This is a genomic window from Streptomyces scopuliridis, assembly GCF_042790125.1.
Classification (GTDB): Bacteria; Actinomycetota; Actinomycetes; order Streptomycetales; family Streptomycetaceae; genus Streptomyces; species Streptomyces scopuliridis_A.
Map to the genome: position 1 here is coordinate 426,280 of NZ_JBHTZS010000002.1, position 55,362 is coordinate 481,641.

Sequence of the window (55,362 nt, forward strand, 5' to 3'; positions counted from 1 at the left end):
GGGTGCTGCTGGGGGGGGTTGGGTGGGCCGCGCCCCGGGGGGGTCTTTGCCTACCCGCTCGTCCCCGCCCGGCGGGGGCGGGGGCCCCGCCCCCCCCCCCCCCCCGCGCCCCCCCCCCCGCTCCGCGTGGTGGCGAACCCTCACTGAGGCTGGTGATTTTTCCGTTCTCCTTCGCCCATATGGGTGGGCCGGGTGTGCGGACCGTCCCGTGATGGTCCGATCTTGGTCTGAGCAATGCCACAGACCCCGAGGAGGCGCGTCCATGCGAGGAGCGGCACACGCGGGACGGGCCGCCTGCGCGGCGGCTGTCGTCCTCGCCGCGTCGGGCTGTGGCGGGGCGTCAGATGTCATCGGCGGGCCCAACGGCGTGGTGCGTTCCTCCTGGGGTGATCCGCAGAATCCGCTGGAGCCCGCGAACACCAATGAGGTCCAGGGCGGCAAGGTCCTCGACATGATCTTCCGGGGGCTCAAGCGGTACAACCCGAAGACCGGCAAGGCCGAGAACGCGCTCGCCGAGAAGATCGACACGTCGGACTCGACCCGCTTCACCGTCACCGTCAAGGACGGCTGGACCTTCAGCGACGGCGAGCAGGTGACCGCGAAGTCCTTCGTGGACGCCTGGAACTACGGGGCGTACCTCGACAACAACCAGAAGAACGCCTACTTCTTCCAGTACATCGACGGATACGACAAGGTCCACCCGGAGTCGGGACACCCCACCGCGCGGACGCTGTCGGGGCTGAAGGTCACCGGGCCCCGGACGTTCACCGTCACGCTCTCGCAGCGCTTCTCCACCTGGCCGGACACCCTCGGGTACGCGGCGTTCGCCCCGCTGCCCAGGGCGTTCTACGACCAGCACGCCGCCTGGCTCGCCAAGCCGGTCGGCAACGGCCCGTACACGGTGGAGAACTACACCAAGGGCTCCCAGATGTCCCTGCGTACGTGGAAGGGGTACCCGGGCGCCGACCGGCCGCGCAACGGCGGTGTGGATCTCGTGGTCTACACCGACAACAACACCGCCTATACCGATCTGGTCGCGGGAAACCTCGATCTGGTCGACGACGTGCCCGCCTCACAGCTCAAGAACGTGCGCTCCGATCTCAGCGGCCGGTACATCAACAGCCCGGCCGGCATCATCCAGACCCTCGCCTTCCCGTACTACGACAAGGAATGGAACACCCCGGGGGCCGCCAAGGTACGCACCGGGCTCTCCATGGCGATCAACCGCAAGCAGATCACCGACACCATCTTCCGCAACACCCGCACCCCGGCGACCGACTGGACCTCCCCGGTCCTCGGCGCGGACGGCGGCTATCGGGCGGGGCTCTGCGGCAGGGCCTGCGACTACGACGCCGCCGCGGCGAAACAGCTGATCCGGCGGGGCGGAGGCATCCCGCACGGCCGGCTGACGATCACGTACAACGCGGACACCGGCTCCCACAAGGAGTGGGTCGACGCGGTCTGCAACAGCATCAACAACGCGCTGGGCAACGACAAGGCGTGCGTCGGCAGTCCGGTCGGGACCTTCGCGGACTTCCGCAACCGGCTCGGCCAGCGCAAGCTGCGGGGGCCGTTCCGGGCGGGCTGGCAGATGGACTACCCGCTGATCCAGAACTTCCTCCAGCCGCTCTACTACACCAACGCCTCGTCCAACGACGGCAAATGGAGCGACCCCCGGTTCGACCGGCTCATCAACGAGGCCAACGCCGACCCCGACACGAAGTCGGCGATCCGTACGTTCCAGCGGGCGGAGGGCGTCGTACGGGACCGGATGGCGGCCATCCCGCTCTGGTACCAGAACGGCAGCGCCGGCTACTCGGACCGGGTCTCCCATGTCGCCCTGAACCCCTTCAGCGTCCCGGTCTACAACGAGATCAGGGTCAGCTGACGCCCGGGGCCGCCCCACGCCCCTCCCACGAACCCGGAGCCCTCCATGGGACGTTATGTGATCCGGCGTCTGCTGCAGATGATCCCCGTCTTCATCGGCGCCACCCTGCTGATCTTCCTGATGGTCAATGTGATGGGCGACCCCATCGCGGGCCTCTGCGGGGAGCGGCAGTGCGATCCGGCCACCGAGGCCCGGCTGCGCCAGGAGTTCGGCCTCGATCAGCCGGTGTGGCAGCAGTACCTCACCTATATGGGACATGTCTTCTCCGGCGACTTCGGCACCGCCTTCAACGGCCAGAAGGTCATCGACCTGATGGCCTCGGCGTTCCCGGTCACCATCCGGCTGACGATCGTGGCCATCGTCTTCGAGATCATCATCGGGATCATCTTCGGTGTGGTCACCGGGCTGCGCCGGGGCCGCCCGGTCGACACCTCCGTACTGCTGCTGACGCTGGTGGTCATCGCCGTACCGACCTTCGTCACCGGGCTGCTGGCGCAGCTGGTGTTCGGCGTGAACTGGCAGCTCATCAGGCCGTCGGTGTCGCCCGCGGCCCCGTTCGACGAGCTGATCCTGCCGGGGCTGGTGCTCGCGTCCGTCTCCCTGGCGTACGTCACCCGGCTGACCCGGACCTCGATCGCCGAGAACGCCCGCTCCGACTATGTCCGTACCGCCGTCGCCAAGGGCCTGCCCCGACACCGGGTGATCACCCGGCATCTGCTGCGCAACTCACTGATCCCGGTGGTCACGTTCATCGGTACGGACATCGGCGCGCTGATGGGCGGCGCGATCGTCACCGAGCGGATCTTCAATATCCATGGCGTCGGATTCCAGCTCTACCAGGGCATCCTGCGCCAGAACACCCAGACCGTCGTCGGCTTCGTGACCGTGCTGGTCATCGTCTTCCTGGTGGCGAATCTGCTGGTCGACCTTCTGTACGCCGTTCTCGACCCGAGGATCCGCTATGCCTGAGCCGCAGTCCCGACGCCCCGACGACAACGGCGGAGCCATCGCGGCGACCGGGGCCGGTGCCGGGATGGACCTCGCCACCAGCGAGGGAGGCACCCTGGAGCAGCGCCCGGGAGAACCCGGCGGACCCGGCGGCGGACTCGACGGCGGATCAGGCGGATCCGGCGGCACCGGCGGCGAGGCCAGGGGCCGGCCGCGCAGCCTCTGGTCGGACGCGTGGCGCGATCTGCGCCGTAACCCCGTCTTCGTCCTCTCGGGGCTCGTCATCGTCTTTCTGGTGATCATCTCGATCTGGCCGTCGCTGATCACCAGCGGCAACCCGCTCTCCTGCGATCTGGCCAGGGCCCAGGACGGCTCCCGGCCCGGCCACCCCTTCGGCTTCAACGGGCAGGGCTGCGACGTCTACACCCGTACCGTCTACGGCGCCAGGACCTCGGTGGTCGTCGGCGTCCTCGCCAGCCTCGGGGTCGCGGTCGTCGGCTCGGTCCTCGGCGGACTGGCCGGCTTCTTCGGCGGATCCTGGGACGCGATCCTCTCCCGGATCACCGATATCTTCTTCGGTATCCCGGTGGTCCTCGGCGGTCTGGTGCTGCTGTCCGTGGTGACCAGCTCCACCGTCTGGCCGGTGATCGGCTTCATGGTGCTGCTCGGCTGGCCGCAGATCTCCCGGATCGCGCGCGGCTCCGTCATCACCGTCAAACAGAACGACTTCGTGCAGGCGGCGCGGGCGCTCGGCGCCTCCAGCTCCCGGATGATGCTGCGGCACATCCTGCCCAACGCCGTCGCGCCGGTGATCGTCGTGGCGACCATCGCGCTCGGTACGTTCATCGCGCTGGAGGCGACCCTCTCGTATCTCGGCGTGGGCCTCAAACCGCCGACCGTCTCGTGGGGCATCGACATCTCCGACGCCTCGCCGTACATCCGCAACTCCCCGCACATGCTGCTCTGGCCGGCCGGCGCGCTGGCGATCACCGTGCTCGCGTTCATCATGCTCGGCGACGCGGTACGCGACGCCCTCGACCCCAAGCTGCGCTGAGGAGCCCGCCCCATGTTGCTCGAAGTGCGCGATCTGCGCGTGGAGTTCCACACCCGGGACGGGGTCGCCAGGGCCGTCAACGGCGTCAGCTACGCGGTCGACGCCGGCGAGACCCTGGCCGTACTGGGCGAGTCGGGCTCCGGGAAGTCCGTCACCGCGCAGGCGGTCATGGGAATCCTCGACATGCCGCCCGGCCGGATCACCGGCGGTCAGGTGCTCTTCCGGGGGCGGGATCTGCTACGGCTCAAGGAGGAGCAGCGGCGCAGGATCCGGGGCGCCGAGATGGCGATGATCTTCCAGGACGCGCTCTCCTCGCTCAACCCCGTGCTCACCGTCGGCGCCCAGCTCGGCGAGATGTTCGTCGTGCACCGGGGGATGTCCCGCACACAGGCACGGGCGAAGGCCGTCGAGCTGATGGACCGGGTCAGGATCCCGGCGGCGAGGGAACGCGTCGACGACTATCCGCACCAGTTCTCCGGCGGGATGCGCCAGCGCATCATGATCGCGATGGCGCTCGCGCTGGAGCCCTCGCTGATCATCGCGGACGAGCCGACCACCGCGCTGGATGTGACCGTCCAGGCCCAGGTCATGGACCTGCTGGCGGAGTTGCAGCGCGAGTACAACATGGGGCTGATCCTGATCACCCACGACCTCGGGGTCGTCGCCGATGTCGCCGACCGGATCGCGGTGATGTACGCGGGCCGGATCGTGGAGACCGCCCCGGTGCACGAGATCTACCGGGCGCCCGCCCACCCGTACACCCATGGTCTGCTCCGGTCGATCCCGCGGCTGGACCGGAAGGGCCGGGAGCTGTACGCGATCAGGGGCCTGCCGCCGAATCTGCTGCGTATCCCGCCGGGCTGCGCCTTCAACCCCCGCTGTCCGATGGCCCAGGACGTGTGCCGTACGGAGGTGCCGCCGCTCTTCGAGGTCGCGGCGGCCGACGGACCGGGCGAGGGGCGCCGCAGCGCCTGCTACTTCTGGGAGGAGACGCTCCATGGCTGAACCCGTCCTGGACGTACGTGATCTGGTCAAGCACTATCCGCTGACCCGCGGCATCCTGTTCAAGAAGCAGATCGGGGCGGTACGGGCGGTCGACGGGGTCTCCTTCGCGCTGGCCCGCGGCGAGACCCTCGGCATCGTCGGGGAATCGGGCTGCGGCAAGTCGACCGTCGCGAAGCTGGTGGTGAACCTGGAGCGGCCGACATCCGGCGCGATCCGGTACAAGGGCGAGGACATCACCCGGCTGTCGGGCCGCGCGCTGAAGGCGGTGCGCCGCAACATCCAGATGGTGTTCCAGGACCCGTACACCTCGCTCAACCCCCGGATGACCGTGGGCGACATCATCGGGGAGCCGTACGAGATCCACCCCGAGGTGGCGCCGAAGGGCGACCGGCGGCGCAGGGTCCGGGAGCTGCTGGACGTGGTCGGCCTCAATCCGGAGTACATCAACCGCTATCCGCACCAGTTCTCGGGCGGCCAGCGCCAGCGCATCGGCATCGCCCGGGGGCTGGCGCTCCGGCCCGAGATCATCGTCGCCGACGAGCCGGTCTCGGCCCTCGACGTCTCGGTCCAGGCGCAGGTCATCAATCTGATGGAACGGCTCCAGGACGAGTTCGGCCTCTCGTACATCTTCATCGCGCACGATCTGTCGATCGTCCGGCACATCTCCGACCGGGTCGGCGTGATGTACCTGGGGCGGCTGGCCGAGATCGGCTCGGACGAGGAGATCTACGAGCACCCCACGCATCCGTACACCCAGGCGCTGCTCTCGGCCGTGCCGCTGCCCGACCCCACGGCGCGCGAGCACCGCGACCGGATCATCCTGACCGGTGAGGTGCCGTCCCCGGCGAATCCCCCGTCCGGCTGCCGATTCCGTACGCGCTGCTGGAAGGCGCGGGAGCGGTGCGAGGTGGAAGTACCCGAACTGGCGGTCCCGGAGGTCTTCCGGGGGCGGCAGGGGCCCGCCGCGCACCCTTCCGCCTGCCACTTCGCGGAGGAGCGGCGGATCGTGCCCGTCGGAGGCGGGCGCGTGGAGGACGGAACGTAATAAAGCACATCAATTTCGTTAACACGCAGGCAACTTGGCGGACCCGTCACCGATATACGAACGCGTCACGCTGGACAGCGTACGGCCGTGCGGGTGCCGTAGACCGGCCGGGACTCCCAGGGTCCCGGCCGGTCGCCCGTGCTCGGGGCGTGCCCGGCTCAGGGCGTGCCCGGCTCGGGACGTGCGCGCGTCAGCTCATGCCCAGGGACCTCTTGAGGAAGTCGACCTGGAGCAGCAGCAGATTCTCGGCCACTTCTTCCTGCGGTGTCATATGGGTCACGCCAGTGAGCGGCAGCACTTCATGGGGCCGTCCCGCCGCGAGCAGGGCCGCGGAGAGCCTGAGGGTGTGTGCCACGACCACATTGTCGTCCGCGAGCCCATGGATGATCATCAGAGGCCGCGCCGGACTCTCCGGCGCCGAGAGCCCGTCGTCCGTGACCAGTGAGTGCCTGGCGTAGACCTCGGGCACCTCCTGCGGGCCGCCGCCGAAGTACCGCTCCTGGTAGTGGGTGTCGTAGAGCCGCAGATCGGTGACCGGAGCGCCGGAGACCGCCGCGTGGAAGACATCCGGGCGGCGCAGGACCGCGAGCCCGGCGAGATAGCCGCCGAAGGACCAGCCGCGCATCGCCACCCGCCCCAGATCGAGCGGGAACCGCTCGGCGAGGGCGTGCAGCGCCTCGATCTGGTCGTCCAGGCTGAGCAGCAGATTCTGCTTGACCGCCTTCTCCCAGGCCGGCGAACGGCCCGGAGTGCCACGGCCGTCGGCGACGATCACGGCGAACCCCTGGTCGGCGAACCACTGCGAGGTGAGATACGCGTTCTGCGCGGCCACCACGCGCTGCCCGTGCGGGCCCCCGTAGGGGTCCAGCAGGACCGGGAGCGGGCCGTCGGACTCCTGGTAGCCGGCCGGGAGCAGCACGGCGCACGGAATCCGGTGCGCGCCCGCCTCGGTCAGCACCGGCCGCGCGGTGAGCACCGGCCGCTCGGCGTACGAGGCGACCGCGGCGACGCGCTTGCCGTCCCTGAGCACCTGCGCGGACGCTCCTGAGGTGTCGGGCCCGGCCGAGACCAGTACGGTCACCTCGCCGGTGCGGACGGCGGAGTGCACCCCGGCGCCCTCCGAGAGCCGCTCGACGCCCAGCTCGCTGACCCGGTACACATGGATCTCGCCGGTCTCGGGACCGGCCGCCGCCTCGCCGGCCGACGCCGAGACGAGGACATCGTGCTCGCCGATGTCCAGCACGGCCCGGACGTGCAACTGCGGCCCGGTCAGCGGCCGGTCGCCGACCATCAGGACCCGCGCGCCGCCCTCGTCGGCGATCCGTACCAGCCGTCCGTCCGGCGCCCAGGCGGGCAGCTCGGCGAAGAGCTCCAGCCAGGCGGGATCCTCGTCCCGGTGCACGGTCCTGGTCGCGCCGGTCGCCGTGTCCACCGCCAGATACAGCTGGCCGCGCTGGTCACGGCTCTGGACGAGCAGCAGGGGCGCGCCCGCGGCCGACCAGTGCACCCGCGCCAGATACGGGTAGCGGGCGCGGTCCCAGACGACCTCCGTACGCGCCCCGGCGGGCCTCTCCGCCGCGTCCGCGCCCTCGGTACCGCCCGGCCCCTCCAGGCCGACGAGGAACAGCCGTACGTCCGCGTTGGGCGTGCCGGCCGCCGGATAGGCGACCTTCACGGGCTCCCGCTCCGGGTGCGCGGGATCCGAGATCCACCAGCGCCGCACCTGGGCCGTATCGACGCGCGCGACCAGCAGCCGGTCGGACTCGGGGGACCACCAGTAACCGCGGGTGCGGCTCATCTCCTCGGCGGCGATGAACTCCGCCAGTCCGTAGCCGATGTCCTCGCCCTCGGCCGCCGAGCGCCCCGCCAGCTCGCGGTCGCGCTCCCCGTCCGCGCCGATCACGCGGAGGGCGCCGTCGGCCACGTACGCGACATGGCGTCCGTCCGGCGAGGGCCGCGGGTCGATCACCGGTCCCTGTACGGGCAGTTCGCGGGTCGTCCCGGCGAGCAGCTCGGCCGCGAACAGCCGCCCGGAGAGCGCGAACGCGGCCAACTGCCCCGCGCCGTCGAGCGCGTAGCCGACGATGCCGCCCGAGCCCTCACGGCTCCGCTCGCGCCGGGCCCGCTCCTCGGGGGAGAGCCGCTCGGCGGCGCCGCCGAGGAGTACGGCCGGATCCGCGGCGATGCGCTCGCGCGCCTCACCGGAACCGGCGGCGGAACCGGCGGCGGGCCCGGTGGCGGGCCCGGTGGCGGAGTCCTCAAGATCCAGTACCCAGAGGCTGTTCACCCGGTCCGTGCCCGAGGCGGACCGCAGGAAGGCCACCCGCGTGCCGTCGGGAGACACCGTGAACGCGCGTGGGGCGCCGAGGGTGAAGCGCTGAGTCCTGGCGTGCTGGCGCGGGAACGAGAGCTGCTGCCTCAAGGTCATGGAACGAACCTACTGGGCGAGGGGCGTGCGCCCCCAGTGTGCTGCCGTGCACCGATCAATGCGTCCGCACGGATAGTTATGATCCGTAGCGTTTGGTGGGTATGAATCTGCCGGGCACATGCATGCTGCGATTTTCCGACTGAATATTTATGGAGGTGAACCGCCGTGGCACTCTCGATTTCGGCGGTGGTGCTGCTGGCGATCGTCGTCTTCCTGCTGGTCCGGAAATCCGGACTGAAGGCCGGACACGCGGTGGTCTGCATGTTGCTCGGCTTCTACATCGCCAGTTCATCCATCGCTCCCACCATCAGCGAACTGACCACGAATGTGGCAGGGATGATCGGCGGGATCAAATTCTAGCCATCTTCCGCTCCCTTTCGGTCAACCTCACCAAGCCCTGAAGTCCGGGCATATCCGGCACCGCCCCCTTCCCGTCGCCCCTCGGCCGCCGTCTTCGCCCACTGGCCGAGGGGTTCCGGGGGCCTGCTCGTAGGCTGTCCCCATGACCGATCTACCCGCCCGCCGTCTGCTGCTGGTGCACGCGCACCCGGACGACGAGTCGATCAACAACGGCGCCACCATGGCCAAGTACGCGGCCGAGGGCGCCCTGGTCACGCTGGTGACCTGCACCCTCGGTGAGGAGGGAGAGGTCATCCCGCCCGAGCTCGCCCATCTCGCGGCCGACCGCGAGGACCGCCTCGGGGCTCATCGCATCGGTGAACTCGCCGCGGCGATGAGGGAACTGGACGTCACCGACCACCGCTTCCTCGGCGGCCCCGGCAGGTTCCGGGACTCCGGGATGATGGGCCTGGCGCAGAACGACCGCGAGGGCGCCTTCTGGCGCACCCCCGTCGACGGCGCCGCCGCGTACCTCGTCGAGGTGATCCGGGAGGTGCGTCCGCAGGTGCTCGTCACCTACGACCCGTACGGCGGTTACGGCCACCCCGACCACATCAAGGCCCATCGCGTCGCGATGCGCGGCGCCGCCCTGGCCGCCGAGCCCGGTTTCCGGCCCGGCCTCGGTGCCCCGCACGCCATCGACAAGATCTACTGGAACCGCGTACCGCGCTCGGTCGCCGAAGAGGGTTTCGCCCGGCTGCGGGCGGCCGGGGCCGACTTCCCCGGTGTCGCCGCGATCGACGACATTCCGGGCGTGGTCGACGACGCGGAGATCACCGCCGCGATCGACGGCGCCCCGTACAGGGAGCGCAAGGCGGCGGCGATGCGCGCCCATGTCACCCAAATCGCCGTGGACGGGCCCTTCTTCGCGCTCTCCAACGATCTGGGGCAGCCGATCTTCGCCGCCGAGTACTACCAGTTGGTGCACGGCGCGTCCGGGGCGCCCGCCGGTGAACGTGAGAACGATCTCTTCGCGGGAGTCGCGGGGGTTGTCCAGGTTGACGGCGCGAACGGTGTGAACGGCGCGAACGGTGTGAACGGGGCGAACGGATGAGCGGGCAAGGGCAGTTCGGCGGAATGTTCGCGAGTCGCCCCAGACCCGGGCGTATCGCCACATATCTCTCGCTGTTCGTTCTCGGTGTGCTCGTCGGTACGGCGGGCTCGCTCGTCCAGGGCGGCTGGCCTCCCGGCGGACTGCTGCTCGCCCTGCTCGCCACGGCCGGGCTCTTCTTCGGCGGGCTGTATCTCACCCGCACCCAACTCGGCGTGGGGGCGCCCGCGGCAGGCTGGCTGCTCGCGGCCATCTTCCTCAGCCTGGGCCGCCCCGAGGGTGACGCGATCTTCGCCGCGGGCATCGGACCGCTGGTCTATCTGCTGGGCGGCATGTTGGTGGCTGTGATGTGTGCCACGATGTCGCGGTTGCCGCAACCGGGCCCGAAGTCCGCCCGACTTGAGAAGTGACGCGCCCGGCTGCTGCTGAATTGACCGTGTCCGTACGGTCGGCGGAGCATCGCTTCGTACGGCCGTCGGGTGTCTGTCTGCCGAGGCCAGTATGGTGGTGCGCGCTCCGGGCCTTCCCCCCGCCTCCGGCATGGGGAACCTGAACAGTTTCGTACCAGTAAGAACGGGCGGCGGAGCCAACCGGGAGAACCTGCTTTGAGTCGTGAAACTGACAGTTCGTCCTCCGGGCCCCAGGGGCGCGGCGGAGCCGCGTACCCCTCGGGGACACCGCCGTACGGATCCCGCCAGTATCCGTCGCTGCACCCCCAGCAGAACGCTCCGGAGGAGACGGAAACCGCGCCCGCTCCGCAGCCGGACGAGCCCAGAACCGAGACCACGCTGACCACGCGTATCCGGATCAACATCCCCGGCTCGCGACCGATCCCGCCCGTCGTGATGCGTACCCCCATGGGTGACGCCGACAGCACCGACGGCCGGGGTGTCCCCGTCGCCGAACGTACGGGCGGCATCCCCAGGCCCGACGCGTCCCAGGACCCCGCCGACGCCGGAGAGGCCGAGGCGGCGGAGGAGCCGCAGGCCGAGGACAGATCCACGAGCGACTGGTTCGCGCCACGCAAGTCGGCGACATCGGGCACCGGCACGGCCGCGGGGATGACCGCGGGTCTCGGCGCCGGCGCCGCCGCCGGCTCGGGCACCACCGTTCCGCGGCCGTCCGAGAGCGGCTCCTCGGAGTCGCCGTACTACCCGGGCGGCGGGCAGTCGCAGAACGGCGGCGCTCCGCGCAGCGCGCTCAGCGATCTCGCGTCCGGCGCCGGTTCCCAGAGCTCCGGGTCCCAGGCTTCCGGTCCGCAGGGTTCCGGTCTTCCGGGCATCGGTCCGCAGAGTTCCGGCCCGCAAGGGCCGGGCTCTCACGGTCCGGGGTCCAACGGCTTCGCGCCCGGCGGTTCCGGTACGGACTTCACGTCGGGCGGCCCCACCACTCCGGCGCTCGGTATCCGGCCGCCCGGAGGCGGGCCCAGCGGCCCGACCAGCGGTCCGGCCACCGGCGGCGCGTCGCTCGGCACCCCGCCGTCGTCCCTGAGCACCCCGCCGGGCGGGGGCCAGGCCGGTCCGCCGCGGATGTCCGACGACACCGCCGAACTGACACCGCAGCAGCCGGCACCCGGGCCCGGACCCGCCGGTCATGTCTCGGGGGACACGCTGACCAGCGGAATCCCCGTGGTGCCGGCGGAGCACCGCTCGCCGTTCCCCGGCCCGGGCCCGCAGGGCGGTCCGCACTCCGGCCTCGGCCCCAGGCCCGACGGCCCCGGCGCACACGCCCCTGGTGCGCACGGCCCCGGCGCGCTCGGCCAGGACGACTTCTCGGCCCCGGACTTCCCCGGCCCGGTCGGCTCCTCTCAGGGCGGCCCGCCCTCGGGCACGGCCCCGGCTCCCGCGCGTACCGCCACGCCGTCGGCCCCGCCCGCCAAGAAGGGCCGCTCCAAGCTCACGCTCCTCGGCGTCCTGGTCGTCGTGGCCGCGGGCGGCCTCTACGGCGCCGGCCTGCTGATGAACCGCTCCGATGTGCCCAAGGGCACCACGGTCCTCGGCGTCGACATCGGCGGCACCCGTGACGAAGCGGTCAACAAGCTCGACGCCACCCTCGGCGAGCGGGCCTCGGCGCCACTGCGGCTCAGCATCGGCGGCAAGACGGAGGAGCTCACCCCGGACAAGGCGGGACTCAGCTTCGACAGCCAGGCCACCGTCCGCAACGCGGCCGGCAGCGACTACAACCCGGTGTCGGTGATCGGCTCGCTCTTCGGCCGGGCCCGGGTCGCCCAGCCGGTGATCCCCGTCGACGACGAGAAGCTGACCGCCGCGCTCACCGATCTGGCGGGCACCGCGGGTTCGGCGAGCGAGGGCACGATCACGTTCGAGCCGGGCAAGGCCGTCGCCGTACCCGGCAAGGCCGGCGAGGCGCTGGACGTCAACCACTCGATCATCTCGACCCGGGACGCCTACCGCGCCCAGGTCCAGACGGGCAAGACCAACAACGTGGAGCTGCCTGTCGTCACCCGTGAGCCGACCGTCGGTCAGGCCGAGCTGGACCGGGCGATGAACGAGTTCGCCAAGCCCGCGATGTCCGACCTCGTCACCATCAAGGCGGGCGGCAAGCAGATCCAGTTCGGTCCCGCGAAGTCGCTGCCCAAGATCCTCTCCATGAAGGCCGTCGACGGAAAGCTCGTCGAGGTCTACGACAGGAACGCCATCGACCAGCTGCTGGAAGGCGTCTTCGACGGCATCACGATCACGAAGGGCGACGGCAAGCAGTACCCCGTCTCCTCCGCCGATGTGGCGCAGGCCATGCAGACGGCGCTGCGCGGCAAGACCGTCGAGGAGCGCACCCAGACGATCAATCTGAACCCGAGCTAGGGCGTGTTGCGAAAGTAGCGCCGTCCGCCCGCAGGCCAGGCGGGACTTTCGCAACACGCCCTAGGCCGCTCAGCCGGCCTCTCTCGGGTCCCGGGGATGAGGGATGTCATCCCCGGGACGGCCGTCAGTTCAGCATCGCCCGCGCCGCCCGAGCCTTGCGCCGGATCGCCTCCGCCGTCGACGGCTCCACCGCGTCCACCACCCGCGCGTACTCGTCCATCTCCGCCGCTCCCCGGCTGAACTCCCCGCGCTGTACGAGCAGTTGAGCGCGGTCGTAGCGGAGCCTGGCCGGATGCGAGGGCAGCAGCAGGGACAGCTCGACCGCCCACAGCGACACATCGGTGCGCTCCGGGCGGGGCGCGGCCCAGGCGCGGATGTTGTTCAGGACGCGCAGGACGATGTCGAGCGGGTCGGCGGGCGCGAGCATGGCCGGTACGAGCGCCTCGCCCGTCGTGCCGGTCACCAGCAGCTCCGCGTCCGCGCCCGTCAGCAGCCGGCCACCGCCGAAGGGATCGGCGAGGACGCGCTCCCCGGGATCGCCGAAGCCGACCACGAAATGGCCGGGCAGGGCCACGCCGTACACCGGCGCGCCCGCCCGGCGCGCGACCTCGATCCACACCACGGAGAGCAGGATGGGCAGCCCGCGCCTGCGCCGCAGCACCACGGGCAGCAGCGAGGAGTCCAGCCGGTGGTACTCCGCCGGGGAGCCCTCGAAACCGCACCGCTCGCCCAGCAGCTCCGCCAGCGCGACCGCCCAGGCGCGGGCGCCGAGAACCCCGAAGGGCAGCAGCCCGGCCAGCCGGTCCAGCTCGGCCTGGGCCGCGTCGACACCGGCCTCGCCCAGGGCGGGATCGGCTTCCGCCCCCACCAGCAGACAGAGCGTGGCCAGGTCGGGACGGTCCGCGCGGGCTTCCTCGGCGAACCGCTTGCGCACGTCCTCGGATTCCGGTCCCATATCGGCCTCGTACCCGCTCAGGGCGATCGGAAGTGGTGGTAGCGGTGGTGAATGGCGAAGCCCATCGCGTCGTACAGCGCCCGCGCGCCCTCGTTGTCCGACTCGACCTGGAGCCAGCCGGCGGACGCGCCCTCCTCCAGGGCGCGCCGGGCGAGCGCGGTCATCACGGCGGTGGCCAGCCCCTGGCGGCGGCGGGCGGGGTCGACCTCCACCGCCATGAACCCCGCCCAGCGTCCGTCCACCACACACCGGCCGATCGCCGCCGGTACGCCCGGCTGCCCGTTCTCGCCGGGTTCCCCGGGCACGGTGGCGAACCACACGGAAGGCCCGCTGTTCAGTACGTGGAGCACATGGGGCCCCGGCACACCGGACCGCTGGTAACGCCGTAGCCAGGTCTCGTCGACGCCCCGGCCGAGCACCACCCCGGAGACATCGGCGTCACGGTCCCCGAGCGGCGCGAGCGCGGCGATCCGTACCTCCGCCGTCACCTCCGGCCGCCAGCCGCGCCGCTCCAGCTCCGCGCACAGCCGCTCCTGGGTGCCCTCCGCGCCGGTCGCGGCCTGTACGTACGGGGGCAGCCCCCGCTCCTCGTACCACCGGCGTACGCGTGTCAGCGCCTCGTCCAGCTCCATCCCGGGATCGCCCAGCGGCAGCACGGAATTGGCCCGCCGGGTGAAGCCCGAGGCCGCTCTGAGCCGCCACTCGCCCAGCGGCTCGCTCTCCACCGGCTGCCAGGACCGGGCGCAGACCCCGGCCAGCTCCTCGAAGGAGGCCGCGGGCCCCCGTCGTCTGGCCGGGGCCGCCGGTACGACCTTGCCCGCGACCAGCGCCGCTTCGGGGACGCGGACGCTCTCGCCCGTGCGCCGTGTGATCAGCAGCACACCCGCGTCCCAGGATGTGAGAACGCCCACCGTGTCGGTGAACTTCTCACCGCCGGTCCCGCTGCCGGTCAACTGTCTGACTGATACACGTTTGCCCACGTCAGCCCGTGTCAGACGGACCTCGAACCGTCCGCCCGCAGTGAATTCCACAGCTCTCTACGCCCCTCCTGTTCGGATCGCGCTCAAGAACGGAGATACTAGATGCGGGCATCGACGACGCCGCGCTCCCGCGCGCCCGTGGACGGAGCCGCAGATCGGCCCGCCGCGCCCTATCGAGGAGGAACGACAGCGTGACCTACGTCATCGCGCAGCCTTGTGTCGACGTCAAGGACAAGGCGTGCATCGAGGAGTGCCCGGTCGACTGCATCTACGAGGGCTCCAGGTCCTTGTACATCCACCCGGACGAATGCGTCGACTGTGGAGCCTGTGAGCCGGTCTGCCCGGTCGAGGCCATCTTCTACGAGGACGACACCCCGGAGGAGTGGAAGGACTACTACAAGGCGAACGTCGAGTTCTTCGACGAGCTCGGTTCGCCCGGTGGCGCTTCCAAGCTCGGTCTGATCGAGCGGGACCATCCCTTCATCGCCGCGCTGCCGCCCCAGAACGGCTGACAGCGCGCCCCCGGTCCCGTACGGCATCCCGCCGTACGGGACCGCGGCGTTTGGCACACGAGAAAGAGTGAGCACGTGTCCGCAGTCTCATCGCGTCTTCCCGTCTTTCCCTGGGACCGGCTGGAGCCCTACAAGGCCACGGCGGCGGCCCATCCGGACGGCATCGTGGACCTGTCCGTCGGTACCCCCGTCGATCCCGTCCCGGCACTGATCCAGCGGGCCCTGGTCGAGGCCGCCGACTCACCCGGGTATCCGACGGTGTGGGGGACGCCCGCGCTGCGGGACGCGCTGACCGGATGGGTGGAGCGGCGGCTCGGCGCGCGCGGCGTGACGCACGCGAACGTCCTGCCGGTGGTCGGCTCCAAGGAACTGGTCGCCTGGCTGCCGACGCAGCTCGGCCTCGGCGCGGGTGATCGCGTCGCCTTCCCGCGGCTCGCGTACCCGACGTACGAGGTGGGCGCGCGGCTCTGCGGCGCCGAGCCCGTCCCGTACGACGACCCGACGGATCTCGACCCCGCCGGGCTGAGGCTCCTCTGGCTCAACTCGCCGTCGAACCCGACCGGAGCCGTCCTGGCCCCGGACGAGCTGACCAGGATCGTCGCCTGGGCGCGCGAGCACGGCGTGCCGCTGTTCAGCGACGAGTGCTACCTGGAGCTGGGCTGGGAGGCCGAGCCCGTGTCGGTGCTGCACCCGGACGTCTGCGGCGGTTCGTACGAGGGGATCGTCGCCGTCCACTCGCTCTCCAAGCGCTCCAACCTCGCCGGCTACCGCGCGGCCTTCCTGGCGGGTGACCAGGCCGTGCTGGGCGAGCTGCTGAAGATCCGTAAGCACGGCGGGATGATGACCCCCGCGCCGGTGCAGGCGGCCACGGTCGCGGCGCTCGGCGACGACACGCACGTACGGGAACAGCGGGAGCGGTACGCGGCCCGCCGTACCGCGCTGCGTGCCGCGCTGGAGGCGCACGGCTTCCGTATCGACCACAGCGAGGCGAGCCTCTACCTGTGGTCGACGCGCGACGAGCCGTGCTGGGACACCGTGGCGCACCTCGCGGAGCTGGGCATCCTGGTCGCGCCCGGCGACTTCTACGGGCCCGCGGGGGAGCGGCATGTACGGGTGGCGCTGACGGCGACCGACGAGCGCGTCGAGGCGGCGGTCAAGCGGCTGGGCTGAGCCGCCCGTACCGCACATGGCAGGCGAGGGGGCCCGGGAAGCGACTGCTTCCCGGGCCCCCTCGTTCTTGTCGCGACGCGCGTGCGCGCGTGCGCGTGGGTCAGCCGAGCGGCAGCGACACCGGCAGCTTGCCGGTGGGCAGCCCGCCACCGAGCCCGCCGGCCGGCGCGGCGCCCTCCGCGGCGGAGCCGGCGGAGGCGGCGGTGTCGCCCAGAAGCCGGCCGGCGCTGCCCGCGGTGTCACCGGCCGCCTTCTGCACGGCGGGCGTCGCCGTCTTGCCGACCTTGCCGACGGTCTTGCCCGCGGCCGGGACGCCCTTCTGGACGGCCTTGCTGCCGGCGTCGCCCACCACACCGGTCGCCTTCTGGGCGCCGCCGTCGACGGTGTCGCCCACGGCGGCGCCGTCCAGCGCGCTCACCGCACCCAGGTCGGTGGCCTGCGGGACCGCGGCCGCGTTCGCCGCGCCGGCCGCACCGATCACCGGGGCGGCGCCCGCGGCGACGAGGAGGGCGGCACGGGCGATCCGACGGGTCAGGGGGAGGGACATGATGCTCCTTTGAGGGGAGAGAAACAGTGCTTGTCCGTCGATCGGACGTAGTGACAACCCCTCAAAGGGCGGCGGAGGATGCGGCGGGCAAGGGTAAAGAGTTAGTAATGCGTCGCATTATCGGCTACGGATAAAAACGGGCAAACGATCCCGTGACGGCGGCCCTGCTGAACCGTTACTCCCCTTTGTTCCCAAGGGAAACGTTGGATCATGGGCGCGCGGCACAATCATCGGAAGAAATGCCGTGCGGAGCGGTGCGGACTCGCCCGTTCGGGTGACGCCGCCGTACTACTGCGCAGTGCGAATTCGAACTTCCACCAGGCCGGAATCCGCGCCTGATCCCGCACCCGATGCGGCGCCCGATGCCGCGTCCGATCGCGCGCTCTGTTCCGAGACGCGGGTCCGCTGCCAGCCCTTGTTCGCCGAGCGCGTGTTCTTCGCGCTCCACACCCGGCCCGCGTACCTGACCTCGTCGATACGCAGGGCGGTGGACTGCGCCACGGCCCAGTGCGCCAGCTCCCAGCCGCGCAGCGACGAGGAGCCGCCGTTCTCCGAACCCCCGGTCGTGGCCGGTACGGGCACGGTCACCACGGCGGCCGTGCCCGAGGCACCCGCCCGGCCCGCCGCGTCGGTGCCGGGCAGCACCTCGGGCCCGAAGTCCCGTACCAGCGCGGCCCGTACCTTCGCCGGGTCCCCGGGCTCGGCGCCTGTCGGCGCCGTACAGGTCAGCGTGGCGGCGGACCGGCCGGTGAGGGCAGCGGCCAGCAGCGTGGCGTCCGGCTCGTGCTTCGCGTACGCCTGCGGGAAGCCGCTGCGCTGGACGCGCTGGGCCGCCACCGTCAGCGGCAGCCGCGAGTAGCCGGGGACCTTGACGAGATGGTCGTAGAACTCGCCCGCCGAGTAGACCGGGTCCTGGATCTGCGCCTCGGTGCCCCATCCCGTCGAGGGGCGCTGCTGGAACAGGCCGAGCGAGTCGCGGTCGCCATGGTCCAGATTGCGCAGCGCGGACTCCTGGAGGGCGGTGGCCAGCGCGATGGTGACCGCGCGCTCGGGCAGCCCCCGGGTGGTGCCCACCGCCGAGATCGTCGCGGCGTTCGCGGCCTGCTCCGGGGTCATCTCGTACGTGGGACTGTCGCCGTCCGCCGCGTCCGCGGCGCGCACGAGGCAGCGCGGGGGGCCGCCGCCACCGCTCACGTACTGCACCACCACATACGCGGCCAGGGCCAGCAGTACGAGGAGGGCGGCCGCGATACGCAGGAGGCGGCCGCGACGGAAGGGGGAGGCGGTCTCGGACACGAGGCCACCGTACTGGAGGCGGTGACGGCGGACGCCGCCGACGCCCGTCTCCTCGCCGGGCGGACGACGCTGCTTCGGACTTACTCGTCTAGGGTCGGAACCATGTCTGAGAACGTGCTCGACCTCACTCTTGACGCCCCGGCGCTCACTGCCCGCCTGGTCGACTTCCCGTCGGTCAGCGGCGAGGAGAAGCCCCTCGCCGACGCGATCGAGGAGGCCCTGCGGGCGCTTCCGCATCTCACCGTCGACCGCTACGGCAACAACGTGGTGGCCAGGACCCGGCTGGGGCGCGGCGAGCGGGTCATCCTCGCCGGACATGTCGACACCGTTCCGATCGCCGGCAACGTGCCCTCCCGGCTGGACGACGACGGGGTGCTGTGGGGATGCGGTACGAGCGACATGAAGTCGGGCGTCGCCGTACAGCTGCGGATCGCGGCGACCGTCCCCGAGCCCAACCGCGACCTCACCTTCGTCTTCTACGACAACGAAGAGGTCGCCGCGCATCTCAACGGTCTGGGACATCTGGCCGAGGCCCATCCGGACTGGCTGGAGGGCGACTTCGCGATCCTGCTGGAGCCCTCCGACGGCGAGGTCGAGGGCGGCTGTCAGGGCACGCTCCGGGTCTTCCTCCACACGACGGGCGAGCGGGCGCACTCCGCGCGCGGCTGGATGGGGTCCAACGCCATTCACGCCGCCGCGCCCATCCTGGCCCGGCTCGCCGCGTACGAGCCGCGCCGGCCGGTGATCGACGGCCTGGAGTACCGCGAGGGCCTGAACGCCGTACGGATCGAGGGGGGCGTCGCCAACAACGTCATCCCGGACGCGTGCACGGTCGTCGTGAACTACCGCTACGCACCCGACCGCGGCGAGGAGGAGGCCCTCGCGTATGTTCACGAGGTCTTCGCGGACTGCGGCGTGACGGAGTTCACAGTGGACGACCACTCCGGCGCGGCCCTGCCGGGTCTCTCGCACCCCGCCGCGGCGGCCTTCATGGCCGCCGTCGGCGGCACGGCCCGGCCCAAGTTCGGCTGGACGGATGTGTCGCGCTTCGGAGCGCTCGGGGTGCCCGCGGTCAATTACGGCCCCGGGAACCCGCTGCTCGCCCACAAGCGCGACGAGCGTGTGGCGGTCGAGCGGATCACCCACTGCGAGAACCGTCTCCGCGACTGGCTCACCGGCTGACGGGCACCCGGGCAGGGCGTGGCGCTCACTGAGCGAGGGCCTGATCGACCGCCGGAATTTCGTCGTTTGTCACGTGCGTGGACCTACCCTTGCCCAGAGCAAACGCACAGCAGCGGAGGGAGCAGCTCATGGGCATGCCTGACGGAGAGCGGAAGCCGGAGGAGCAGCGGCTCGGACCGGTGATCCGCCGCCGGGGACAGGTACAGGCGGGCACCACCGATCAGCGGCTGCTGGACACCGAGGGCGACTCGGAGTGGGTGCACACCGATCCCTGGCGGGTGATGCGTATCCAGTCGGAGTTCGTGGAGGGCTTCGGCGCCCTCGCCGAACTGCCCAGCGCCATCAGTGTCTTCGGCTCCGCCCGCACCCCGGCGGGCTCCGCCGAGTACGACGCGGGCATCCGGATCGGCGGCGCGCTGGTCGACGCCGGATTCGCGGTGATCACGGGCGGCGGGCCCGGCGCCATGGAGGCGGCGAACCGGGGGGCGCGCGAGGCACAGGGCATCTCCGTCGGGCTCGGCATCGAGCTGCCCTTCGAGCAGGGGCTCAACCCCCATGTCGACATCGGCGTGAACTTCCGCTACTTCTTCGTCCGCAAGACGATGTTCGTCAAGTACGCGCAGGGCTTCGTGGTCCTGCCGGGCGGCCTCGGCACGCTGGACGAACTGTTCGAGGCGCTCACGCTCGTCCAGACGCGCAAGGTGACCCGCTTCCCGATCGTCCTGTTCGGTACGGCGTACTGGGGCGGCCTCGTGGACTGGCTGCGGGACACCGTCGTGGCCCAGGGCAAGGCGTCCGAGAAGGATCTGCTGCTCTTCCATGTGACGGACGACGTGGACGAGGCGGTCGCGCTCGTCACGAAGGAGACGCGTAACTGACCTCGGGGGAGGCCGACAGCTGCGACCGGAAAGCCCTGACCATCTTTCCGGCGTGCAGCAGTCCGATCCGCGCCACCTCGTGCTCCAGACCGTCGAGATCACGCAGTGTCAGCGCTTGCGGCCGGTCCAGGAAGTGCCGGGACTTGACCAGGCCCAGCCGGGACAGCACGGCGCCCCGCGGTTCGTCGATCGCCCGGAACTCCGCCAGCGCCCGCGCGTACATCCGCCGCGCGCCCGTGTACCGGGCCGCCCGGTAGAGGACATTGCCGCGCATCTTGTGGTTGTAGGCCAGGGCGCTCGCCAGATCCATCCGGCGGCAGATCGCCTCGGCCTCGGACAGCAGCGTCAGGGCCCGCTCGGGGTGGCCCTGGGCGGAGAGGATGTCCGCGACACCGCGCAGGGACCAGGCGCGGCCCCGGGCGTCGTCCGCGTCGGCGGCTATCCGTACCGACTCCTGGAACATCTCCAGCGCCGCATCCAGCTCACCGGTGTTGCGGCGCATCTGCGCGATGCCGGACAGCGCCCAGACGATGTGCCGGGCCTCGCCATGGGCCCTGGCCTCCGCGAGCAGTTCCTCGTGCAGACCGGCCACGGCCTCGTAGTCGCCCTGGATACGGCCGGTCTCTGCGAGGCCCGCCAGACAGTAGCCGCGCGCGATCCGGTCGCCGCTGCCCGCCGCGAGATCCGACGCGTGCGTCAGCAGCCGGCGCGCCAGCGGGAGCGTGCCGCACTGCCTGGCCAGGGTGCCGCCGCTCCACAGGGCCCACGCCATGGCGCCCGGCTCACCGGCCCGCCGCGCGCTGCGGTAGCTCGTCCAGGCCCCGCCCGCCTCCGCCACTCTGCCGAGCCGCCGGCTGGCCTCGGCAACGGCGAGCGAGGCGCGTGCCTCCTCCAGCGGGGTGGCGGCCGTACGCCGCAGCGCGCCCGCCGTGGCCAGCACCTCCTCGTACGAGGAATTCACCCCCAGCGCCGACTTCAACTCGCCCTGGTATTCGGGTGCGAACGCCTTGCCGTACATGTTCCCGCGGCCTCCTGATCATCTGCTGCTCTGATCACGAAGCTATGGCGGCGGGAGGGCCCGGCGAATCCAACGGCGTATGGGTTCCGGAGTCCGTCCGAAGGGCTACGCGGGAACCTCCGGTCATCACCTGGAGGGACAGGTCAGGCCAGACCCCGGCGGGCGACCGCCGGGGGGCGGTGGCCCGCGATGGCCGCCACCATGTCCAGGACCTGCTTCGTCTCCGCGACCTCATGGACGCGGTAGACCCGGGCCCCCAGCCACGCCGACACGGCGGTCGTCGCGAGGGTGCCGGTCAGCCGCTCCTTGACCGGTTTGTCGAGCGTTTCGCCGACGAAGTCCTTGTTGGAGAGCGAGACCAGCACCGGCCAGCCCGTCTCCGCCATCTCGCTCAGCCTGCGGGTCGCTTCGAGGGAGTGCCGGGTGTTCTTGCCGAAGTCATGGCCGGGGTCGATCATGATCCGGTCCCGGCGGACTCCCAGCTCCAGGGCGCGCTCGGCGAGCCCCAGCGTGACCCGCAGGATGTCCGCCATCACATCGTCGTACGCGATCCGGTGCGGCCGGGTCCTGGGCTCCGCCCCGCCCGCGTGCGTACAGACCAGCCCCACGTCGTACCGCGCCGCGACCTCGGCCAGCCGGGGGTCCACCCCGCCCCACGCGTCGTTGAGAAGATCGGCGCCCGCCTCGCAGACGGCCTCGCCGACGTCGTGCCGCCAGGTGTCCACGCTGATCACCACATCGGGGTGGCGTCGGCGCACCTCGGCGACGAAGCCGACCGTACGGCGGGCCTCCTCCTCGGCCGTCACCGTCTCGCCGGGCCCCGCCTTCACCCCGCCGATGTCGATGATCGCGGCCCCCTCGGACACCGCACGCTCCACCCGGTCGAGGGCGGGCTGGTCGCGGAAGGTCGCGCCCTGGTCGTAGAACGAGTCCGGGGTCCGGTTGACGATCGCCATGATCACCGGCTCACGCGCGTCGAATTCCCGACGTCCCAGCCGCAGAGTCCCGCTGCGCATCCCCTGTTTCCTCCTCGTGTTCGTCCGCCTGCGACCTTAGTCGTCCCGGAGCGGGCGGCCCCGGCTGTCAGTGGGGCATGGCACGATCGGCACCGGACGTTTTCCTGCCCGGGGAGAAGCTCGTGTTCCTTTTCTTGCTCATCGCGATGGTCGTGGTCGTCGCCGCGGTCACGCTCGCGGTCGTCGGCGGCGGCGACCGCGCGATCCTGCCGGAGGCCGCCGCGGAACGGCTGGTGGATCCCCTGCCGCTGACCCGCCCGGTCGGCCGCGCCGATGTCGAGGCGCTGCGGCTGCCGGTCGGGGCGCGTGGCTACCGCATGGCGGAGGTGGACGAGGTGCTCGGCCGGCTCGGCGCGGAGCTGGCGGAGCGGGACGCGCGGATCGCGGAGCTGGAGTCGGCGCTCGCCGGGGTCCAGGCCACCGCGGTCTCCTCGCCCGACCTCTTCAAGAAGCCCGGAGACCTCTTCGACAAGCCGGGAGACCTCCTCGACCGGCCCGGAGAGGAGACCGGCCGGTGAGCGAGGGCGCTGTGGTGACGGGTCCGGACGGGAAGCGGCGCTGCCCGTGGGGTCTGTCGGCCGAGGACTACATCGCGTACCACGACTCCGAGTGGGGCCGCCCGGTCCATGGCGACGACGCCCTCTTCGAGCGGCTGTGTCTGGAGGCGTTCCAGTCCGGGCTGTCCTGGATCACGATCCTGCGCCGGCGCGAGGGCTTCCGCAGCGCCTTCGACTCGTTCAAGATCGCGTCGGTGGCGGAGTTCACCGACACGGACCGGGAGCGGCTGCTCGCCGACCCGGGCATCATCCGCAACCGCGCCAAGGTCGACGCCACGCTGGCCAACGCGCGCGTCCTCGCCGACTGGCCCGCGGGCGAGCTGGACACGCTGATCTGGTCGTACGCACCGGACGCGGCGAAGCGCCCGGCCCCCCGTACGGCCGCCGACGTACCGGCGGTCACCGACGAGTCCACCGCGCTCGCCAAGGCCCTCAAGAAGGCCGGAATCCGCTTCGTCGGTCCCACGACCGCCTATGCGCTGATGCAGGCGTGCGGTCTGGTGAACGATCATCTGGCGGACTGCTTCGCGCGGAACAGCAGCGCGAGCGCGGGGGCGGGGCGGGACTGAGGGGGCCGGGGGCCGCCGCTAACGGCCGATGTACTCCGGCTTCTCCTTCGCCAGGAACGCGCGCACGGCGATGGTGTGGTCCTCCGACGCGCCCGCCCGCGACTGGAGTTCGTCCTCCTTCTCCAGCGTCTCGGCCAGCGAGTGCGCCGCTCCGTACGCCAGGGACTGCTTGATCGCCGCGTAGGCGAGCGTCGGCCCCGAGGCCAGGGCGCGGGCCACGGCGGCGGACTCGGCCGCCAGGTCGGCGGCGGGCACCAGCCGGTTCACCAGACCCCACTCATGCGCCTCACGGGCCGGTACCGACCGCGGGAAGAGCAGCAGATCCGTCGCCCGGCTCCGGCCCACCAGCCGCGGCAGCGTCCACGAGACCCCGGAGTCCGCGGTCAGCGCGACCCCCGCGAAGGACGTATTGAACGCGGCCGTGTCCGCGACGACCCGGTAGTCCGCCGCGAGGACGAACCCGAGGCCCGCCCCGGCCGCGACGCCGTTCACACCGGCCACCACCGGCTTGGGCATTTCGGTGATCGCCCGCAGGATCGGGTTGTAGTGCTCGCGCACGGTGCTCATCGTGTCGCCGCTGCCCGTCGCCCGGTCCGCTTCGAGCAGCGCGGTGTGCTCCTTGAGGTCCTGTCCGACGCAGAACGCCCGGTCGCCCGCGGCGGTCAGCAGCACACCCCGTACGGCCGGGTCGGCGGCGGACGCCCGCAGCGCGTCCCGGAGCGCGACCTTGGCGGCGGTGTTCATCGCGTTCATGGCCTCGGGCCGGTTGATCGTGATCGTTGCGAGTCCGTCAGTCACCTCGTACAGCACGGTGTCGGCCATGATCGGTCCCCTTCGCGGCTCGGTCAGTCCTGTCCGGCCCCAGCATGGCGGAGATCGTCGGCGCCGGGCATGTGACCTGCGTCTAAGAAAGTCGGGCCCCGGTGGAGCGCGCGGCGGCGAAGTATCGCAGGCGGATCGCCGAATTGAGGGGTTTTGCGAGAGCGCGTTGCGCAAGCGATGCCGTCCGATGTTGGTCATCGGGTCCCGCCATGCGGGATAATGGGCTGGAAGCAATGTGTTCGATGCCGGTGACACAGCGCCTGTCATGGGGCCGCCGGCTGCGATGAGCTGGTTTCAGGAAGGGGAACGAGCATGGCGGCCATGAAGCCGCGAACGGGCGACGGCCCGCTCGAGGTGACCAAGGAGGGGCGGGGCATCGTCATGCGCGTTCCGCTCGAAGGCGGCGGTCGGCTTGTCGTCGAGCTGACTCCGGACGAGGCGGATGCGCTCGGCGACGCTCTGAAGAAGGTCGTCGGCTGAGCGGAGCGCTCACAGTCTCCGGGGTGTTCGGTCACCTCTGGACAGACAGCACGCTGCCCCGGTACGGATATGTCCGTGCCGGGGCAGAGCGCTGTTTCCGGGGCGCCGGCTTCCGGGACGTCAGCCGCGCCGCATCGCGCAGAGCAGCCCGTCGCCCACCGGCAGCAGCGTCGACTGGAGCTCCTGGCTCTCCCGTACGGTCCGCAGCAGCTCCCGCAGTCTCAGCACCTCCGCGGGCTGGGCCGCCGAGTCCACCGTCCGGCCGCCCGCGAAGACGCCCTCGAAACAGACCAGGCCACCGGGGCGCAGCAGCCGCAACGATTCAGCGAGATAGTCGAGGCACTCCAGCCGGTCGCCGTCGCAGAAGACGAGGTCGTACCCGCCGTCCGCGAGCCGGGGCAGTACGTCCAGGGCGCCGCCGGGGATGAACCGCGCGCGGTTCCCCGCGAAGCCGGCGGCCCGGAAGGCCTGCCGGGCGAACTGCTGGCGCTCGGGCTCGGTGTCGACCGTGGTCAGGACGCCGTCCGGCCGCATGCCCTGGAGCAGATACGTCCCCGAGACGCCGGTGCCGGTGCCGATCTCGGCGACCGCCTTCGCGTCCAGGGTGGCAGCGAGCAGACGCAGCGCGGCGCCGGTGCCTGGTGACACCGAGCGGAGCCCAGTCTCCCGGGCCCGGTCCCGGGCCCAGAGCAGTGCTTCGTCCTCGGCGACAAAGGCGTCGGCGAACGCCCAGCTCGTCTGCCGGTTGGCGGTAATGACCCTCTCCTTGTCCCCGTTGGCGGCGCAACGGTGACTGTATCCGCTGCGCCCGGGAACCCGCAGATGGGACCGGGCGTTAAGAAGAAGCGGGGAACACCTGGATCAAGACCTGCGAGCGGGCCTAAATTCACGTAAAGATTCTTATCCGGAGCTAACGGGCGGAGTGGCTATGGTAGGGGCTCCACTGGACACCACCAGAGCCGATAGGGGAGGTGCGGCTGAGCCTGTGGATCGGGGAGGAGTGCTGAAGCGCTTTCTCAGGTCGGCCGGCAAGCCGAAATCCGTGACCAACATCGCTGACCGTTCTCGCTCCACCGACGCCGCAGTTACCGCGACCTTCGCATCGGATGCGGAATCGCAGGCGTGGACGCCTCCCAGCTGGGAGGAGATCGTCAGCACGCACAGCGGACGTGTCTACCGCCTCGCCTACCGCCTCACGGGCAACCAGCACGACGCCGAGGACCTGACTCAGGAAGTCTTCGTCCGGGTCTTCCGCTCGCTGTCGACCTACACCCCTGGCACCTTCGAGGGCTGGTTGCACCGCATCACCACCAACCTCTTCCTCGACATGGTCCGGCGCAAGCAGCGGATCCGGTTCGACGCGCTCGGTGACGACGCGGCGGAGCGGCTGCCCAGCCGTGAGCCGTCGCCGCAGCAGGTCTTCCACGACACGCACTTCGACGCGGACGTCCAGCAGGCGCTGGACACCCTCGCGCCCGAATTCCGCGCCGCCGTGGTGCTCTGTGACATCGAGGGGCTCTCGTACGAGGAGATCGCGGCCACGCTGGGTGTGAAGCTCGGCACCGTACGCAGCCGGATCCACCGCGGCCGTTCGCATCTGCGCAAGGCACTCCAGCACCGTTCCCCCGAGGCCAGGGCGGAGCAGCGCGCCTTCGTGAGCGTGGCCGGGGAGGGCGGAGCGGCGTGAGTGGCACAAGCCCCACCCCCGCCGAGCAGCACTTGGGGGACAGACTCGCCGCCTTGGTGGACGGGGAGCTGGACCATGACGCGCGCGAGCGCGGGCTGGCCCATCTCGCCACCTGCGCCAAGTGCAAGGCGGAGGCCGACGCCCAGCGCCGGCTGAAGAGTGTGTTCGCCCAGTCCGCTCCGCCGCCGCCCTCCGCCGGGCTGCTCGCCAGACTTCAGGGGCTGCCGGGCGGCCTTCCCGGATCCGGCGGAGGTGACGACGACAACGGAAAAGGGCTCTTCGACGGGGGGCGCTTTGGTGAGGGCGTTTTCGGCGTCCGCGCCGACGGCTTCGGTTATGTACCGGCGGGCGCCCATGCCGCCGTACTGCCCAGCGGCTCCGGCTTCCGGATCCATGAGGTCGGCCGCCAGGAGGCCGAGCGGTCGCCGTGGCGCGGCAAGCGGTTCGCCTTCGCCGCCGCCAGCGCGGTGTCGTTCGCCGCGATGGCCCTCGGCGGGGCGATGCCCCTCGGTACGGCCGCCGATGCCCTGCCCAGGGGCGCGGGCAACAATGTGACCCCCTTGCGGGCGCCCGGCACCACCGGCCCGCCCGCCGTCGGCGGTGAGTCCTCCCGTCGTCAGGGCGGCGGCAGCGGAACGCTGTCCCGGTCCGCCGACCGCCCGGCCCCCGGCGCGCCTCCCGGCATGTTCCAGACACAGACCCTCTCCGAGCGTCCCTTCTCGCCGGGCGCCCTGGTCGGTCCGTCCCCGGCGCTGCTGATCCAGCCGACAGGCTCGGCACTCCAGATCGACGAGGCGTCCGGGATCAGTCCCACGGCCACCCCCAACCCCACCCGGCTGGCCGCCCCGACGCTGCCCGGCGCACCCCTTTCCGCCAGGCGCTGAGCGGCCGCCTGCGCGGACATCCGTAAACCTGATTGAATCTTTGGCAGGGGTGCCCGGCAGGGCGCGGAATGGCAGTTGCGGGGAGAGCATGGACGACGGGAAGCCGACCGGACCCAAGGCGAAGTGGTGGAGCCGTCCCTCGGTGGAGGGCGCGATACCGCAGGGGTCCGGGGTGCCTCCGGCCCGGAGCGACGAGATGACGGCGCAGCTGCCTTCCGTCGCTGACGAGCCGTCAACGCCGGCCGGCCCGGCCCCCGCGCCCGCCGACGCGGCTCCCGTACCCACTGACCCGGTTCCCGTACCCACTGACCAGGTTCCGGCGCCCGCCGACGCGGTCCCCGCGCCTCATCAGGGGCGCCCGCAGCCGCTGCACGAGCCCGATGCCTACAGCACACCGCCCTACGGCGGACCCGGCCCCTGGGCGCCCGCTCCGCCCGTACAGCGCCCCACCCCCGCGCACGGCACGCCGATGCCGCCGCCCGCGCACCAGGCGCCGCCGCAGGTCCACATTCCGCAGCAGCCGCACTCACAGCCGCATCAGCCGCACCACCAGCCCCTGCCGCTGCCCATGACCCCGCCGCCGTCCCAGGGGCAGGCCCAGGCGCCCGGCGGTCCCGCGCCCTCGCAGTGGCTCCGGTACGACCCCTGGAACGCGCCGGGGCAGCAGCCCCTGACCCAGTACGGCGAGCCGCGCAAGCGGCGCGGCCGGCGGGCCGGGCTCGTCGCCGCCGGGGCGCTCGCCCTCGCCGCCTGTGTCCTCGGCGGAGCGGTCGGCGCGTACATCGAACGCAACGGCGGCTTCACCAGCGTCGAACTCCCGCAGGCCGACGCGGAAGCCGGCGGGCGCGCGCCCGACAGCGTCGCGGGTATCGCCGCCAGCGCGCTGCCCAGCGTCGTCACCCTGCATGTCAGCGGCAGCGACGAGCAGGGCACCGGCACGGGCTTCGTCCTCGACCGGCAGGGCCACATCCTGACGAACAACCATGTCGTCCAGCCGGCCTCCTCCTCCGGTGAGATATCGGTCACGTTCAGCGGCGGCCAGACCGCCAGGGCCAAGCTCGTCGGCAAGGACAGCGGCTACGACCTCGCCGTCGTCAAGGTCACCGGCGTCTCCGGGCTCAAGCCGCTCCCGCTGGGCAACTCCGACAGCGTCCAGGTCGGCGATCCGGTCGTGGCCATCGGAGCCCCCTTCGATCTGTCCAACACGGTGACCTCCGGGATCATCAGCGCCAAGCAGCGCCCCATCACCGCGGGCGGTGAGAAGGGCGACGGCAGCGACATCAGCTATGTGGACGCGCTCCAGACGGACGCCCCGATCAACCCCGGCAACTCCGGCGGCCCGCTGGTCGACGCGCGGGCCCGGGTCATCGGCATCAACAGCGCGATCCGCGCCGCGGACAGCGGCACCGGCCTCAGCGGCGGCCAGTCGGGCTCCATCGGCCTCGGCTTCGCGATACCGATCAACCAGGGCAAGCGCGTCGCCGAGGAGCTGATCAACACCGGGAAGGCCACGCACCCGGTGATCGGCGTCAGCCTCGACATGGAGTACGCGGGCGACGGCGCCAAGGTCGGTGACAAGGCCGCCGACGGCGGTCCCGCCGTGACCGCGGGCGGCCCCGGAGCCAAGGCCGGCATCAAGCCCGGGGACGTCATCACGGAAGTGAACGGCCAGCGGGTGCACAGCGGCGAGGAGCTGATCGTCAAGATCCGTGCCCACCGCCCCGGCGACCGGCTGGAGCTGACCCTGGCCCGTGCCGGTAAAGAACGGACCATGAAGTTGACTCTCGGTTCCGCGGACGGCACCTGACGGCCACCCGAAGGTACCGCCCGGACAGTTCCGGCAGGTACCGTGGAGCGGCCCGGACCTCGCCCGACCTTCGATCCACTCGAGGAGCAGCACGTGTTCAATGACATTGGCGCCCTTGAGGTGGTCACGATCGCGGTCCTCGCCGTGATGGTCTTCGGTCCCGACAAGCTGCCCAAGGTCATCCAGGATGTCTCCAGCTTCATACGGAAGGTCCGCGCGTTCTCCGAGAGCGCCAAGGAGGACATCCGCTCCGAGCTCGGCCCCGAGTTCAAGGACTTCGAGTTCGAGGACCTCAACCCCAAGACGTTCGTCCGCAAGCAGCTGATGGACAACGACGATCTGGGGCTGAAGGAGATCCGCAGCAGCTTCGACCTCCGCAAGGAGATGAACGAGGTCGCGGACGCGGTGAACGGCACGGAGAGCGCGCCCGACGCGGACATCCCCGCGACGCCGGTGTCCACGAATGGCTCCGCTGCGATCGGGTCGTCCGCGAAGGGCTCCTCCACCATCCCCGACCTGCTCAAGAAGCGCGAAAAGCCCACTCAGCCCGAACGTCCGCCCTTCGACGCAGACGCCACCTGAGTACGACAATCCCTCTGAGCCGGAACGTGGTGGCTATTCTCCATCTGTCCGGCAGTGAGGCGCCCGTCGGGGGCGGGCCGCTCCGGACGCTCACGATCGAGGAGGCGTCGGCAGATGGAGACGACGAGTCGGGCAGGCACGCGGGACGCGGCCGGCTCAGCCAGTGCCGGAGGAGGGGCGGCCGCCCTGCGTTCGGTCGAAGGCTATCTGCGGGCGCCGTTTCCCTGGTACGGACTGGACGACGCCTTCACCGGGCCACGCTGGCTCATGCAGGTCGGCGCGACGGCCGACGGAACGGTGCGGCACGGCGCCACGGGCCACGGTGAAGAGCCGTCGATAAGACCCGAGGCTCCGGCCGCGGACAGAGAACGCTTCGTGGTGGTCGTGACGGTGGCCACGAGCCCCGAACGGCGCACCGGTGACGGTACGGGCCACCTGGACGCCACCACGACCTCCTCCGCGGCCTGGCTGGCCGGTTCGGGGCTGCTGGCCTTCACCTGGCCCCCGCAGCTGGACCACGCGCTGCGCGACAACTGGCTGGACCAGCAGACGGAGGCCGCGTTCGAGCTGGCCGACGATCTGGACGGGCCCGAGTGGACGACGCTCTCGCTGCCGGTCGACGGGGAGCCGACACCGTTCCACTACCGCGAGTCCGAGTTCGGCTGGGTGCTGGCGGGCTCGGCGCGCCGCGGGGTGCACGTCGGGGCGTACGGGCGCGGGATGAGCGCCTATGGGCTCGGCTTCTCGGTGATCGAGGACATCAGGACGTACGCCTCCTAGAACCACGCCTGACGAGAACAACGGGTAAGGGGCGACCGCAATGGGCGGTCGCCCCTTACCCGTTGGGCCGTTGAGTCATTGAGCCGTTGAGCCGTTGAGCCGTTGAGCGGTCCGGTCCCGTCTCAGAACTTGTTGCGCGGGGTGATCCCCAGCGACATGCCCGCCAGGCCGCGCTGCCGGCCGCCCAGCTTGCTCGCGACCCCGCGCAGCGCGGTGGCGGCCGGCGAGTCGGGGTCGGAGAGCACGATGGGCTTGCCCTCGTCGCCGCCCTCCCGCAGCCGTACGTCGATCGGGATCGCGCCGAGCACCGGCACCTCGGCGCCGGTCGTCCTCGTCAGCCCCTCGGCGACCAGCTTGCCGCCGCCGGTGCCGAAGACATCGATCATCTCGTCGCAGTGCGGGCACGGCAGGCCCGACATGTTCTCGACCACACCGACGATCTTCTGATGGGTCTGTACGGCGATGGAACCGGCCCGCTCGGCGACCTCGGCCGCGGCCTGCTGCGGGGTGGTGACCACCAGGATCTCGGCGTTCGGCACGAGCTGCGCCACCGAGATCGCGATATCGCCGGTGCCCGGCGGCAGGTCGAGCAGCAGCACGTCCAGATCGCCCCAGTAGACGTCCGCGAGGAACTGCTGGAGCGCGCGGTGCAGCATCGGACCGCGCCAGACGACCGGTGAGTTGCCCGGGGTGAACATCCCGATGGAGATCACCTTCACGCCGTTCGCCGACGGCGGCATGATCATGTTCTCGACCTGGGTGGGCCTGCCGTCGGCGCCGAGCATCCGCGGCACGCTGTGCCCGTAGATGTCCGCGTCGACCACACCGACCTTCAGCCCGTCGGCCGCCATCGCGGCGGCCAGGTTGACCGTCACCGAGGACTTGCCGACACCGCCCTTGCCCGACGCCACCGCGTACACCCGGGTCAGGGAGCCGGGCTGGGCGAACGGCACCTCGCGCTCGGCGGTGCCGCCGCGCAGCGACGCCGCCAGCTCGCGCCGCTGCTCGTCGCCCATGACGTCCAGCGTCACGTCCACGCGCGTGACACCCGCGACCCGGGCGACCGCGTCGGTCACGCTCCGCGTGATCGTGTCGCGCATCGGGCAGCCGGAAACCGTCAGATAGACCGTGACGGCCACCGCACCGTCCGCACCGATATCCACCGATTTGACCATGCCGAGGTCGGTGATCGGCCGGTGGATCTCGGGGTCGTTCACCGTCGCCAGCGCTTCGCGCACCGCTTCTTCCGCGGGGACGGCGGTTCCGTACGTGTCGGTAGCCATACCGAGATGGTACGGCGATCCGTACCGGCTCCGGAAAGCCCGTCAGCGGTCGGGTTTCTCACGCCCGGGTTCCGCCCGGGGCAGCGCGCGCTGCTCCGCCATGTCCCGCACCAGATCCTGGAGCTCCGACCGGATCCAGTCGCGGGTGGTGACCTCACCCAGGCCGATCCGCAGCGCCGCGATCTCGCGCGTCAGATATTCGGTGTCGGCGATGGAGCGCTCGTTCTGCTTGCGCTCCTGCTCCTGGGTGACCCGGTCGCGGTCGTCCTGGCGGTTCTGCGCCAGCAGGATCAGCGGCGCGGCGTACGACGCCTGGAGCGAGAGCATCAGCGTCAGAAAGATGAACGGGTAGGGGTCGAAGCGCAGTTCGCGCGGGGCGGTGACGTTCCAGACGAGCCAGACGATGATGATCAGCGTCATCCAGACGATGAAGCGGCCCGTCCCCAGGAAACGCGCGATGCGCTCGGAAAGCACCCCGAACGCTTCGGGGTCGTACTCGGGCAGCAGCTTGCGCCGCGGCGGGGCCGGCTGGTCGAGCCTGACCCGGCCACCCCGCATCAGCGCGGTCGACCCGGCCCCTGAGCCGGTCCTCGCGCGCTCCCGGCCGGCTTCCCTGTCGGGGCGCTCATTGGCCACGGGCCGCCTCTTCCATGCCGTGGTAGCCGGTCTCCCGCCAGTCGTCGGGCAGCAGGTGGTCGAGTACGTCATCGACGGTCACGGCGCCCAGGAGCGATCCGCTCTCGTCCACCACCGGCGCCGCGACCATGTTGTACGCGGCGAGATGGCTGGTGATCGCGGGCAGCGGGGTGTCCGGCGCGAGCGGCGGCAGATCGCTGTCGACGATCGAGCTGACCAGCGTGTACGGCGGATCCCGCAGCAGCCGCTGGAAGTGCACCGTACCCAGATACTTGCCCGTCGGCGTCTCGTCCGGCGGCCGGCAGACATAGATCTGCGCCGCGAGCGCGGGGGAGAGGTCCGGCAGCCGTACCCGCGCCAGCGCCTCCGCCACCGTCGCGTCGGGGCGCAGCACGATCGGGTCGGTCGTCATCAGACCGCCGGCCGTGCGGTCCTCGTACGCCATCAGCCGCCGCACATCGGCGGCGTCGCCCGGCCGCATCAGCGTGAGCAGCCGTTCCTTGTCGCTCTCGGGCAGCTCGGAGAGGAGGTCGGCCGCGTCGTCCGGGTCCATCGCCTCCAGCACGTCGGCCGCGCGCTCCTCCTTGAGCTTGCCGAGGATCTCCACCTGGTCGTCCTCGGGCAGCTCCTCCATGACATCCGCGAGCCGGTCGTCGTCGAGGGCGACGGCCACCTCGCCCCGCCGCTTCGGCGTCAGATGGTGCAGCACATTGGCGAGATCGACCGGGCGCAGGGTCTCGAAGGTGGCGACAAGGCTCTCGGCGCCCTGCCCCTCCTCCTCCAGCGAGAAGCCGGTGACCGCGGACCAGTCGACGGTCAGGGTCTCCCCGCGCCGCCGCAGGGCGCCGCCCTTCCTGCCCCGCCGTACGAAGACCTTGTCGATCTCCCAGTCGCGGCGGGCCGGCAGCTGACGGACGGCGACATCGAGGACCGTCACCTCCTCGCCGTTCTCCACGAGCCGCACCCGCCGGTCCAGCAGCTCGCCGAGCACGAGGCGCTCGGTGGGCCGCAGCTCGAACCGGCGTACGTTGAGCAGGCCCGTGGTGATCACCTGGCCGGACTCGACCCCGGTCACCCGGGTCATGGGCAGGAAGATCCGGCGCCGGCTGAGCACCTCGACGACCAGCCCGAGCAGCCTCGGCGGACGGCCGCCGACCCGCAGCATCGCCACGAGATCGCGGACCCGGCCCACCTGGTCCCCAGTGGGATCGAAGACGGCCACACCGGCGAGATGCGAGACGAAGATCCGGGGGGCGCCTGCCGCCATTCTCCAGCGCCTCCTTCGTCCGCGGTTGTCCTTCTATCCGGCGGGATAACGGGTTCAGGCTAGCCCGTACCGCTGCGGTATGCCCTGACGGATCCGTCCGTACGGCCTTCCCGCGACGTCTGTGCGGCTCTCTGTCGAGAGGTGCCTCCGGCCCGGGTACGCTGCGGTCTGCCACCCCCAGCCGCGTTTGAGAGGCAGTGCGTCTGTGACCGTTCTCCTGTCGTCCGGCCGTGCCCGCCGGGTCGCCCTCCCCGTCGCGTTCTGCGTGGGGCTGGCCGCGGTTCTCACGGCATGCGGTGAGGATCCGGACGAGGGTACGAACGGGGTCGGCAAGCTCTCCGCCACGGAGATCGAGAGAAAGGCCCAGACCGCCGCGGGCGCGGCGAGCGCCGTCAGGCTCTCCGGCACGCTGGTCACGCAGGGGGAGACCTACAAGCTCAATATGCGGCTCAAGGCGAACGGCGGGACCGGCACCGTCACTTCGAAGAACAGCACCTTCCAGCTGCTGCGCATCGAGGACACGCTCTTCCTGAAGGCGGACGCCGGTTTCTGGAGCCACGCGGACGACGAGTCCGGCAAGGAGTCCACCAAGCCGAGCAGTTCGGACACCGAGGCCGCGGGCAAGCTCCAGGACAAGTACGTGAAGGTCCCGGAGGAGGACCCCTCGTACAAGCAGCTGAGCGGCTTCACGGACATGAAGGTGATGCTCGCCGGGATACTGACGCTGCACGGCAAGCTGAACAAGGGCGCCCGCGACCGGATCGGCGGCGTGAAGACCATCAAGGTCAACGGCAGTGAGGGCGACGGCGGGACGCTGGACGTCTCGCTGGAGGGCACTCCGTACCCGCTGCAACTGGTGCGCGCGGGCGGCGCGGGGACGCTCTCGCTGGCCGACTGGGGCCGTGACTTCGAACTGGCCGCGCCGGCCAAGGGCGAGACCGTCGACTACGGCAGCCGGCTGCCTGCCACCAGCGACTAACCGCGCTTGCTCGTACGCTTGTTGCTCTTGTCGCGCCTGAACAGGAGCCGTCCGAGCGGGGCGGGCAGGGGCTGACGGGTCGTCGCCGGGGTCGGCAGCGGGGCCGCCGCCAGCGAGGAGTCGGGCAGATCGGTGATCGCGTCCCGGGGCGTCAGCCGCAGCACCCGGCACTCACGCGCCCAGCGCTCCGTCATCACCTCGGCGTCGGGCGCGTTCAGCCGCTTTCCCTTCAGCTCGGCGACGGCCGTCTCCCAGCCCTCCGAGTGCGGCGCCAGCTCCGCGACGGCCGCCGTCCAGGCGACGAGCCGGCCGCCCTTGTCCTTGCTGCGTACGGTCACCTCGGCGACCGCGCCGTCCGCGAGCCCGGGGAGCGGCTGCTCCCCGGGACCGTCCCCGACCAGCAGCGCCGCGCCCTCGTGCCATACGTGCCACAGCGCGCGGTCGGGGCCCGAGCCGCGCACCCAGATGAGGCTCGACTTCTTGGTGGCCTCTTCGACGAGCACCTGGCCGAGGCCGGGCCCGAGGTCTGGTTCTGTCATGCCCGCAGCCTATCCAGCGGGCGTCGGCGCCTCGCCCAGAGCCGGCCGTTCCGCTAGAGCCAGCCGTTCCGCTTGAGGGTGCGGTGGATCGTCAGACAGATGGTGCCGATCGCGACGAGCACCATGGGATAGCCGTACTTCCACTCCAGCTCGGGCATGTGCTCGAAGTTCATGCCGTAGATCCCGCAGACGGCCGTCGGTACGGCGATGATCGCCGCCCAGGACGTGATCTTGCGCATGTCCTCGTTCTGCGCGACCGTCGCCTGCGCCAGATTCGCCTGGAGGATCGAGTTCAGCAGCTCGTCGAAGCCGATGACCTGCTCGTGCACCCGGGCCAGATGGTCGGCGACATCGCGGAAGTACTTCTGGATGTCCGGGTCGATCAGCCGCATCGGCCGCTCGCTCAGCAGTTGCATCGGCCGCAGCAGCGGCGAGACGGCCCGCTTGAACTCCAGCACCTCGCGCTTGAGCTGGTAGATCCGCCCGGCGTCCGAGCCGCGCGGACTGCCCTTGGCCGGCGCCGAGAACACATCGATCTCGACCTCGTCGATGTCGTCCTGCACGGCCGCCGCCACCGCGACGTACCCGTCGACGACATGGTCCGCGATGGAGTGCAGCACGGCCGAGGGCCCTTTGGTGAGCAGCTCGGCATCGCTCTCCAGCCGGTGGCGCAGCGCGCGCAGCGAGCCCTTGCCGCCGTGCCGGACGGTGATGACGAAGTCCCGGCCGGTGAAGCACATGACCTCACCGGTGTCGACCACTTCGCTGGTCGCGGTGAGCCGGGTGTGCTCGACGTAGTGGATGGTCTTGAAGACGGTGAACAGGGTGTCGTCGTACCGCTCCAGCTTGGGCCGCTGGTGCGCGTGCACCGCGTCCTCCACCGCCAGCGGGTGCAGCCCGAACTCGGCGGCGATACCGGCGAATTCCTCCTCGGTCGGCTCGTGCAGGCCGATCCAGGCGAAGCCGCCGCCCTCGCGCACCCGCAGCATCGCCTCGTGCGGGGTGACACAGGGGTGCTCGGTGACCCGCCGGCCGTCGCGGTAGACCGCGCAGTCGACGACCGCGCTCGACGCGGAGGGGTCACGGGTGGCGTCATACGTGTCGTACTTGCTGTACGCGGGCTTGGTCCTGCGCAGGGACGGGCGGACCGCTGCGCGCAGGTCACGGATCATCGACATGGCGGGCTCCTTCACGGAGAGGCCGTCGGCGAGGGCGTGGCACAGCCCGGAATGGGGACGTGATGCGTACGTCCGCAAAGCGGGCGGCACCGCGGGGTCGCGGTGACGGCGTTCGCTACAGACAGGCAGAGACAGACAGCAGAGACTCAGATACTGCTCAGGTACTTCTCAGGCACTGAGAGAGGTGCTCTTCCATCGTGCGAACCGCCGCGGGCCCGGGGAACGGGGCGTCAGATCACCGGACGAGAGGTCCGTGCGGAAGAGCGGCTGGTACTGGCCGGGTGACTTCGATCCACCGCAGCCCCACCTCCTCCGGCCGGTCCCCCGTAGGGGATGACGTGTCGTCGGGACAAGAGAGCGACGCTTCTGCGTGCTGTCCCGACCAGCGGCCAAGACTATCAGCAGACTGGGGGCCAACTCCGTCCCTTGCCCAATCCTTACGCGATCTATGCTCACCGGATGGGAGAAATTCTTGATCTGGTCGAGGCCCGGCTGCGTACGGCGCTGGGCGAGCCGGACGCCCGTGCCGCGGTGACCTTTCTCGGGACGGACCGCTTCGAGGTGCTGCGCTTCCTGGACTCCCAGGGCGGTTCCGGTGTGGTGCGGTACGCCACCCTCGGGATGTCGGCGCAGCCGATGGCGGACCCGTCGGCGCTGCTCGCCGATCCCGAGAAGGGGCCGCGGGCCGAACTCGTCCTGTCGATGCGCGCCGGGCTCGCCGACACCGATCAGGTACTCCGTCCACTGGCCGTGCTGGCCGCGTCTCCGCAGGTCGAGGGCGTGGTCGTGGCGCCGGGCAGCTCGCTGGACCTCGGTGAGCCGCTGTGGCCCGGGGCGCCCTTCAGCTCCGTACTGGTCGGTGAGCCGGGCGGTCTGGTGGCGGATCTGGAGCTGGACGCGCCGCTGGAGCCGGTGCGGTTTCTGCCGCTGCTGCCGATGACGCCCCATGAGGCGGCGTGGAAGCGGGTCAGGGGCGCGCGGGAGCTTGAGGAGCGCTGGCTCGCGCGGGGCACGGACCTGCGCGACCCGCTGCGCGCCTCCGTGCCCCTGGACTGAGATCCGTGGCCCCTGGACCGAGAGCGGACTCACACCGGGAGCGGACCGGCACTCTGGGTGTCCGGACTCTGACCGGACGGGTGATCGTCCTTGACGCGGCGTCGGCCGGGGAGGACCGTGGGGCGCTATGAGGGGCGAACCCAGTTGCCCGAAGTGCGGTGGCCGAGTCAGGGCGCCCGGCCTCTTCGCCGACTCCTGGCAGTGCGATGTACATGGCGCCGTATATCCACTGCAGCCCGTGATACCGCCCAGCGTCGAGGCCCTCAGCGTGGTGGTGCACCGCGCCCGGGTGCCGGTGTGGATGCCCTGGCCGCTGCCCGTCGGCTGGCTCTTCACCGGCGTGGCGTACGCGGGCGACGACCGCAGCGGCGGACGTGCCACCGCCGTCGCGTGCTCCGGACCGGGGCCGCTCGGCGGCGTGGGGGAGCTGCTGCTCGTCGCGGAGGAGCTGGGCGTGGGGCTCGGCGCGCGCTACGCGGGGATCGACGGCCCGGACCCGGGCCCCGCCATATGCGTCGACAAGCCACCGCAGACCAAGCTGCTCGCGGCCGGCCGGCCCACCCCGCTCTGGCATGTCGCCGACGCCCCGGAGGACCGCGCGGTCTTCGCGGGCGAGGCGCTCGGGCTGTGGCTGTGGGCGATCGTCTGGCCGGAACAGTCGGGGCTGCTGCTCTACGACGAGGTGGTGCTGACCGATCTGCGGGACGTGGGCGCGGAGATCGAGCTGCTGCCCTGCGGGGCCCTGTCGCCCCGGCTGCTCTCCTGACGGACCCGCTCTCCTGACGGACCCGCTCTCCTGACGGACCCGCTCTCCTGAGCGGTGCCGCGCTGACGGCCTGTCCGTCCGGCCGGCGGGCGCGGGCGGCCCGTCCTGGGCCCTCCCGGTGTGCCGTTATCCTTGAGCGTCCCCCTGTCCGTCCCGAACCTCCGGAGTGACGCGTCGTGCGTATCGATCTGCACACCCACTCCACGGCCTCGGACGGTACGGACACCCCGGCCGAGCTGGTGCGCAACGCCGCCGCCGCCGGGCTCGACGTCATCGCGCTGACCGACCACGACACCACCCGCGGCCACGCCGAGGCGATCGCCGCGCTGCCGGGCCTCGACCGGGACCTCACCCTCGTCACCGGCGCGGAGCTGTCCTGCCGGCTCGACGGCATCAGCCTGCACCTGCTGGCGTATCTCTTCGACCCGGACGAGCCGGAGCTGCTGAAAGAGCGTGAGCTGGTACGGGACGACCGCGTCCCGCGCGCGCGGACGATGGTCCGCAAGCTCCAGGAGCTGGGCGTCCCGATCACCTGGGAGCAGGTGACACGCATCGCGGGCGACGCCTCCCTCGGCCGCCCGCACATCGCCACCGCCCTCGTCGAACTCGGCGTCGTCGCGACCGTCTCCGACGCCTTCACCCCGGAGTGGCTCGCGGACGGCGGGCGCGCGTACGCGCAGAAGCACGAACTCGACCCCTTCGAGGCGATCCGCCTGGTCAAGGCCGCGGGCGGGGTCAGCGTGTTCGCGCATCCGCAGGCCGTCAAGCGCGGCCGGGTCGTGCCCGAGTCCGCCATCGTCCGGCTCGCCGCCGCCGGGCTCGACGGCATCGAGGTCGATCACGTCGACCACGACGCGCCGACCCGCGCCCGGCTGCGCGCACTGGCCGCCGAACTCGGCCTGATGCCCACCGGATCCAGCGACTACCACGGCAGCCGCAAGTTCGTGGAACTCGGCGCCTGTACGACCGACCCGGAGATCTACGGCGAGATCACCCGGCGGGCCTCCGGCGCCTTCCCGGTGCCGGGCGCGGGCGGACGCGCCTAGGGCCTGTCCGGCGGATCTTCGCGGGTCTGCGGCGTCTGGCCCTAAGTCCAGCCGTACCGCCTCCCCTGCCGAACCGGCTGTTTCACGGCCCGAACCGGCTGCTTCACGGCGCGGTCGCGCCCTCACCGCGCGCGTTTCCCCTCATCACTGGCATCTCTACGTCTCGCAAGGCCCTCACTGTGTTCGACTTCGCCGTTTTCGGCTCCCTCTTCCTCACGCTCTTCGTGATCATGGACCCGCCCGGGATCACCCCGATCTTCCTCGCCCTCACCTCCGGCCGGCCCGCCAAGGTCCAGCGGGCCATGGCCTGGCAGGCGGTGGCCGTCGCCTTCGGGGTGATCACCGTCTTCGGGCTGCTGGGCCAGCAGATCCTGGACTATCTGCATGTCTCCGTACCGGCGCTGATGATCGCCGGCGGGCTGCTCCTGCTGCTCATCGCGCTGGATCTGCTGACGGGGAAGACCGACGAGCCCCAGCAGACGAAGGACGTCAATGTCGCGCTCGTCCCGCTGGGCATGCCGCTGCTCGCCGGACCCGGCGCGATCGTGTCCGTCATCCTCGCCGTACAGCACGCCGACCGCGCCTCGGAGCGGGTCTCGGTCTGGGCGGCGATCATCGCGATGCATGTCGTGCTCTGGCTGACGATGCGCTACTCGCTGCTGATCATCCGGCTGATCAAGGACGGGGGAGTGGTGCTGGTGACCCGGCTGGCCGGGATGATGCTTTCGGCCATTGCCGTTCAGCAGATCATCAACGGCGTCACCCAGGTGATCCAGGGCGCCTGACCATGGGCAGCGCCCCCGTACGAGTGATCCGTACAGGGGCGCTTCGTCGGTTCGCGGTCGGTCGCTGTCGTATGCGCCGCGAAGGGATACGGGGTTACGAGGCCGAGGTTTCGGCCGGGCGGATATAGATGCGCTGGCCCATCGCGGCGGCCTGCTGCACGATCCGGTTGACGGAGGCGGCGTCCACGACGGTGCTGTCGACAGCGGTGCCGTCAACATCGTCGAGTCGCATGATTTCGAAGCGCAAGGCTTCTCCCTTCGTCTGATCCTCCTGCTGGAGAACTATGGGTGACGGGCGGAGCCGTCGGCAGTTACATCGGGGTACAACGGCTTGCCCTCTGCAAACATTCCCTACGCTAAGGAAAATTTTCGGGTGGCTAACTACTGGCGGGTACGATCGCGTCCGCAGAGAATGAACGGTGTATGAGCGAGGCAGAGACCAACCCAGAGATCGCTGACATCGGCGCCCGTCTGGAGCGCACCAACCAGCTGCTCCAGCGCATGCTCGCCGAGGTCGCCAAGACTCCGTCCACGCATGCCATTTTCGTCGACGCCGGTTACGTCTATGCTGCGGCCGGGTTGCTTGTCGCGGGCACCGAGGACCGGCGCGCCTTCGATCTGGACGCCGAGGGGCTCATCGAGGCCTTCATCGACAAGGCCCGGATCATCTTCGCGGACAGCCGGCTGCTCCGCGTGTACTGGTACGACGGCGCCAGGCGCCGCATCCACACCTCGGAGCAGCAGTCCATCGCCGAACTGCCCGACGTCAAGGTCCGGCTCGGCAACCTCAACGCCAACAACCAGCAGAAGGGCGTCGACTCCCTGATCCGTACGGATCTCGAATCGCTCGCCAGGCACCGCGCCATCAGTGACGCGGCGCTGGTCGGCGGCGACGAGGACCTGGTCTCGGCCGTCGAGGCGGCCCAGGGGTACGGCGCGCGGGTGCACCTCTGGGGGATAGAGGCGGGCGAGGGGCGCAATCAGGCCGAGCCGCTGCTGTGGGAGGTCGACAGCCAGCGCACCTTCGACCTGGACTTCTGCAAGCCGTATGTGACCCGGCGCCCGGTCACCACGTACGAGCACGAGGGCGAGCCGCCGCCCTCCCGCGACCAGGTGCGGTTCATCGGCGCGCAGATCGCCGCGACCTGGCTGGCGGAGCGCGGCCGGGAAGCCATGGCCGAGCTGCTGCCGGGCCATCCGTATCTGCCGGGCCCGGTGGACCAGGATCTGCTGATCGAGGCGGAGAAGCTGCTCCAGCGGTCGCTACGGGGCCATGCGATGCTGCGGCGGTCGCTGCGGGACGGTTTCTGGCAGCACTTGCAGTCGCAGTACTGAGGGTCGACGTACGGAGGGCCGGCCCGGCGCCGTTCCGGTGACCCTTCCCGGGCGGCGCTCAGCCGGCGCCGCGCTCAGCCGTGGGTGTCCCAGAAGTCCCTGAGCGCGGCGGCGGTCTCCAGCGGCCGGTCGGTGTTCGGCGAGTGCTGGGCGCCCTCGATGACCGTCCGGCGGGCGCCGAGCCGCCGCGCCATCTCGTCCAGCCAGGGCACCGGCCAGGTGTCGTCCCGTTCGCCGGACATCACATGCTTGGGCAGCGGCTGTACGGCGGCCAGCTCGTCCACCCGGTCCGGCTCCACGCTCAACTGCCGTGCGGTGGCGATCAGCTGGGCGGGCCGGGTGAGGAGCCAGCGCCTGCGCAGATCCTCCCCGTCGATCGCGGTCTCCTCGGGGGGATCCGTCGAGCGCATGACCTCCCAGACCTGCCGCATCGTCATGGTCCTGAGCGCCCCGCTGAGCAGCTCGGCCCGCTCCCGCTGGGCCGGTGAGACCCGTGCGGGCCCGGAGGACAGCAGCGTCAGCGTGACGAACGGACTCGGGTCGAGCAGCACGGCGGCGCGGGCGATCAGACCGCCCAGCGAGTGCCCGAGGAGGTGTACGGGGGAGCCGAGCGCCTCCGCCTGCGCCAGCACGTCGGCGGCCAGCCCGCTCTGCGCGTAGCCGTCCTCGGTGTCCGGGCCCTCGGTCTCGTACTGGCCCCGGCCGTCCACGCAGACGACCCGGTAGCCGGCCCCGGTGAGCGGCTCCAGCAGCGCGATGAAGTCCTCCTTGCTCCCGGTGAACCCGGGGAGCATCAGCGCGGTGCCGCGCGGCTCCCCGGCGGGCCGCGCGTCGAGCGTGGCGAAGGGCCCGCGACGGGTCGCGAGCGTACGGGCACGGGCACAGGGGGGCGGGACGAACGTGGGCGGCCGGCTCATGCGAAGAGGCTAACGGCGCTCCGGAAAGCCGATGGCCCGGCACCCCCTTGAAGGGGCGTCGGGCCATCCGGCTGTGGTGCGCGCGTACGTCAGCTCTCGGTCTTCGCCGCTGTCGTGCGCGTACGGCGGCGGCGCGGCTTGGGCAGCGCCTCCGAGTCCGCTTCGGGTGCCTCCACCGCCGCTGACTCCGCCGCCTCGGCGGCCGGCTTGGCGACGCGGGTACGGCGACGGGGCTTGGCCTCCGCGACGGGAGCCTCGGCCTTGGCGTCCGCCGACTCCACCGCCGCCGACTCCGCGGCCTCGGCCACGGACTTGGCGACGCGGGTGCGGCGGCGCGGCTTGGTCTCGGCGACGGGCGCCTCGGGGGCGTCGGCCGGCTCCGTCACCGCGGCCTTCTCGACCGTCGAGGCCGTGTCGGCGGCGGGCTTCGCGGCCCGGGTGCGGCGGCGGCGCGGCTTGGCCACGGGCTCCGCCTCCGGCTCCGGCACGACGGGCTCGGCGACGACGGGCTCCGCGACGACCGGATCCGCGAGGACCGGCTCCGCCGCGGTCTCCACGGCCGGCGCCTCGGAGGCGGACCCGGCGCGGGTACGGCGGCGACGGCGCGGGGTACGCGTCGCGGCGGGCCGCTCCACGTCCATCGGCACCGCGGTCTGGAACTGGGGCTCCTCGGCCTCGGACCGCGGCTCGACCGCGACCGCCGTACCGGTCGCCTCCAGCGGGGTCCCGCCACGGGTGCGGCGGCGCTGGCGCGGGGCGCGCGTACGGGCCGGGCGCTCTTCCCGTACCGCCGCGGCGGGGGCGGCGGACTTACGGCCGCGGCCGCCCGTCTCGCCGAGGTCCTCGACCCGCTCCGCGGACAGCCCGGCGCGCGTACGCTCCGCGCGCGGCAGGACGCCCTTGGTCCCGGCGGGGATGTTCAGCTCCTCGAACAGATGCGGGGACGTGGAGTACGTCTCCGGCGGGTCCGGGAAGCCGAGGTCCAGCGCCTTGTTGATCAGCTGCCAGCGCGGGATGTCGTCCCAGTCGACGAGCGTGACGGCGGTACCGGACGCGCCCGCCCGGCCCGTGCGGCCGATGCGGTGGAGGTAGGTCTTCTCCTCCTCCGGCGACTGGTAGTTGATGACATGCGTGACGCCCTCGACATCGATACCGCGCGCGGCGACATCGGTGCAGACGAGCACATCGACCTTGCCGTTGCGGAAGGCGCGCAGCGCCTGCTCGCGGGCGCCCTGGCCCAGGTCGCCGTGGACCGCGCCGGAGGCGAAGCCGCGCTGGGCGAGCTGGTCGGCGATATCGGCGGCCGTGCGCTTCGTACGGCAGAAGATCATCGCCAGACCGCGGCCCTCGGACTGGAGGATGCGGGCGACCATCTCCGGCTTGTCCATGGAGTGGGCGCGGTAGACGCGCTGCGTCGTGTTGGCGACGGTCGCGCCCTCGTCGTCCGGCGAGGTGGCGCTGATGTGCGTGGGCTGCGACATGTAACGGCGGGCGAGGCCGATGACCGCGCCCGGCATCGTCGCGGAGAACAGCATCGTCTGCCGCTTGGGCGGCAGCAGCTGGATGATCTTCTCGACGTCGGGCAGGAAGCCCAGGTCGAGCATCTCGTCGGCCTCGTCCAGGACGAGCGCGCGCACATGGGAGAGATCGAGCTTCTTCTGGCCCGCCAGGTCGAGCAGCCGCCCCGGGGTGCCGACAATCACATCGACGCCCTTCTTGAGGGCCTCGACCTGCGGCTCGTAGGCACGGCCGCCGTAGATCGCCAGGACCCGGACGTTACGTACCTTGCCGGCGGTCAGCAGGTCGTTGGTGACCTGCGTGCACAGCTCGCGGGTGGGAACGACGACGAGCGCCTGCGGGGCGTTGGTGAGCTTCTCCGGCACGGCCCGGCCGGACTCGACGTCCGCGGGGACCGTGACGCGCTCCAGGAGCGGCAGACCGAAGCCGAGCGTCTTGCCCGTGCCGGTCTTGGCCTGTCCGATGACGTCCTTGCCGGAAAGCGCGACGGGGAGCGTCATCTCTTGGATGGGGAACGGAGACAGGATGCCGACGGCTTCTAGCGCTTCGGCTGTCTCGGGGAGGATTCCGAGGTCTCGGAAAGTCGTAGTCAGGGTGCTGCCTCTTCTGTGAGACGCGGCACGAGGCGAACGCTGGGGGTCGTACCGCACCTGGGTACTCGGCCGGCCGTGGATTGGCCGGATGGCGCGGGACCACTGCCGTCGCTCGAGCGCTCGAACCGCTGAGGGGGCCCCTCATCTGCGGCCGCACGCTGCTGTGCGTACGATCCGCGCGGAGGGCGGTCGGGTCGGAGCCGATCGGGCCACCGACCGGGCATCCTCATGGGGCCTGCACGAGGGACTACCCTCGTTCAAACACTGTGTAACACTGCGATCGCCCACCGACATATTCGGCAGGCGCATTACCACTGTACCCCGGAATCGCGCATGTGTGTTGGGCGAATTCGTCGGAACGGTGTGACCACAGTGTCTGACCAGGCCCTTACGCGGCGCGAAGAGCGGGCTATTGTGCGGTCCATGGAGACGCCCGACAACGCCACCACGCCCGCATCCGCAGCCGAGGAACCCACCGGGATCGCCGCCCAGGACTGGGACACGACGGCCTCCGCCGAGCCGCAGTACCGCGCCGCGGTCGTGGATCTGCTCGGAGCGCTCGCCTATGGGGAGCTGGCGGCCTTCGAGCGGCTCGCCGAGGACGCCAAGCTCGCGCCGACCCTCGCCGACAAGGCCGCCCTGGCGAAAATGGCCGCCGCCGAATTCCACCACTTCGAGCGGCTGAACGACCGGCTGCGGACGATCGACGCCGAGCCGACCGGCGCGATGGAGCCGTTCGCGAAGGCGCTCGACGACTTCCACCGCCTGACCGCGCCGTCGGACTGGCTGGAGGGTCTCGTCAAGGCGTACGTGGGCGACTCGATCGCCAGCGACTTCTACCGTGAGGTGGCCGCGCGGCTGGACACCGACACCCGCGCGCTGGTGCTCGCCGTACTGGACGACACGGGACACGGCAACTTCGCGGTCGAGAAGGTGCGCGCCGCGATCGAGGCGGAGCCGCGCGTCGGCGGGCGCCTGGCGCTCTGGGCACGCCGGCTGATGGGCGAGGCTCTCTCGCAGGCGCAGCGGGTGGTGGCCGAGCGCGACGCGCTCTCCACGATGCTCGTGGGCGGGGTGGCGGACGGGTTCGATCTCGCGGAGGTCGGCCGGATGTTCTCCCGGATCACCGAGGCGCACACCAAGCGGATGGCCGCCCTGGGGCTGGCCGCCTGACAGGCGCGCGCCTCCGGCGGAACGGCTCAGGAGGCGGAGGTCTGGGGCCTGCGCAGCCCGCGCCGCGTGGGGCGGAGCAGCAGCGACAGCAGCACCGCCCCCACCAGCAGGGCACCGACGAGCGTCGCGGGAACATGGCCGGCGCCGAGCGCCATATGCGTCACATAGGCACCGAAGAGCGCGCCGACCGGGCCGGCCGTGTACACCGTCCGGTGAGCCGGGAGCCGGTGGGACAGCCGGCTGGCGGCGGCCCACGAAAGACCGAGTCCGAGCAGGACCGATCCGAGAACTTCCCAGATCACTGCTGATCACCTCACGACGCCGGGAGTGACACGCGTTCAGGGCCTTCGGGCCCAGCACGTCACTACCCGGAGTGCGCGGAACGCAACCCTCCTCGGACCCCCGGGAGAGGGCGGCTACGCGCATAGCTGAACTCGTGGGTAACGGGCCGGGAAACGACACGGCGGAACGGACAGAAGAACGGCCCGGCGGGGGTTTCCCGCCGGGCCGTTCCCGGATGTCAGTGACGACAGCGAAGCGACGACAGTGACCAGTGCCCGACCAGTGACAATGACTGACTACAGGGCGCCGAATCCGACGCGTCGTGTGGCCGGCTCACCGATCTCCACGTACGCGATCCGCTCGGCCGGTACGAGCACCTTGCGCCCCTTCTCGTCCGTGAGACTGAGCAGCTGCGCCTTGCCGGCCAGCGCGTCGGCGACGGCGCGCTCGACCTCCTGGGCGGTCTGCCCGCTCTCCAGAACGATCTCGCGGGGCGTGTGCTGCACGCCGATCTTGACCTCCACGGCTATGTCCCTCCGAACGGTCTGCGTTGCGCGGCCAGCCGCGCGGTACGCAGCACACATTAGCCCGGAGTGACCATCCGGAAGACGTCGCGGGGAACGCCCGCAGCGAAACCCGCCGTTCAGTGCTGCTCACTGCCGTGCAGCGGGAAGCCGGCGATCCCGCGCCAGGCCAGCGAGGTGAGGAGCCGGACCGCCTGGTCGCGGGGGATCGCGGACTCGCTGGAGAGCCAGTAGCGCGCCACCACCTGCGAGACGCCGCCGAGCCCCACGGCCAGCAGCATGGACTCCTCCTTGGAGAGCCCGGTGTCCTCCGCGATCACGTCGGAGATGGCCTCCGCGCACTGGAGCGCGACCCGGTCGACGCGCTCGCGCACCGCGGGCTCGTTCGTCAGATCCGACTCGAAGACCAGGCGGAACGCGCCGCCCTCGTCCTCGACATAGGCGAAGTACGCGTCCATCGTGGCCTCGACGCGCAGCTTGTTGTCCGTCGTGGACGCGAGCGCCGTACGGACCGCCTGGAGCAGGCTCTCGCAGTGCTGGTCGAGCAGGGCGAGATACAGCTCCAGCTTTCCGGGGAAGTGCTGATAGAGGACGGGCTTGCTGACGCCGGCCCGCTCGGCGATGTCGTCCATCGCGGCCGCGTGGTAGCCCTGTGCGACGAACACTTCCTGAGCCGCGCCCAGCAGCTGATTGCGTCGGGCGCGACGCGGCAGGCGCGTGCCTCGCGGGCGCGCCGCCTCTGTCTGCTCTATGGCTGTCACGCCGCCTCCCAAAATTCGTTCCGTGCGCGCTGTGCGCCGCCTGGCCATCGTACTTTTGGGTAACCCGGCTGTGCGTGGTGAGGACCTGTTTTTTTGGGGTCCGGTCGCCTCCGGCGGGCGCACCTCGCCCTTGATCGCGCGACTCCGGCCCGCCCGGTCACGGACGGTAGTCGTCGTCCTCGTCGGTCCCGACCGCCCGCGCCTGATCCGCCGCGTCCGCCTCGTTCGCCCTGTCCCGGTCGATACGGGTCAGGGGTTCGTCGCCCGCGGGGCGTACGTCCGTGTGCTGTTCCGCGGCGTCGGCCTCGGGGACCTCCTCGTCCCGCTCGGCCGCCTCTTCCTCGCCGTTCGTCTCGAAGGTTTCGGGATCCCTGGGGTCAACCGCCATGGCGTGCCCTTTCTCCCTGAGAGCTCTCCTTAAGAGCCTATGAGCACGGGATGTGCGACGCCAGGCGGCTTGTGACGGCGAACACACGGACCGGGGCGTGATCGTCTCGTAACATTGCGGCATGTCGTCGACCGAGCTGCCGGAAACCATTGCCGCCGCCGTCGCGCCGAAGGTGAGCCCCGTACGGGTCGCGGACGGGGAGCGGCTTCGTTCCGTCGCGCTTCCCGGGCTGACGCTGACCGTGCGGTCGCGGCCCGCGTCCCGTGCCGGGGCGCCGCCCGCGCTGTACGTGCACGGGCTCGGGGGCTCCTCGCAGAACTGGTCGGCGATGATGCCGCTCCTGGCGGACGTCGTCGACGGCGAGGCGGTCGATCTGCCCGGCTTCGGGGACTCGCCGCCGCCGGACGACGGGAATTACTCCATCACCGGTCATGCCCGCGCGGTGATCCGGCTGTTGGACGCCGAGGCGCGCGGTCCCGTACATCTTTTCGGCAACTCACTCGGCGGCGCCGTCGTCACGCGCGTCGCGGCGGCCCGGCCCGATCTCGTGCGGACCCTGACGCTGGTCTCGCCCGCGCTGCCGGAGCTCCGGGTGCAGCGCACCGCGCTGCCGACCGCGCTGCTCGCGGTCCCCGGTGTCGCCTCGCTGTTCGGCCGGCTGACCCGGGACTGGACGGCGGAGCAGCGCACCCGCGGCGCGATGGGGCTCACCTACGGCGACCCCTCGTCGGTCACCGAGGAGGATCTGGCCCACGCGGTGCGGGAGATGGAGCGACGGCTTCAACTGCCCTATTTCTGGGACGCGATGACCAACTCGGCGCGCGGTATCGTCAACGCGTACACCCTGGGCGGTCAACACGGGCTGTGGCGGCAGGCCGAACGGGTGCTGGCGCCGACGCTGCTCGTCTACGGTGGGCGGGATCTGCTTGTTTCGTACCGTATGGCCCGCAGGGCGGCGGTCGCCTTCCGCGGTTCCCGGCTGCTGACCCTCCCCGACGCCGGACATGTTGCCATGATGGAGTACCCGAGGCAGGTCGCGCAGGCGTGCCGGGAACTCATCGATGACTACGACAGGAGCTGATCCGGGGCGTGGGACGACACAGCCGCAAGGGCCCCGCACCTCAGGGCGCGCGGTCCACGGCCGCGGTCACGGCGGACGAACCCGACCCGGCGCCGGCCGGATCCGGCAAGGGGCGGCGCAGGCGCGCCGCGGACGGCCGGGACGCGGACCCGGAACAGCAGCACGGCGGCCCGGCGTACGCCACCCCCGCGCAGGGCGTGCCGCAGGTGCGAGGCGGTCACCCCGAGCAGCGTGAGGCCGGCGGTGGCTGGGGCGGTGAGCAGCGCCGCGGCGCTGCGCGCGACGCCGCTCCCGCTGCCTCCGCGCCGCCCGCGTCGGCCCCGCCTGCGTCCGCCCCGCCCGCGTCCGCGCCGCCCAAGCAGCCGCGTACGCCCGGGAGTTCGGCGCCCATGGCTCCGGCGCCCGCCGCTCCGCGGATCCCGGGCCCGCGCCGCGAGTTCGTCGAGGCGTTCGACGACGACGCGTTCAACGCCTTCGGCGTCCCGGCCTCCCGTACCGCCGTCACGGAGGAGGGCGCGCCCGGCCCGCACCCCACCGGTGACCGGGACGGCGGCGCCGACGGCCCCGGCGGCGGCGAAACCGAGCCGGATTCGGCGGAGCCCGCCAGAGGCGGCAAGGGACGCGCGCTCACCGGGATCGCCGCCGCGGCGGTGACCACGGTCCTCGCGGTCATCGTGGCCGGGCAGGTCACCGACGGCGCCACGGAACCATCCGGCGCGCGGGCCGCCGACGGCACCGACCGCGCCAGTGGGAGCGATGACGCCTCGCGCTCCGACGGCCGGCCCACCCCGTCGCGGTCCGCCGCCGCGACCCCGCGCCCCACCTACGCGCAGCTGATGACACAGCAGTTCCCGCTCGATCCGAAGCTGACGGCCTCGGGCGACTTCACCGCCGTACCCGGTCTCGACAAGGCGCCCGGCAAGGGACAGAAGTTCCTCTACCGCGTGGACATCGAGAACGGGCTCGGGCTGGACGGCGGCCTCTTCGCCGAAGCGATCCAGAAGACCCTGAACGACGACCGGAGCTGGGCCCACAACGGCGCCATGACCTTCGAACGGATCTCCAGCGGCAAGGCCAACTTCGTGATCACGCTGGCGAGCCCGGGGACCACCGGCGTCTGGTGCGCCAAGTCCGGTCTCGACACGACCATCGACAATGTGTCCTGCGACTCGGCCTCGACCGACCGCGTCATGATCAACGCCTTCCGCTGGGCTCAGGGCGCGAAGACCTTCGGCGACAAGGCGATGTTCAGCTACCGGCAGATGCTGATCAACCACGAGGTCGGGCACCGGCTCGGACACAACCATGTGAGCTGCCACACGCCCGGTGCGCTCGCTCCGGTGATGCAGCAGCAGACCAAGTCGCTGGACATCGGGGGGATCGAGTGCAAGCCGAATCCCTGGGTCTTTCCCGACAGTTGAGATGGCCGTCTCATAACCGCCGCGCACCGCGTTGACATCGCACGCGGGGTCGTTCATATTTCTCGGCATGTCGCCCCGCCGCGCCGCCGCCTCCGGCCGCACCGCCATTGAGCTGACGCTCATCGGTGTGACCGCGCTGTGCGTGGCCGACATTCACTGTCGCTGACGCCTGCCCGAGCGCGCGTCGGCCGTTTCCTTTCGCCGTGCATCTCCGCGCCCGGGCGTATGTGTTCCGTACGCAGGCGTGCCGTGCCGGTCTTCCGTTCTCCTCCCCGCCGCTCTCGCCTGCGCGGACTCCTGGGCGTTCAGCGCCTTTTGTCCCGTTCTGTCTGCGCCCTGCTCGCGCAGCTCACCGAGAGGCCCCCTCCGATGCGTCAACCGTCCGTCATATCCCGCCGCGTGGCCGCGGCAGCCGTCAGCCTGGTCGTGGCAGCGGGCGCCGCCGCCTGCGCGGGTCCCCAGGACAACGATGCCAAGGCCGACGGCGCGGGCACGGGCAAGCCCCAGAAGGGCGGCACGCTCTCGGTGCTCAACACCGAGGCCCAGAGCGACTTCGACCCGGCGCGGCTCTACACCTCCGGCGGCGGCAACGTCCCCTCGCTGGTCTTCCGTACGCTCACCACCCGCAACCGCGAGGACGGCGCGGCCGGCACCAAGGTCGTCCCCGACCTCGCCACCGACACCGGGCGCCCGAACGCGGACGCCACCGAGTGGACGTACACCCTCAAGGAGGGGCTGAAGTTCGAGGACGGCACCCCCATCACCACCGCCGACATCAAATACGGGATCGAGCGCTCCTTCGCCGCCGAGCTCTCCGGCGGCGCCCCCTATCTGCGCGACTGGCTGATCGGCGGCGCCGACTACGAGGGCCCGTACAAGGACAAGAAGGGCCTCGCCTCGATCGAGACGCCCGACGCCAGGACCATCGTCTTCAAGCTCGACAAGCCCGAGGGCGACTTCCCGTTCGTCGCCACCCAGACGCAGTTCGCGCCCGTGCCGAAGGCCAAGGACACCGGCGCCCGGTACGAGGAACACCCCGTCTCCTCGGGCCCGTACAAGGTCGTCAAGAACGAGGGCGACGGCCAGCATCTGGTCCTGGAGCGCAACCCGCACTGGTCGGAGAAGACCGACGAGGAGCGGCACGCCTACCCCGACACCATCGATGTGCGGGCCGGGCTCGACGCCGCCGTCATCAACCAGCGGCTCGCCACCAGCTCCGGCGCCGACGCCGCCGCCGTCACCACCGACACCAACCTCGGACCCGCCGAGCTGGCCCAGATCGGCAGCGACAAGGAGCTCGCCGCGCGCGTGGGCACCGGACACTTCGGCTACACCAACTACCTGGCCTTCAACCCGAAGGTGAAGCCGTTCGACAACCCCAAGGTGCGCCAGGCGATCTCGTACGCCATCAACCGCACCAGCGTGATCAACGCGGCCGGCGGCTCCGCGCTCGCCGAGCCCGCGACCACCTTCCTCCCCGAGCAGCCGGCCTTCGGGTACACGCCCTACGACCACTTCCCGGCGGGGAAGACCGGCGACCCGGCCAAGGCGAAGGAGCTGCTGAAGGAGGCCGGGTACGCCGACGGGCTGACGATCTCGCTCACCCACTCCACCGCCCAGAACCGGGAGACCAGCCCCGAGGTCGCCACCGCCGTCCAGGAAGCCCTGAAGCAGGCCGGGATCACCGTCAAGCTCCAGGGCCTCGAACCCAACGCGTTCAACGAGGCGCGCTGGAGCGTCAAGGACTCGCCCGGCTTCTTCCTCTCCCGCTGGGGCGCGGACTGGCCGTCCGGCGGTCCGTTCCTCGCGCCGATCTTCGACGGCCGGCAGATCGTCAAGGACGGCTCCAACTTCAACCACGCGCAGCTCGACGACCCGTCGGTCAACAAGGAGATCGACGAGATCAACAAGCTGACCGAGCTGAGCGCGGCGGCCAAGCGCTGGGGCGCCCTCGACAAGAAGATCGGTGAGCAGGCGCTCGACGTCCCGCTCTTCCACCCGGTCTACAAGCGGCTGTACGGCAAGGACGTCAAGAACATCGTGATCAGCGACTGGACCGGCGTTCTCGACATCTCGCAGGTCGCGGTCAAGTGAGCACCGCCGTTGCCACGGGCGCCTCGGGCGCCCGGCAGGTGTGGCGGCGGCTGCGCGGACGCCCCTCGGCCGTGGTGGCCGGGGGCGTCCTCGTCCTGCTCCTGGTGCTGGCGCTCGCCGCGCCGCTGCTCGCCGCGATCGAGGGCCAGGACGCCAACTCGTACCACGACGCGCTCGTGGACTCGGCGCGCGGCGGTGTGCCGATCGGCTCCTTCGGCGGGATGAGCGGGGACCACTGGCTCGGGGTCGAACCCGGCACCGGGCGGGATCTGTTCGTACGGCTGCTGTACGGGGCCCGGGTCTCGCTGCTGGTCGCGGTCGGCGCCACGGCCGTACAGGTGCTGATCGGGGTCGCGGTCGGCCTCGCCGCCGGGCTCGGCAACCGGCTGCTCGACACCTTCCTCAGCAGAGTCACGGACGTGATGGTCGCGCTGCCGATGCTGGTGCTCGCCATCGCCCTGACGGCCGTCGTACCGGCGGACTTTCCGCGCCCCCTGCTGCTGATCCTGGTCATCGGGCTGCTCAACTGGGGCGGTACGGCCCGGATCGTACGGGCGCAGACGCTGACCCTGAAGCAGCTCGACTTCGTGGCCGCCGCCCGGCTCGGCGGCTCAGGGGAGGTACGGGTGGCGCGGCGCGAGCTGCTGCCCTCCCTCGCCGCGCCCGTCCTCACCTACGGCGCGATCCTGCTGCCCTCGAACATCGTGATCGAGGCGTCGCTGTCCTTCCTCGGGGTCGGGGTCACACCGCCGACGCCGTCCTGGGGACAGATGCTGTCGACCGCGCAGACCTGGTTCCGCGCGGACCCGATGTACGTACTGCTCCCCGCCGGGCTGCTGTTCGTGACGGTCCTCGCCTTCACCGTGCTGGGTGACGCGGTGCGCACCGCGCTCGATCCGCGCGAGGCGAGCCGGCTGCGGGTCGGGACACGCGCGGGACGCCGCGCCCGCACGGACGGCACCGCCGCCACCCCGCTCAAGGAAACGGCCTCATGACGCGCTATCTGCTCAAACGGCTCGGAGGCGCGCTGCTCGTCCTGCTCGTGCTCTCCGTCGCCGTGTACGCGCTCTTCTATCTCGTACCGGGCGACCCGGCCCGGCTCGCCTGCGGGGAGCGCTGCTCCACCCAGCAGGTCGCGCAGATACGGGAGCGGCTCGGCCTGGACGCCTCGGTGTTCACGCAGTACGGGCACTTCCTCCAGGGCATCGTCGCCGGGCGGGACTACTCGACCGGTACGGCCGTACTGCACTGCGACGCGCCCTGCCTCGGCTTCTCGTACAAGACCGACCAGCAGGTCACCCGGCTGATCCTGGAGCGGGTGCCCGCGACACTCTCGCTCGCGCTCGGCGCGATGGTGATCTGGCTGGTCATCGGGGTCGGCACCGGACTGCTCTCCGCGCTGCGGCGCGGCGGGATCACCGAGCGCGCGCTGACCGTGCTCACCCTCGCCGGGACCGGCATGCCCGTCTTCATCCTCGGGCTGCTGCTTCTGATGGCGGTCTGCGCGTATCTGCGCTGGCTGCCGTTCCCGTCGTATGTACCGCTCTCCCAGGACCCCGAGCAGTGGGCGTGGAACCTGCTGCTGCCCTGGCTCACCCTCGGCTTCTTCGAGAGCGCCAAATACGCGCGGCTGACGCGGAGTTCGACGCTGGAGACGCTGGCCGAGGACCATATCCGTACGTTTCGCGCGTATGGCGTCGGGGAGCGGGCGGTCGTCGGACGGCACGCGCTGCGCGGCGCCGTACCGCCCGTCATCGCGCTCACCGCGAACGACCTCGGCACGGTCGTGGGCGGTGCCGTGCTCACCGAAACCCTCTTCGGCATCCCCGGCATCGGGAAGACGCTGGTCGACGCGGTACGGGTGGTCGATGTGCCGGTGGTGGTGGGGGTGGTGCTGGTGACCGGCACGGCCGTCGTCCTGGCGAATGTCGTGGCCGATCTGCTCTACGCGGCGGCCGACCGAAGGGTGGCTCTGCTGTGACGGATGTGCCGGATCCGGCGAATGCGGTGGATGTAGCGGACGTGGTGGATGTAGCGGATGCGGTGGGTGTGACGGATGCGGTAGGTGTGACGGAGCGGCTGATCCTCGTGGACGGCCTCACCGTCGACTTCCCGGCCGGGGAGCCGGGCGGCGGAGCCGGGACCGTACGGGCCGTGGACGGGCTCTCGTTCGAGCTCGCCGCCGGCCGGGCGCTCGGCCTGGTCGGCGAGTCGGGCAGCGGCAAGAGCACCGTCGCGAGCGCCCTGCTCGGGCTGCACCGGGGGACCGGCGCGCGGGTCGGCGGGACGGTACGCGTCGGCGGTACGGACGTGGGCGCCGCCTCCGACCGTTCACTGCGCGCGCTGCGCGGCGCGGTGGCCGCGATGGTCTTCCAGGACCCGCTGTCGTCCCTGGACCCGTACTACGCGGTCGGCGACCAGATCGCCGAGGTCTACCGGGTCCATACGGACGCCACGTGGCGGGCCGCCCGCGCGCGGGCCGTCGAGGTCCTCGACCGGGTCGGCATCCCGGACGCGGCGCGCCGGGCCGGGGCCAGGCCGCACGAGTTCAGCGGCGGCATGCGCCAGCGCGCGCTGATCGCGATGGCGCTGGCCTGTGAGCCGCGGCTGCTGATCGCGGACGAGCCGACCACCGCCCTGGACGTCACCGTCCAGGCGCAGATCCTCGACCTGCTCCATGATCTGCGCCACGAGACCGGCATGGGACTGCTGCTGGTCACCCATGACGTGGGGGTCGCGGCGGAGAGCGTGGACGAGGTGCTGGTGATGCGGCACGGAAGGGAGGTGGAGCGCGGGCCGGTGGCCGAGGTGCTGGGAGCGCCCCGGGACACCTATACGCGCGCGCTGCTGGCGGCGGTGCCGCGCGTGGACACACCCCTGGCGGCGGCTTCTTCGGCCGAGCCGCGGCCAGGGTCCGAGCGTGAGCGCGAGCCCGTGGGCGAGCCGCTGCTCGAAGCCGTCGGCCTGCGGCGGGAGTTCCGGCGGGGGCGGCGGACCGTCACCGCCGTGGACGGGGTCTCGCTCACCGTCCGTCCCGGCGAGACCCTTGGCATCGTCGGCGAGAGCGGCAGCGGCAAGACCACCCTGGGGCGGCTGCTGGTACGGCTGCTCGACCCGTCGGCCGGCGGGCTGCGCTACCGGGGCACGGAGATCGCGACGGCGTCCGAGAAGGAACTGCGCCCCTACCGGAGCGAGTTGCAGATGGTGTTCCAGGATCCGGTCTCCTCGCTCAATCCGCGCCGTCCGATCGGTGAGTCCGTGGCCGATCCGCTGCGGGCCGCCGGGCTGCTGGACGAACGCCGGATCGTCGCGCGCGTACGGGAACTGCTGGACCGGGTCGGGCTCGATCCCGACCGGTACGACCGGTATCCGCACGAG

General features: G+C 71.3%; 55 protein-coding genes and 1 pseudogene (1 of these 56 only partly in view). 35 read left to right on the forward strand and 21 right to left on the reverse strand.

The genetic code is table 11. The features are described from left to right. The first annotated feature begins 262 nt into the window (after nt 1–262). Genes ACFRKB_RS04150 through ACFRKB_RS04170 form a run of 5 tightly spaced genes read left to right on the forward strand, consistent with a single transcriptional unit; the run spans nt 263 to nt 5,940 of the window. On the forward strand, nt 263–1,888 hold the full coding sequence (locus ACFRKB_RS04150; RefSeq protein WP_383103109.1) for a peptide ABC transporter substrate-binding protein: 1,626 nt from the start codon (nt 263–265) through the stop codon (nt 1,886–1,888). A 45-nt stretch (nt 1,889–1,933) separates the two neighbouring features. After that, nucleotides 1,934–2,857, forward strand: coding sequence for an ABC transporter permease (locus ACFRKB_RS04155; RefSeq protein WP_383103110.1), 924 nt, complete (start codon nt 1,934–1,936; stop codon nt 2,855–2,857). After that, on the forward strand, nt 2,850–3,890 hold the full coding sequence (locus tag ACFRKB_RS04160; protein ID WP_383103112.1) for an ABC transporter permease: 1,041 nt from the start codon (nt 2,850–2,852) through the stop codon (nt 3,888–3,890). Before ACFRKB_RS04155 ends, ACFRKB_RS04160 begins: the two co-directional genes overlap by 8 nt. 12 nt (nt 3,891–3,902) lie before the next feature. Continuing rightward, nucleotides 3,903–4,895, forward strand: coding sequence for an ABC transporter ATP-binding protein (locus ACFRKB_RS04165; protein ID WP_383103114.1), 993 nt, complete (start codon nt 3,903–3,905; stop codon nt 4,893–4,895). Next, nucleotides 4,888–5,940 (forward strand): ABC transporter ATP-binding protein, encoded by a 1,053-nt coding sequence (locus ACFRKB_RS04170; protein WP_383103116.1) that lies wholly within the window; start codon nt 4,888–4,890, stop codon nt 5,938–5,940. The genes ACFRKB_RS04165 and ACFRKB_RS04170 overlap by 8 nt, the downstream gene beginning before the upstream one ends. 190 nt (nt 5,941–6,130) lie before the next feature. Here ACFRKB_RS04170 and ACFRKB_RS04175 read toward each other — a convergent pair whose 3' ends face one another. Further along, nucleotides 6,131–8,368 carry a prolyl oligopeptidase family serine peptidase gene (locus ACFRKB_RS04175; protein ID WP_383103117.1) on the reverse strand — a complete coding sequence of 746 codons (2,238 nt, stop codon included), beginning with the start codon at nt 8,366–8,368 and terminating at the stop codon, nt 6,131–6,133. Between the two features lie 165 nt (nt 8,369–8,533). Between ACFRKB_RS04175 and ACFRKB_RS04180 the strand changes: the two genes are divergently transcribed. The 4 genes from ACFRKB_RS04180 (at nt 8,534) to ACFRKB_RS04195 (ending at nt 12,640) form a co-directional block, all read left to right on the forward strand. Next, nucleotides 8,534–8,728 carry a hypothetical protein gene (locus ACFRKB_RS04180; RefSeq protein WP_030352924.1) on the forward strand — a complete coding sequence of 65 codons (195 nt, stop codon included), beginning with the start codon at nt 8,534–8,536 and terminating at the stop codon, nt 8,726–8,728. Nucleotides 8,729–8,870: 142 nt separating this feature from the next. Beyond that, nucleotides 8,871–9,821 (forward strand): N-acetyl-1-D-myo-inositol-2-amino-2-deoxy-alpha-D-glucopyranoside deacetylase, encoded by a 951-nt coding sequence (gene mshB, locus ACFRKB_RS04185; RefSeq protein WP_383103119.1) that lies wholly within the window; start codon nt 8,871–8,873, stop codon nt 9,819–9,821. Next, nucleotides 9,818–10,228 (forward strand): DUF6113 family protein, encoded by a 411-nt coding sequence (locus tag ACFRKB_RS04190; RefSeq protein WP_383103121.1) that lies wholly within the window; start codon nt 9,818–9,820, stop codon nt 10,226–10,228. Before mshB ends, ACFRKB_RS04190 begins: the two co-directional genes overlap by 4 nt. Nucleotides 10,229–10,423: 195 nt before the next feature. Beyond that, on the forward strand, nt 10,424–12,640 hold the full coding sequence (locus tag ACFRKB_RS04195; protein WP_383103123.1) for a hypothetical protein: 2,217 nt from the start codon (nt 10,424–10,426) through the stop codon (nt 12,638–12,640). 124 nt (nt 12,641–12,764) lie between these two features. Here the strand turns inward: ACFRKB_RS04195 and ACFRKB_RS04200 are convergent, their stop codons facing one another. Then, a complete protein-coding gene (locus ACFRKB_RS04200; protein WP_383103125.1) occupies nt 12,765–13,595 on the reverse strand; it encodes a transglutaminase family protein in 831 nt (276 codons plus the stop codon). A 17-nt stretch (nt 13,596–13,612) separates the two neighbouring features. Beyond that, the gene (locus ACFRKB_RS04205) at nt 13,613–14,626 is read right to left on the reverse strand and encodes a GNAT family N-acetyltransferase (protein ID WP_383103127.1); all 1,014 of its coding nucleotides are present in this window, start codon (nt 14,624–14,626) and stop codon (nt 13,613–13,615) included. Between the two features lie 140 nt (nt 14,627–14,766). Here ACFRKB_RS04205 and fdxA point away from each other — a divergent pair, with 140 nt between their 5' ends. Beyond that, nucleotides 14,767–15,087, forward strand: coding sequence for a ferredoxin (gene fdxA / locus ACFRKB_RS04210; RefSeq protein ID WP_003985062.1), 321 nt, complete (start codon nt 14,767–14,769; stop codon nt 15,085–15,087). Between the two features lie 75 nt (nt 15,088–15,162). Further along, nucleotides 15,163–16,257, forward strand: coding sequence for a bifunctional succinyldiaminopimelate transaminase/glutamate-prephenate aminotransferase (locus ACFRKB_RS04215; RefSeq protein ID WP_383103128.1), 1,095 nt, complete (start codon nt 15,163–15,165; stop codon nt 16,255–16,257). Between the two features lie 100 nt (nt 16,258–16,357). Here ACFRKB_RS04215 and ACFRKB_RS04220 read toward each other — a convergent pair whose 3' ends face one another. Both ACFRKB_RS04220 and ACFRKB_RS04225 read right to left on the reverse strand, forming a co-directional pair. Then, on the reverse strand, nt 16,358–16,804 hold the full coding sequence (locus tag ACFRKB_RS04220; protein WP_383103130.1) for an ATP-binding protein: 447 nt from the start codon (nt 16,802–16,804) through the stop codon (nt 16,358–16,360). Between the two features lie 288 nt (nt 16,805–17,092). Continuing rightward, nucleotides 17,093–18,100: a hypothetical protein gene (locus ACFRKB_RS04225; RefSeq protein ID WP_383103131.1), complete on the reverse strand. Its 1,008-nt coding sequence runs from the start codon at nt 18,098–18,100 to the stop codon at nt 17,093–17,095. A gap of 102 nt (nt 18,101–18,202) precedes the next feature. Between ACFRKB_RS04225 and dapE the strand changes: the two genes are divergently transcribed. Together dapE and ACFRKB_RS04235 are read left to right on the forward strand one after the other, a co-directional pair. Next, on the forward strand, nt 18,203–19,282 hold the full coding sequence (gene dapE / locus ACFRKB_RS04230) for a succinyl-diaminopimelate desuccinylase (RefSeq protein WP_383103132.1): 1,080 nt from the start codon (nt 18,203–18,205) through the stop codon (nt 19,280–19,282). Nucleotides 19,283–19,410: 128 nt separating this feature from the next. Next, the gene (locus ACFRKB_RS04235; RefSeq protein ID WP_365973691.1) at nt 19,411–20,160 is read left to right on the forward strand and encodes an LOG family protein; all 750 of its coding nucleotides are present in this window, start codon (nt 19,411–19,413) and stop codon (nt 20,158–20,160) included. Here ACFRKB_RS04235 and ACFRKB_RS04240 read toward each other — a convergent pair. After that, complete coding sequence (locus ACFRKB_RS04240; RefSeq protein WP_383103134.1) at nt 20,138–21,178, reverse strand: tetratricopeptide repeat protein; 1,041 nt, start codon at nt 21,176–21,178, stop codon at nt 20,138–20,140. The genes ACFRKB_RS04235 and ACFRKB_RS04240 overlap by 23 nt on opposite strands. Before the next feature lie 143 nt (nt 21,179–21,321). Continuing rightward, nucleotides 21,322–22,194 (reverse strand): dihydropteroate synthase, encoded by an 873-nt coding sequence (gene folP, locus ACFRKB_RS04245; protein ID WP_383103136.1) that lies wholly within the window; start codon nt 22,192–22,194, stop codon nt 21,322–21,324. A 77-nt stretch (nt 22,195–22,271) separates the two neighbouring features. Here folP and ACFRKB_RS04250 point away from each other — a divergent pair, with 77 nt between their 5' ends. Together ACFRKB_RS04250 and ACFRKB_RS04255 are read left to right on the forward strand one after the other, a co-directional pair. Next, nucleotides 22,272–22,712 (forward strand): DivIVA domain-containing protein, encoded by a 441-nt coding sequence (locus ACFRKB_RS04250; RefSeq protein WP_383103138.1) that lies wholly within the window; start codon nt 22,272–22,274, stop codon nt 22,710–22,712. Beyond that, a complete protein-coding gene (locus ACFRKB_RS04255) occupies nt 22,709–23,320 on the forward strand; it encodes a DNA-3-methyladenine glycosylase I (protein WP_383103139.1) in 612 nt (203 codons plus the stop codon). Before ACFRKB_RS04250 ends, ACFRKB_RS04255 begins: the two co-directional genes overlap by 4 nt. Nucleotides 23,321–23,338: 18 nt before the next feature. Here ACFRKB_RS04255 and chcB read toward each other — a convergent pair whose 3' ends face one another. Next, nucleotides 23,339–24,142 (reverse strand): 2-cyclohexenylcarbonyl CoA isomerase, encoded by an 804-nt coding sequence (gene chcB / locus ACFRKB_RS04260; RefSeq protein ID WP_383103141.1) that lies wholly within the window; start codon nt 24,140–24,142, stop codon nt 23,339–23,341. A 312-nt stretch (nt 24,143–24,454) separates the two neighbouring features. On the opposite strand from chcB, the gene ACFRKB_RS04265 reads away from it, so the two are divergent. Further along, nucleotides 24,455–24,622 (forward strand): DUF3117 domain-containing protein, encoded by a 168-nt coding sequence (locus ACFRKB_RS04265; protein ID WP_003966491.1) that lies wholly within the window; start codon nt 24,455–24,457, stop codon nt 24,620–24,622. Nucleotides 24,623–24,742: 120 nt separating this feature from the next. Here ACFRKB_RS04265 and ACFRKB_RS04270 read toward each other — a convergent pair. Beyond that, nucleotides 24,743–25,409, reverse strand: a pseudogene (locus ACFRKB_RS04270) (O-methyltransferase). Between the two features lie 141 nt (nt 25,410–25,550). Between ACFRKB_RS04270 and sigE the strand changes: the two are divergent. The 5 genes from sigE to ACFRKB_RS04295 all read left to right on the forward strand — a co-directional run bounded on the left by sigE (nt 25,551) and on the right by ACFRKB_RS04295 (nt 30,362). Continuing rightward, the gene (sigE, locus tag ACFRKB_RS04275) at nt 25,551–26,309 is read left to right on the forward strand and encodes an RNA polymerase sigma factor SigE (protein ID WP_383103143.1); all 759 of its coding nucleotides are present in this window, start codon (nt 25,551–25,553) and stop codon (nt 26,307–26,309) included. Further along, nucleotides 26,306–27,193 (forward strand): anti-sigma factor family protein, encoded by an 888-nt coding sequence (locus tag ACFRKB_RS04280; protein WP_383103145.1) that lies wholly within the window; start codon nt 26,306–26,308, stop codon nt 27,191–27,193. Before sigE ends, ACFRKB_RS04280 begins: the two co-directional genes overlap by 4 nt. A gap of 88 nt (nt 27,194–27,281) precedes the next feature. Further along, complete coding sequence (locus tag ACFRKB_RS04285) at nt 27,282–29,000, forward strand: S1C family serine protease (RefSeq protein WP_383103147.1); 1,719 nt, start codon at nt 27,282–27,284, stop codon at nt 28,998–29,000. A gap of 93 nt (nt 29,001–29,093) precedes the next feature. After that, nucleotides 29,094–29,582 (forward strand): sec-independent translocase, encoded by a 489-nt coding sequence (locus ACFRKB_RS04290; protein ID WP_383103149.1) that lies wholly within the window; start codon nt 29,094–29,096, stop codon nt 29,580–29,582. Nucleotides 29,583–29,696: 114 nt separating this feature from the next. Continuing rightward, nucleotides 29,697–30,362, forward strand: coding sequence for a hypothetical protein (locus ACFRKB_RS04295; protein WP_383103150.1), 666 nt, complete (start codon nt 29,697–29,699; stop codon nt 30,360–30,362). Between the two features lie 122 nt (nt 30,363–30,484). Here ACFRKB_RS04295 and ACFRKB_RS04300 read toward each other — a convergent pair whose 3' ends face one another. The 3 genes from ACFRKB_RS04300 to ACFRKB_RS04310 form a co-directional block, all read right to left on the reverse strand. Further along, on the reverse strand, nt 30,485–31,645 hold the full coding sequence (locus ACFRKB_RS04300) for an Mrp/NBP35 family ATP-binding protein (protein ID WP_383103152.1): 1,161 nt from the start codon (nt 31,643–31,645) through the stop codon (nt 30,485–30,487). Between the two features lie 42 nt (nt 31,646–31,687). After that, nucleotides 31,688–32,203: a DUF1003 domain-containing protein gene (locus ACFRKB_RS04305; protein WP_383103287.1), complete on the reverse strand. Its 516-nt coding sequence runs from the start codon at nt 32,201–32,203 to the stop codon at nt 31,688–31,690. A 67-nt stretch (nt 32,204–32,270) separates the two neighbouring features. Further along, nucleotides 32,271–33,548 carry a magnesium transporter MgtE N-terminal domain-containing protein gene (locus tag ACFRKB_RS04310; protein ID WP_383103154.1) on the reverse strand — a complete coding sequence of 426 codons (1,278 nt, stop codon included), beginning with the start codon at nt 33,546–33,548 and terminating at the stop codon, nt 32,271–32,273. 205 nt (nt 33,549–33,753) lie between these two features. Here ACFRKB_RS04310 and ACFRKB_RS04315 point away from each other — a divergent pair, with 205 nt between their 5' ends. Then, on the forward strand, nt 33,754–34,527 hold the full coding sequence (locus tag ACFRKB_RS04315; protein ID WP_383103156.1) for a hypothetical protein: 774 nt from the start codon (nt 33,754–33,756) through the stop codon (nt 34,525–34,527). On the opposite strand, the gene ACFRKB_RS04320 is transcribed toward ACFRKB_RS04315, so the two are convergent. Then, the gene (locus ACFRKB_RS04320) at nt 34,524–35,066 is read right to left on the reverse strand and encodes a hypothetical protein (protein WP_383103157.1); all 543 of its coding nucleotides are present in this window, start codon (nt 35,064–35,066) and stop codon (nt 34,524–34,526) included. The genes ACFRKB_RS04315 and ACFRKB_RS04320 overlap by 4 nt on opposite strands. Before the next feature lie 53 nt (nt 35,067–35,119). Beyond that, nucleotides 35,120–36,244, reverse strand: coding sequence for a magnesium and cobalt transport protein CorA (locus ACFRKB_RS04325; RefSeq protein ID WP_383103159.1), 1,125 nt, complete (start codon nt 36,242–36,244; stop codon nt 35,120–35,122). Nucleotides 36,245–36,703: 459 nt separating this feature from the next. On the opposite strand from ACFRKB_RS04325, the gene ACFRKB_RS04330 reads away from it, so the two are divergent. The 4 genes from ACFRKB_RS04330 to ACFRKB_RS04345 all read left to right on the forward strand — a co-directional run bounded on the left by ACFRKB_RS04330 (nt 36,704) and on the right by ACFRKB_RS04345 (nt 39,897). Then, nucleotides 36,704–37,300, forward strand: a complete 597-nt coding sequence (locus tag ACFRKB_RS04330; RefSeq protein WP_383103161.1) for a suppressor of fused domain protein — start codon at nt 36,704–36,706, stop codon at nt 37,298–37,300. A gap of 127 nt (nt 37,301–37,427) precedes the next feature. Beyond that, entirely contained in the window at nt 37,428–38,066 is a 639-nt protein-coding gene (locus ACFRKB_RS04335; RefSeq protein ID WP_383103162.1) for a DUF6758 family protein, read from the forward strand. A 176-nt stretch (nt 38,067–38,242) separates the two neighbouring features. Further along, nucleotides 38,243–39,112: a PHP domain-containing protein gene (locus ACFRKB_RS04340; protein WP_383103164.1), complete on the forward strand. Its 870-nt coding sequence runs from the start codon at nt 38,243–38,245 to the stop codon at nt 39,110–39,112. A 179-nt stretch (nt 39,113–39,291) separates the two neighbouring features. Beyond that, nucleotides 39,292–39,897 carry a MarC family protein gene (locus ACFRKB_RS04345; protein ID WP_383103165.1) on the forward strand — a complete coding sequence of 202 codons (606 nt, stop codon included), beginning with the start codon at nt 39,292–39,294 and terminating at the stop codon, nt 39,895–39,897. Nucleotides 39,898–39,991: 94 nt separating this feature from the next. Here ACFRKB_RS04345 and ACFRKB_RS04350 read toward each other — a convergent pair whose 3' ends face one another. Next, entirely contained in the window at nt 39,992–40,144 is a 153-nt protein-coding gene (locus ACFRKB_RS04350; protein WP_093549992.1) for a hypothetical protein, read from the reverse strand. A gap of 176 nt (nt 40,145–40,320) precedes the next feature. Here ACFRKB_RS04350 and ACFRKB_RS04355 point away from each other — a divergent pair, with 176 nt between their 5' ends. After that, a complete protein-coding gene (locus tag ACFRKB_RS04355) occupies nt 40,321–41,232 on the forward strand; it encodes an NYN domain-containing protein (protein WP_383103167.1) in 912 nt (303 codons plus the stop codon). A 74-nt stretch (nt 41,233–41,306) separates the two neighbouring features. Here the strand turns inward: ACFRKB_RS04355 and ACFRKB_RS04360 are convergent, their stop codons facing one another. Together ACFRKB_RS04360 and ACFRKB_RS04365 are read right to left on the reverse strand one after the other, a co-directional pair. Continuing rightward, on the reverse strand, nt 41,307–42,149 hold the full coding sequence (locus tag ACFRKB_RS04360; RefSeq protein ID WP_383103169.1) for an alpha/beta fold hydrolase: 843 nt from the start codon (nt 42,147–42,149) through the stop codon (nt 41,307–41,309). A gap of 89 nt (nt 42,150–42,238) precedes the next feature. Then, the gene (locus ACFRKB_RS04365) at nt 42,239–44,167 is read right to left on the reverse strand and encodes a DEAD/DEAH box helicase (protein WP_383103171.1); all 1,929 of its coding nucleotides are present in this window, start codon (nt 44,165–44,167) and stop codon (nt 42,239–42,241) included. Nucleotides 44,168–44,683: 516 nt separating this feature from the next. Between ACFRKB_RS04365 and ACFRKB_RS04370 the strand changes: the two genes are divergently transcribed. Further along, nucleotides 44,684–45,433, forward strand: coding sequence for a ferritin-like fold-containing protein (locus tag ACFRKB_RS04370; protein WP_383103173.1), 750 nt, complete (start codon nt 44,684–44,686; stop codon nt 45,431–45,433). Nucleotides 45,434–45,459: 26 nt separating this feature from the next. On the opposite strand, the gene ACFRKB_RS04375 is transcribed toward ACFRKB_RS04370, so the two are convergent. The 4 genes from ACFRKB_RS04375 to ACFRKB_RS04390 form a co-directional block, all read right to left on the reverse strand. Further along, the gene (locus ACFRKB_RS04375; RefSeq protein WP_383103175.1) at nt 45,460–45,735 is read right to left on the reverse strand and encodes a hypothetical protein; all 276 of its coding nucleotides are present in this window, start codon (nt 45,733–45,735) and stop codon (nt 45,460–45,462) included. Between the two features lie 276 nt (nt 45,736–46,011). After that, nucleotides 46,012–46,239 (reverse strand): DUF3107 domain-containing protein, encoded by a 228-nt coding sequence (locus ACFRKB_RS04380; protein ID WP_383103176.1) that lies wholly within the window; start codon nt 46,237–46,239, stop codon nt 46,012–46,014. Between the two features lie 119 nt (nt 46,240–46,358). Beyond that, nucleotides 46,359–47,000, reverse strand: a complete 642-nt coding sequence (locus ACFRKB_RS04385; protein WP_030352886.1) for a TetR/AcrR family transcriptional regulator — start codon at nt 46,998–47,000, stop codon at nt 46,359–46,361. A 157-nt stretch (nt 47,001–47,157) separates the two neighbouring features. Continuing rightward, nucleotides 47,158–47,388, reverse strand: coding sequence for a hypothetical protein (locus ACFRKB_RS04390; RefSeq protein ID WP_383103178.1), 231 nt, complete (start codon nt 47,386–47,388; stop codon nt 47,158–47,160). A gap of 121 nt (nt 47,389–47,509) precedes the next feature. Between ACFRKB_RS04390 and ACFRKB_RS04395 the strand changes: the two genes are divergently transcribed. The 7 genes from ACFRKB_RS04395 to ACFRKB_RS04425 form a co-directional block, all read left to right on the forward strand. Continuing rightward, complete coding sequence (locus tag ACFRKB_RS04395; protein WP_383103179.1) at nt 47,510–48,469, forward strand: alpha/beta fold hydrolase; 960 nt, start codon at nt 47,510–47,512, stop codon at nt 48,467–48,469. Between the two features lie 8 nt (nt 48,470–48,477). After that, nucleotides 48,478–49,890 (forward strand): DUF3152 domain-containing protein, encoded by a 1,413-nt coding sequence (locus ACFRKB_RS04400; RefSeq protein WP_383103181.1) that lies wholly within the window; start codon nt 48,478–48,480, stop codon nt 49,888–49,890. A 67-nt stretch (nt 49,891–49,957) separates the two neighbouring features. Beyond that, nucleotides 49,958–50,056, forward strand: coding sequence for an Ms4533A family Cys-rich leader peptide (locus ACFRKB_RS04405; RefSeq protein ID WP_365747417.1), 99 nt, complete (start codon nt 49,958–49,960; stop codon nt 50,054–50,056). Nucleotides 50,057–50,259: 203 nt separating this feature from the next. Next, nucleotides 50,260–51,984: an ABC transporter substrate-binding protein gene (locus tag ACFRKB_RS04410; RefSeq protein ID WP_383103183.1), complete on the forward strand. Its 1,725-nt coding sequence runs from the start codon at nt 50,260–50,262 to the stop codon at nt 51,982–51,984. Then, nucleotides 51,981–52,979 (forward strand): ABC transporter permease, encoded by a 999-nt coding sequence (locus ACFRKB_RS04415; RefSeq protein WP_383103184.1) that lies wholly within the window; start codon nt 51,981–51,983, stop codon nt 52,977–52,979. Before ACFRKB_RS04410 ends, ACFRKB_RS04415 begins: the two co-directional genes overlap by 4 nt. Continuing rightward, on the forward strand, nt 52,976–53,965 hold the full coding sequence (locus tag ACFRKB_RS04420; protein WP_383103185.1) for an ABC transporter permease: 990 nt from the start codon (nt 52,976–52,978) through the stop codon (nt 53,963–53,965). The genes ACFRKB_RS04415 and ACFRKB_RS04420 overlap by 4 nt, the downstream gene beginning before the upstream one ends. Before the next feature lie 62 nt (nt 53,966–54,027). Beyond that, nucleotides 54,028–55,362, forward strand: the 5' portion of a protein-coding gene (locus tag ACFRKB_RS04425; protein WP_383103289.1) for a dipeptide ABC transporter ATP-binding protein. Its footprint extends 399 nt past the window's final position; only the first 1,335 of its 1,734 coding nucleotides appear in the window; the start codon lies at nt 54,028–54,030; its stop codon lies beyond the right edge, outside the window.

Bases quoted from the DNA above. Each gene is read 5' to 3' on its own strand.
- ACFRKB_RS04150 (WP_383103109.1), top strand. From the start codon at position 263: ATGCGAGGAGCGGCACACGCGGGACGGGCCGCCTGCGCGGCGGCTGTC.
- ACFRKB_RS04155 (WP_383103110.1), top strand. From the start codon at position 1,934: ATGGGACGTTATGTGATCCGGCGTCTGCTGCAGATGATCCCCGTCTTC.
- ACFRKB_RS04160 (WP_383103112.1), top strand. From the start codon at position 2,850: ATGCCTGAGCCGCAGTCCCGACGCCCCGACGACAACGGCGGAGCCATC.
- ACFRKB_RS04165 (WP_383103114.1), top strand. From the start codon at position 3,903: ATGTTGCTCGAAGTGCGCGATCTGCGCGTGGAGTTCCACACCCGGGAC.
- ACFRKB_RS04170 (WP_383103116.1), top strand. From the start codon at position 4,888: ATGGCTGAACCCGTCCTGGACGTACGTGATCTGGTCAAGCACTATCCG.
- ACFRKB_RS04175 (WP_383103117.1), bottom strand. From the start codon at position 8,368: ATGACCTTGAGGCAGCAGCTCTCGTTCCCGCGCCAGCACGCCAGGACT.
- mshB (WP_383103119.1), top strand. From the start codon at position 8,871: ATGACCGATCTACCCGCCCGCCGTCTGCTGCTGGTGCACGCGCACCCG.
- ACFRKB_RS04190 (WP_383103121.1), top strand. From the start codon at position 9,818: ATGAGCGGGCAAGGGCAGTTCGGCGGAATGTTCGCGAGTCGCCCCAGA.
- ACFRKB_RS04200 (WP_383103125.1), bottom strand. From the start codon at position 13,595: ATGGGACCGGAATCCGAGGACGTGCGCAAGCGGTTCGCCGAGGAAGCC.
- ACFRKB_RS04220 (WP_383103130.1), bottom strand. From the start codon at position 16,804: ATGTCCCTCCCCCTGACCCGTCGGATCGCCCGTGCCGCCCTCCTCGTC.
- dapE (WP_383103132.1), top strand. From the start codon at position 18,203: ATGTCTGAGAACGTGCTCGACCTCACTCTTGACGCCCCGGCGCTCACT.
- ACFRKB_RS04235 (WP_365973691.1), top strand. From the start codon at position 19,411: ATGGGCATGCCTGACGGAGAGCGGAAGCCGGAGGAGCAGCGGCTCGGA.
- ACFRKB_RS04240 (WP_383103134.1), bottom strand. From the start codon at position 21,178: ATGTACGGCAAGGCGTTCGCACCCGAATACCAGGGCGAGTTGAAGTCG.
- folP (WP_383103136.1), bottom strand. From the start codon at position 22,194: ATGCGCAGCGGGACTCTGCGGCTGGGACGTCGGGAATTCGACGCGCGT.
- ACFRKB_RS04250 (WP_383103138.1), top strand. From the start codon at position 22,272: ATGGCACGATCGGCACCGGACGTTTTCCTGCCCGGGGAGAAGCTCGTG.
- chcB (WP_383103141.1), bottom strand. From the start codon at position 24,142: ATGGCCGACACCGTGCTGTACGAGGTGACTGACGGACTCGCAACGATC.
- ACFRKB_RS04265 (WP_003966491.1), top strand. From the start codon at position 24,455: ATGGCGGCCATGAAGCCGCGAACGGGCGACGGCCCGCTCGAGGTGACC.
- sigE (WP_383103143.1), top strand. From the start codon at position 25,551: ATGGTAGGGGCTCCACTGGACACCACCAGAGCCGATAGGGGAGGTGCG.
- ACFRKB_RS04285 (WP_383103147.1), top strand. From the start codon at position 27,282: ATGGACGACGGGAAGCCGACCGGACCCAAGGCGAAGTGGTGGAGCCGT.
- ACFRKB_RS04295 (WP_383103150.1), top strand. From the start codon at position 29,697: ATGGAGACGACGAGTCGGGCAGGCACGCGGGACGCGGCCGGCTCAGCC.
- ACFRKB_RS04300 (WP_383103152.1), bottom strand. From the start codon at position 31,645: ATGGCTACCGACACGTACGGAACCGCCGTCCCCGCGGAAGAAGCGGTG.
- ACFRKB_RS04305 (WP_383103287.1), bottom strand. From the start codon at position 32,203: ATGCGGGGTGGCCGGGTCAGGCTCGACCAGCCGGCCCCGCCGCGGCGC.
- ACFRKB_RS04310 (WP_383103154.1), bottom strand. From the start codon at position 33,548: ATGGCGGCAGGCGCCCCCCGGATCTTCGTCTCGCATCTCGCCGGTGTG.
- ACFRKB_RS04320 (WP_383103157.1), bottom strand. From the start codon at position 35,066: ATGACAGAACCAGACCTCGGGCCCGGCCTCGGCCAGGTGCTCGTCGAA.
- ACFRKB_RS04325 (WP_383103159.1), bottom strand. From the start codon at position 36,244: ATGTCGATGATCCGTGACCTGCGCGCAGCGGTCCGCCCGTCCCTGCGC.
- ACFRKB_RS04330 (WP_383103161.1), top strand. From the start codon at position 36,704: ATGGGAGAAATTCTTGATCTGGTCGAGGCCCGGCTGCGTACGGCGCTG.
- ACFRKB_RS04335 (WP_383103162.1), top strand. From the start codon at position 37,428: ATGAGGGGCGAACCCAGTTGCCCGAAGTGCGGTGGCCGAGTCAGGGCG.
- ACFRKB_RS04355 (WP_383103167.1), top strand. From the start codon at position 40,321: ATGAGCGAGGCAGAGACCAACCCAGAGATCGCTGACATCGGCGCCCGT.
- ACFRKB_RS04360 (WP_383103169.1), bottom strand. From the start codon at position 42,149: ATGAGCCGGCCGCCCACGTTCGTCCCGCCCCCCTGTGCCCGTGCCCGT.
- ACFRKB_RS04365 (WP_383103171.1), bottom strand. From the start codon at position 44,167: ATGACGCTCCCCGTCGCGCTTTCCGGCAAGGACGTCATCGGACAGGCC.
- ACFRKB_RS04370 (WP_383103173.1), top strand. From the start codon at position 44,684: ATGGAGACGCCCGACAACGCCACCACGCCCGCATCCGCAGCCGAGGAA.
- ACFRKB_RS04390 (WP_383103178.1), bottom strand. From the start codon at position 47,388: ATGGCGGTTGACCCCAGGGATCCCGAAACCTTCGAGACGAACGGCGAG.
- ACFRKB_RS04395 (WP_383103179.1), top strand. From the start codon at position 47,510: ATGTCGTCGACCGAGCTGCCGGAAACCATTGCCGCCGCCGTCGCGCCG.
- ACFRKB_RS04405 (WP_365747417.1), top strand. From the start codon at position 49,958: ATGTCGCCCCGCCGCGCCGCCGCCTCCGGCCGCACCGCCATTGAGCTG.
- ACFRKB_RS04410 (WP_383103183.1), top strand. From the start codon at position 50,260: ATGCGTCAACCGTCCGTCATATCCCGCCGCGTGGCCGCGGCAGCCGTC.
- ACFRKB_RS04420 (WP_383103185.1), top strand. From the start codon at position 52,976: ATGACGCGCTATCTGCTCAAACGGCTCGGAGGCGCGCTGCTCGTCCTG.